The organism is Flavobacterium algicola, assembly GCF_022399565.1.
Lineage (GTDB): Bacteria > Bacteroidota > Bacteroidia > Flavobacteriales > Flavobacteriaceae > Flavobacterium > Flavobacterium algicola.
On record NZ_JAJTUT010000003.1, the window covers coordinates 807400 to 865070 of the forward strand.

The 57671-nt window shown below is 33.7% G+C and carries 48 protein-coding genes and 1 other RNA gene (2 of these 49 only partly in view); 27 read left to right on the top strand and 22 right to left on the bottom strand.

Annotated elements, in window-relative coordinates; translation table 11 throughout:
- Positions 1 to 279: the 3' portion of a DUF6691 family protein gene (locus LXH21_RS14140; RefSeq protein ID WP_239867203.1), read on the top strand. It extends 135 nt beyond the left edge of the window; 279 of the gene's 414 nt are visible here — the last part of the coding sequence; its start codon lies beyond the left edge, outside the window; its stop codon occupies positions 277 to 279.
- Positions 280 to 424: 145 nt separating this feature from the next.
- Here the strand turns inward: LXH21_RS14140 and LXH21_RS14145 are convergent, their stop codons facing one another.
- The 7 genes from LXH21_RS14145 to LXH21_RS14175 all read right to left on the bottom strand — a co-directional run bounded on the left by LXH21_RS14145 (position 425) and on the right by LXH21_RS14175 (position 6352).
- Positions 425 to 700 carry an ATP-dependent Clp protease adaptor ClpS gene (locus tag LXH21_RS14145; RefSeq protein WP_239867206.1) on the bottom strand — a complete coding sequence of 92 codons (276 nt, stop codon included), beginning with the start codon at positions 698 to 700 and terminating at the stop codon, positions 425 to 427.
- Between the two features lie 44 nt (positions 701 to 744).
- Positions 745 to 1578: a 50S ribosomal protein L11 methyltransferase gene (prmA, locus tag LXH21_RS14150; RefSeq protein WP_239867209.1), complete on the bottom strand. Its 834-nt coding sequence runs from the start codon at positions 1576 to 1578 to the stop codon at positions 745 to 747.
- A 187-nt stretch (positions 1579 to 1765) separates the two neighbouring features.
- Positions 1766 to 2950, bottom strand: coding sequence for a PorT family protein (locus LXH21_RS14155; RefSeq protein WP_239867212.1), 1185 nt, complete (start codon positions 2948 to 2950; stop codon positions 1766 to 1768).
- A gap of 273 nt (positions 2951 to 3223) precedes the next feature.
- Positions 3224 to 3979 carry a triose-phosphate isomerase gene (gene tpiA, locus LXH21_RS14160; RefSeq protein WP_239867215.1) on the bottom strand — a complete coding sequence of 252 codons (756 nt, stop codon included), beginning with the start codon at positions 3977 to 3979 and terminating at the stop codon, positions 3224 to 3226.
- 29 nt (positions 3980 to 4008) lie between these two features.
- Positions 4009 to 4512 (bottom strand): TlpA family protein disulfide reductase, encoded by a 504-nt coding sequence (locus LXH21_RS14165; protein WP_239867218.1) that lies wholly within the window; start codon positions 4510 to 4512, stop codon positions 4009 to 4011.
- A 184-nt stretch (positions 4513 to 4696) separates the two neighbouring features.
- Entirely contained in the window at positions 4697 to 5797 is a 1101-nt protein-coding gene (locus LXH21_RS14170; protein ID WP_239867221.1) for a BT_3928 family protein, read from the bottom strand.
- Between the two features lie 12 nt (positions 5798 to 5809).
- Complete coding sequence (locus LXH21_RS14175) at positions 5810 to 6352, bottom strand: DUF1599 domain-containing protein (protein WP_239867224.1); 543 nt, start codon at positions 6350 to 6352, stop codon at positions 5810 to 5812.
- Between the two features lie 155 nt (positions 6353 to 6507).
- Between LXH21_RS14175 and LXH21_RS14180 the strand changes: the two genes are divergently transcribed.
- The 11 genes from LXH21_RS14180 to LXH21_RS14230 all read left to right on the top strand — a co-directional run bounded on the left by LXH21_RS14180 (position 6508) and on the right by LXH21_RS14230 (position 25551).
- Positions 6508 to 9252, top strand: a complete 2745-nt coding sequence (locus LXH21_RS14180) for a helix-turn-helix and ligand-binding sensor domain-containing protein (protein ID WP_317208810.1) — start codon at positions 6508 to 6510, stop codon at positions 9250 to 9252.
- Between the two features lie 239 nt (positions 9253 to 9491).
- Positions 9492 to 12500 (top strand): SusC/RagA family TonB-linked outer membrane protein, encoded by a 3009-nt coding sequence (locus tag LXH21_RS14185; RefSeq protein WP_239867227.1) that lies wholly within the window; start codon positions 9492 to 9494, stop codon positions 12498 to 12500.
- 4 nt (positions 12501 to 12504) lie between these two features.
- Positions 12505 to 13959: a RagB/SusD family nutrient uptake outer membrane protein gene (locus LXH21_RS14190; RefSeq protein WP_239867230.1), complete on the top strand. Its 1455-nt coding sequence runs from the start codon at positions 12505 to 12507 to the stop codon at positions 13957 to 13959.
- A gap of 192 nt (positions 13960 to 14151) precedes the next feature.
- Positions 14152 to 15528, top strand: a complete 1377-nt coding sequence (locus LXH21_RS14195; RefSeq protein WP_239867233.1) for a glucoamylase family protein — start codon at positions 14152 to 14154, stop codon at positions 15526 to 15528.
- Positions 15529 to 15531: 3 nt separating this feature from the next.
- The gene (locus LXH21_RS14200) at positions 15532 to 16236 is read left to right on the top strand and encodes a carboxylesterase family protein (protein ID WP_239867236.1); all 705 of its coding nucleotides are present in this window, start codon (positions 15532 to 15534) and stop codon (positions 16234 to 16236) included.
- Position 16237: 1 nt separating this feature from the next.
- Entirely contained in the window at positions 16238 to 18541 is a 2304-nt protein-coding gene (bglX, locus tag LXH21_RS14205; RefSeq protein WP_239867239.1) for a beta-glucosidase BglX, read from the top strand.
- 122 nt (positions 18542 to 18663) lie between these two features.
- A complete protein-coding gene (locus LXH21_RS14210; protein ID WP_239867242.1) occupies positions 18664 to 20763 on the top strand; it encodes a glycoside hydrolase family 97 protein in 2100 nt (699 codons plus the stop codon).
- 133 nt (positions 20764 to 20896) lie between these two features.
- On the top strand, positions 20897 to 22675 hold the full coding sequence (locus LXH21_RS14215) for a discoidin domain-containing protein (protein ID WP_394799576.1): 1779 nt from the start codon (positions 20897 to 20899) through the stop codon (positions 22673 to 22675).
- A gap of 17 nt (positions 22676 to 22692) precedes the next feature.
- The gene (locus LXH21_RS14220) at positions 22693 to 24069 is read left to right on the top strand and encodes a M28 family peptidase (RefSeq protein WP_239867244.1); all 1377 of its coding nucleotides are present in this window, start codon (positions 22693 to 22695) and stop codon (positions 24067 to 24069) included.
- A gap of 22 nt (positions 24070 to 24091) precedes the next feature.
- Complete coding sequence (gene folP, locus LXH21_RS14225) at positions 24092 to 24916, top strand: dihydropteroate synthase (RefSeq protein ID WP_239867248.1); 825 nt, start codon at positions 24092 to 24094, stop codon at positions 24914 to 24916.
- 2 nt (positions 24917 to 24918) lie between these two features.
- Positions 24919 to 25551, top strand: a complete 633-nt coding sequence (locus LXH21_RS14230; RefSeq protein WP_239867250.1) for a hypothetical protein — start codon at positions 24919 to 24921, stop codon at positions 25549 to 25551.
- 29 nt (positions 25552 to 25580) lie between these two features.
- Here the strand turns inward: LXH21_RS14230 and rlmH are convergent, their stop codons facing one another.
- Both rlmH and LXH21_RS14240 read right to left on the bottom strand, forming a co-directional pair.
- Complete coding sequence (gene rlmH, locus LXH21_RS14235) at positions 25581 to 26054, bottom strand: 23S rRNA (pseudouridine(1915)-N(3))-methyltransferase RlmH (RefSeq protein ID WP_239867253.1); 474 nt, start codon at positions 26052 to 26054, stop codon at positions 25581 to 25583.
- Between the two features lie 38 nt (positions 26055 to 26092).
- The gene (locus tag LXH21_RS14240) at positions 26093 to 27331 is read right to left on the bottom strand and encodes an ATP-binding cassette domain-containing protein (RefSeq protein ID WP_239867255.1); all 1239 of its coding nucleotides are present in this window, start codon (positions 27329 to 27331) and stop codon (positions 26093 to 26095) included.
- 270 nt (positions 27332 to 27601) lie between these two features.
- Between LXH21_RS14240 and LXH21_RS14245 the strand changes: the two genes are divergently transcribed.
- Together LXH21_RS14245 and LXH21_RS14250 are read left to right on the top strand one after the other, a co-directional pair.
- Complete coding sequence (locus tag LXH21_RS14245; RefSeq protein ID WP_239867258.1) at positions 27602 to 28432, top strand: universal stress protein; 831 nt, start codon at positions 27602 to 27604, stop codon at positions 28430 to 28432.
- A 42-nt stretch (positions 28433 to 28474) separates the two neighbouring features.
- Entirely contained in the window at positions 28475 to 29311 is an 837-nt protein-coding gene (locus tag LXH21_RS14250) for a universal stress protein (protein ID WP_239867261.1), read from the top strand.
- Positions 29312 to 29588: 277 nt separating this feature from the next.
- Here the strand turns inward: LXH21_RS14250 and LXH21_RS14255 are convergent, their stop codons facing one another.
- Complete coding sequence (locus LXH21_RS14255) at positions 29589 to 29885, bottom strand: SH3 domain-containing protein (protein WP_239867264.1); 297 nt, start codon at positions 29883 to 29885, stop codon at positions 29589 to 29591.
- A gap of 211 nt (positions 29886 to 30096) precedes the next feature.
- Here LXH21_RS14255 and rnpB point away from each other — a divergent pair.
- Both rnpB and LXH21_RS14265 read left to right on the top strand, forming a co-directional pair.
- An RNA gene (gene rnpB, locus LXH21_RS14260) (RNase P RNA component class A) lies at positions 30097 to 30414 on the top strand.
- A gap of 94 nt (positions 30415 to 30508) precedes the next feature.
- Positions 30509 to 31450 (top strand): ketopantoate reductase family protein, encoded by a 942-nt coding sequence (locus LXH21_RS14265; RefSeq protein WP_239867267.1) that lies wholly within the window; start codon positions 30509 to 30511, stop codon positions 31448 to 31450.
- Positions 31451 to 31511: 61 nt separating this feature from the next.
- On the opposite strand, the gene LXH21_RS14270 is transcribed toward LXH21_RS14265, so the two are convergent.
- Positions 31512 to 32102, bottom strand: a complete 591-nt coding sequence (locus tag LXH21_RS14270; protein ID WP_239867271.1) for an RsmD family RNA methyltransferase — start codon at positions 32100 to 32102, stop codon at positions 31512 to 31514.
- Positions 32099 to 32905 carry a DUF3822 family protein gene (locus LXH21_RS14275; protein WP_239867273.1) on the bottom strand — a complete coding sequence of 269 codons (807 nt, stop codon included), beginning with the start codon at positions 32903 to 32905 and terminating at the stop codon, positions 32099 to 32101. The genes LXH21_RS14270 and LXH21_RS14275 overlap by 4 nt, the downstream gene beginning before the upstream one ends.
- Before the next feature lie 314 nt (positions 32906 to 33219).
- On the opposite strand from LXH21_RS14275, the gene LXH21_RS14280 reads away from it, so the two are divergent.
- Together LXH21_RS14280 and kdsB are read left to right on the top strand one after the other, a co-directional pair.
- Positions 33220 to 34644 carry an ATP-dependent DNA helicase gene (locus LXH21_RS14280; RefSeq protein WP_239867276.1) on the top strand — a complete coding sequence of 475 codons (1425 nt, stop codon included), beginning with the start codon at positions 33220 to 33222 and terminating at the stop codon, positions 34642 to 34644.
- A gap of 146 nt (positions 34645 to 34790) precedes the next feature.
- On the top strand, positions 34791 to 35528 hold the full coding sequence (kdsB, locus tag LXH21_RS14285) for a 3-deoxy-manno-octulosonate cytidylyltransferase (RefSeq protein ID WP_239867279.1): 738 nt from the start codon (positions 34791 to 34793) through the stop codon (positions 35526 to 35528).
- 51 nt (positions 35529 to 35579) lie between these two features.
- Here kdsB and lpxD read toward each other — a convergent pair whose 3' ends face one another.
- Both lpxD and prfB read right to left on the bottom strand, forming a co-directional pair.
- Positions 35580 to 36584, bottom strand: coding sequence for a UDP-3-O-(3-hydroxymyristoyl)glucosamine N-acyltransferase (gene lpxD / locus LXH21_RS14290; protein ID WP_239867282.1), 1005 nt, complete (start codon positions 36582 to 36584; stop codon positions 35580 to 35582).
- Between the two features lie 201 nt (positions 36585 to 36785).
- Positions 36786 to 37887, bottom strand: a protein-coding gene (gene prfB, locus LXH21_RS14295; protein ID WP_239867284.1) for a peptide chain release factor 2 whose coding sequence is annotated in 2 segments (ribosomal slippage) — positions 36786 to 37823 and positions 37825 to 37887 — 1101 coding nt in all. Because the reading frame shifts where the segments join, the coding sequence is not laid out codon by codon here.
- Positions 37888 to 37975: 88 nt separating this feature from the next.
- Between prfB and LXH21_RS14300 the strand changes: the two genes are divergently transcribed.
- Positions 37976 to 39001, top strand: coding sequence for a threonine aldolase family protein (locus tag LXH21_RS14300; protein WP_239867287.1), 1026 nt, complete (start codon positions 37976 to 37978; stop codon positions 38999 to 39001).
- Positions 39002 to 39201: 200 nt separating this feature from the next.
- Here the strand turns inward: LXH21_RS14300 and LXH21_RS14305 are convergent, their stop codons facing one another.
- The 5 genes from LXH21_RS14305 to LXH21_RS14325 form a co-directional block, all read right to left on the bottom strand.
- A complete protein-coding gene (locus tag LXH21_RS14305) occupies positions 39202 to 40782 on the bottom strand; it encodes an MDR family MFS transporter (RefSeq protein ID WP_239867290.1) in 1581 nt (526 codons plus the stop codon).
- 19 nt (positions 40783 to 40801) lie between these two features.
- Positions 40802 to 41881 carry an HlyD family secretion protein gene (locus tag LXH21_RS14310; RefSeq protein ID WP_239867292.1) on the bottom strand — a complete coding sequence of 360 codons (1080 nt, stop codon included), beginning with the start codon at positions 41879 to 41881 and terminating at the stop codon, positions 40802 to 40804.
- A 5-nt stretch (positions 41882 to 41886) separates the two neighbouring features.
- Entirely contained in the window at positions 41887 to 43209 is a 1323-nt protein-coding gene (locus tag LXH21_RS14315; protein ID WP_239867294.1) for a TolC family protein, read from the bottom strand.
- Positions 43199 to 43834, bottom strand: a complete 636-nt coding sequence (locus tag LXH21_RS14320; protein ID WP_239867298.1) for a TetR/AcrR family transcriptional regulator — start codon at positions 43832 to 43834, stop codon at positions 43199 to 43201. Before LXH21_RS14320 ends, LXH21_RS14315 begins: the two co-directional genes overlap by 11 nt.
- 291 nt (positions 43835 to 44125) lie before the next feature.
- Complete coding sequence (locus tag LXH21_RS14325; protein WP_239867301.1) at positions 44126 to 45013, bottom strand: glycosyltransferase family 2 protein; 888 nt, start codon at positions 45011 to 45013, stop codon at positions 44126 to 44128.
- A gap of 46 nt (positions 45014 to 45059) precedes the next feature.
- Between LXH21_RS14325 and LXH21_RS14330 the strand changes: the two genes are divergently transcribed.
- Positions 45060 to 46184 (top strand): glycosyltransferase, encoded by a 1125-nt coding sequence (locus LXH21_RS14330; RefSeq protein WP_239867302.1) that lies wholly within the window; start codon positions 45060 to 45062, stop codon positions 46182 to 46184.
- Positions 46174 to 46572, top strand: a complete 399-nt coding sequence (locus tag LXH21_RS14335) for a sugar 3,4-ketoisomerase (RefSeq protein WP_239867305.1) — start codon at positions 46174 to 46176, stop codon at positions 46570 to 46572. The genes LXH21_RS14330 and LXH21_RS14335 overlap by 11 nt, the downstream gene beginning before the upstream one ends.
- Here LXH21_RS14335 and LXH21_RS14340 read toward each other — a convergent pair.
- From LXH21_RS14340 to LXH21_RS14350, 3 genes are read right to left on the bottom strand one after another with little or no spacing between them, the layout of a single operon-like run.
- Entirely contained in the window at positions 46559 to 47494 is a 936-nt protein-coding gene (locus LXH21_RS14340; protein ID WP_239867308.1) for a glycosyltransferase family 2 protein, read from the bottom strand. The two genes, LXH21_RS14335 and LXH21_RS14340, sit on opposite strands and share 14 nt — an antisense overlap.
- Positions 47495 to 47498: 4 nt before the next feature.
- Positions 47499 to 48383 carry a glycosyltransferase gene (locus LXH21_RS14345; RefSeq protein WP_239867311.1) on the bottom strand — a complete coding sequence of 295 codons (885 nt, stop codon included), beginning with the start codon at positions 48381 to 48383 and terminating at the stop codon, positions 47499 to 47501.
- Between the two features lie 34 nt (positions 48384 to 48417).
- Positions 48418 to 49101, bottom strand: a complete 684-nt coding sequence (locus LXH21_RS14350) for a cell division ATP-binding protein FtsE (RefSeq protein WP_239867314.1) — start codon at positions 49099 to 49101, stop codon at positions 48418 to 48420.
- Between the two features lie 281 nt (positions 49102 to 49382).
- Between LXH21_RS14350 and LXH21_RS14355 the strand changes: the two genes are divergently transcribed.
- From LXH21_RS14355 to gatB/aspS, 6 genes are all read left to right on the top strand, one after another.
- On the top strand, positions 49383 to 52397 hold the full coding sequence (locus LXH21_RS14355; RefSeq protein ID WP_239867318.1) for a tetratricopeptide repeat protein: 3015 nt from the start codon (positions 49383 to 49385) through the stop codon (positions 52395 to 52397).
- Between the two features lie 87 nt (positions 52398 to 52484).
- Positions 52485 to 54248, top strand: a complete 1764-nt coding sequence (locus LXH21_RS14360; protein ID WP_239867321.1) for a TonB-dependent receptor — start codon at positions 52485 to 52487, stop codon at positions 54246 to 54248.
- A 163-nt stretch (positions 54249 to 54411) separates the two neighbouring features.
- Entirely contained in the window at positions 54412 to 54861 is a 450-nt protein-coding gene (locus LXH21_RS14365) for a hypothetical protein (RefSeq protein WP_239867324.1), read from the top strand.
- A gap of 186 nt (positions 54862 to 55047) precedes the next feature.
- The gene (locus LXH21_RS14370) at positions 55048 to 55314 is read left to right on the top strand and encodes an Asp-tRNA(Asn)/Glu-tRNA(Gln) amidotransferase subunit GatC (protein ID WP_239867327.1); all 267 of its coding nucleotides are present in this window, start codon (positions 55048 to 55050) and stop codon (positions 55312 to 55314) included.
- Position 55315: 1 nt separating this feature from the next.
- Positions 55316 to 56713 carry an amidase family protein gene (locus tag LXH21_RS14375; RefSeq protein WP_239867330.1) on the top strand — a complete coding sequence of 466 codons (1398 nt, stop codon included), beginning with the start codon at positions 55316 to 55318 and terminating at the stop codon, positions 56711 to 56713.
- Positions 56713 to 57671, top strand: the 5' end (the start) of a protein-coding gene (gene gatB/aspS, locus LXH21_RS14380) for a bifunctional amidotransferase subunit GatB/aspartate--tRNA ligase AspS (RefSeq protein ID WP_239867333.1). Its footprint extends 2374 nt past the window's final position; 959 of the gene's 3333 nt are visible here — the first part of the coding sequence; its start codon is at positions 56713 to 56715; its stop codon lies off the right edge, out of view. The genes LXH21_RS14375 and gatB/aspS overlap by 1 nt, the downstream gene beginning before the upstream one ends.

The following is a 57671-nucleotide window of genomic DNA, read 5'->3' on the forward strand; positions in this document are numbered from 1 at the left end:
GCTATACTTACAGGGATTGTAGGTATTCAATTGATCAAGCGCAATGACATTAAAGACATCGATGGCGCACCAATAGAAATTCCGAATAAAGAAAACGGTAATTACCGATATTGGATTGGTGGAATAATCTTTGGATTGGGTTGGGGATTGGTAGGATCTTGTCCTGGACCTATTTTTATATTATTAGGAGCCGGATTTTATTCAATAATAGTAGTGCTTGCAGGAGCGATGATTGGTACTTTTATCTATGGTGTTGTTCGGGATAAATTACCTCACTAAGAGTCAAAGCTCAATACAAATATTACTCACATAAAATTGATCTTCTTACTTTCTAGTAAAGTTGAATGAGTATGTAACCTCTGCAAAGTCAAAAAAAAAAGCATTCTCAAAGTTGAGAATGCTTTTTTTTTGGAACTTAATTGTTCTAGATAATTTCTGCGCTGATACCAGCTTCTAACAATTGCAAACACTGAGGCTCTAATTTTTTTAAAGGCCCAGTTTTTACAGTGCACTTTCCATTATAATGTACAATTAGAGAACATTGCTCTGCTTGTTCTGGAGTATGCTCACAAACTCGTATTAGAGTGTCAATAACGTGGTCAAAAGTATTTACGTCGTCATTGTAGACAACAATTTCGTTATTTAAAGTAGGTACTTCTTTCGGACTTACTTTCTCTCTTATTTTTTCTTTAGTACTCATTTAGATGTGGTGTTTGTACTTAATAATTAATAAAATAGCTAAAACTAATTTACGTATTTTAATGATACCCAGTTGTTTCTTTCGAATTTTTTAACATAAGTTAAGCCTTTTTCTGTGCACGAGGCTTCGATGTACGGAATATCTTCAGTGTAAAATCCGCTTAATAATAGCGTACCATTAGGATTTAAACAATCAACATAAGCTTGCATGTCGTTCAACAAAATGTTACGGTTAATATTCGCTATAATTAAATCGTATTTTTTATCTTTTAGTAATGCAGCTTCACCTTCATAAACGGTAATGTGTTTGCAATTATTGCGTTCAGCATTTTCGATAGAATTTAAATAACACCAGTTGTCAATATCAATTGCATCGATAGGCTGAGCCCCTTTCATTTCAGCCAAAATAGCCAAAATAGCAGTTCCACAACCCATGTCAAGTGTTTTTAAACCTTTTACATCTATTTCGAGTAAATGCTGAATCATCATATGTGTTGTTTCATGATGACCTGTACCAAAACTCATTTTTGGTTCTATAACAATGTCAAATTCTGCATCTGTTTTGGGGTGAAAAGGAGCACGTACATGACAGTTACCATCTACATCAATAGGCTCAAAGTTTTTCTCCCATTCCTCGTTCCAGTTTACTTGATCGATTTCTTCAAAAGTATATTCAATTTCAAATTCATCTGAACTCAAAATTTGAATATCTTTTAATATCGTTTCGTCCCACAAATCTTTTTGTACAAAGGCAGATATACCCGTTTCAGTTTCGGTAAAACTTTCAAAAGCAGTCTCTCCTAATTCTGCGATTAATATTTCTGACCCTAATTCTTTGGGTGCAATAGTAAAATGGTAGCCGATATATATATTTGACATTTCTTTATTTTTTTGCAAAGGTAGCATTTCTCTCTTATCGTTTTCTTATAAACAACATAAATGTATTCGTTTTTCAATTTAAATTAGGCTTATAAATTAAATTCAGTTTGATGCTGTGATTGATAAAAGAAATTTAAAACTATTTCTATTGAAAACTTTTTTATAGAATTGAGGTAGATTGAAAAGTTTAAAATAAAGTATAGCCTAATATCATAGATGCTTGCTGATAACTTGATGTATAATATACGTAATCTTTTTGAAGATTTCTTGCTGTTTGCATTCTGAATTCTACACTGTATCTGTCTTTAATTTTATAACCAATTCCAAATGCAAAATTATAGGCATTCGAAATATCTAATATCTCTCCACCCCGAAATAATTCAGAATTTAAAGAAAAATCTATGACATAAGCCCCATTTAAGAATAGCTTTGAATTTTCATTTAAAAACATATAGTATCTTATTCCTATAGGAAGCTCAATTGATTTATAGTCAATACTTGTTTTAAAATTATATACTTCCTTTTGACTTTTGAAATATTGATAAGTTGGCTCCAGAATTAATGACCATTTATTTTTATTAAAACCAAAAATAATTTCGGATTCAATACCAAAACCTAACGTTTGATTATTTCCATAATCTATATTGCCGGTAGTAGATCCAAAATTGCTTAATTTAAAGCTGGAGAAGTTAAATCGAGGTCTTAAAGTTAAATTAAATAAATCTTTTTTTTCTTTAGGTTGCATGATTTTAAAATCTTTATTCCTACACTGATTGTATTTTATGAATAGCTTTTTCAATTCTTTTTCGTCATATTCTAAATACTTAAAGTCTTTTTCAGTGATTTTTTCGCACTTTAATTTAAGTAATAGTTGTTGTCTGTACTCGTTGTTTTCATTAAATTCTCCGGTATTAAATTTATAGAGTTTAAAAATTAGCTGTTCTATTTTAGAATCATTTATAGTATAAAAAAATCTAACAATATCGGGGCTATTATAACGGTACAAACTTGCTTCCCCTTCGATTAAAACTTTTAAAAAAAGTTCTTCTTCTTCTAAAATAGCACTACGGACTTCACTTAATTCATTAATCTTGTTGCTTGACCTATCAATGCCAACATATGACCTAACATATTTGGAAAAGTTATCAATACTAAACTCTTTGACTGTTTGAATAGTTGCTTTCTTAACTTGGTCGATCTCTGATAATCTATATTCAAATTCGCTAGGAGAATTCATCCAATCTAGATTTTTTATTTGGCAAATAACTTTCTCGCCATTTGTAGTAATAAAATACCCTTTTTCGAAAGTTATTTGTGAATAGCTGATTGAGTAAATTAGTAAAAATAAGATTAATAGGTACTGTTTTTTCATACAATTGGGGTAGGTTAATGATTTAAAAGCTTTTCGTTAAAATTAAGGATTGTTATAAACGTAATGTTACTGCAAAAATTATTGAGAAAATACTGAGTCAAAAATATAGAATTTAATTTGACAATTTTAAAAATTTTATTGTTGTGTAATTTATTTGCAAATAATAGGGGGGTGCTTGTACCAATTACTTATAATTTGTTTTGAAATTGTAGCAAAAAAAAAGTGATAAAACTAAGTTTTACCACTTTTATATAATTTATGTATCGGTATGATTTACACTGCTGCTTTCACAATAGCTAAGAAATCATCTGCTTTTAACGCAGCACCACCAATAAGACCACCATCTACATCTGGTTTAGAGAAAATTTCTACAGCGTTCTCTGGCTTAACACTACCACCATAAAGGATAGAAACTTCGTCAGCAACTTCAGCTCCAAAAACTTTACGAACTGTTTCTCTAATGAATTCATGCATCTCTTGTGCTTGTTCAGGAGATGCAGTTTCACCTGTACCAATAGCCCAAACTGGCTCATAAGCCAATACAATCTTAGACCAAGCTGACTTTTCGATTTGAAATAAACCATCACGCAATTGGTTTTCAACAATATTAAAATGTTGTTTGTCTTGACGGTCTTTCAACTCTTCACCAAAACAGAAAATCACAGTCATGTTATGCTTTAATGCTGTATTTACTTTTTCAGCAATCAATGCGTCAGACTCATTAAAGATAGCTCTACGTTCAGAATGACCTAATATTACTGTGTTTACACCAACGCTTGTAAGCATGTCTGCTGTAATTTCTCCTGTAAATGCACCGCCTTCAGCTTGGTGTATGTTTTGAGCGGATACTGTAATTCCTTTACCTTCTAACTGCGTTACTGCCGCAGCTAAGTTTACAAATGTAGGAGCAACAATTACTTCAGCAGTTGTGTCTGCAGGTAATTTTGCAACCAATTCAGTTAATAACTCAGCAGTTTGCGCTGCATTTTTATGCATTTTCCAGTTTCCAGCTACAATTTTCTTTCTCATTTTTTTCTGATTTGTTAGATTTTTAATTTTTATTTTAGTTCAGTAATTGTTTTGTCAATTTTGTCAAAATCAGTTTCAATTGCGCGATATAGTGCAATTTTCCCTGTTTTGTCAATAATTATATATCTAGGTATCCAATCTACATCGACTGCATTTGCAAACTTTCCTTTCATTTGGTCATTGGCCATATAGTGCGCTCCTTTTAACTCGTGCTTTTCAATTCCGTTTTGCCAAGCTGTATCCGACTTATCCATCGAAATGAAGACATAATTTACATCTGGGTGGTTTGCTTGTAGTTCTTTTAATTTTGGCATTGCTCCAATGCAATCACCACACCACGACGCCCATATTTCAATAACAGTCGTCTTACCTTGATTTTCTTTTAATATAGATTCGAACGAAACTTGATTACCATCACGTGTCATTAAAGTCTCATTAAGTGCTTCCTCGTTAAAACTGGTCTTTTCTTCATTTGCTTTAGAACAAGCCATAAAAACGAATAATAAGATGAAAAGTGAAGTTGCTTTTTTCATTTCTTTAATTTTTGCTAAGTTAATTAAAGTAAAAAGATTGCCCTATTAAAAGCAATCTAAATACCATTTTTTATATTTTTTTTATTGTTAAATCAATAAATTTCTGCTGATCTGTTTATGAAAACGTAATAGTTTGTTTTTCTTTTGAATTTTTATCAGCGTATATTTATGTTGAATTTGAAATCTATAATTTCAGATCTGCAATATCATTATAGTGTACTTTTTGAGTAATTGTACCCTTATTCATTATCAAGATACTTGGGTTGGCTCTTTCAATTGTTTTGAGCGTAATAGCATCACAAAAATAAAAGTCAAAATCAAATGCATATTGCTTTTGAATTGTCTCAATTTGCTCCGGAGTAGAAGCGGTCATTCCGATCACTTTGTATCCTTTTGCCTTTGCAGCAATTGTTAACGTCTTTAAGTCGTTTAAACCTTCGATAGAAGCATTTGGTAAATCATAGGCGACATAAATAATTAATTTTGGTTCAAATAAAAATTCTTCCTTGTAGTCAGAACCATCTTTAGACATTGTAAAATCATGTATCGGCGGAATATATCCTTCTGTAATAACTTTATCTTTTCGATCTACGAAAGTGGCACTTTCGGGAATGTTCATTAAATCTTTATCTGTAAATTCTGTATCCACTCCGTTTACATTATAAATGAACACCATCTCAACAACAGATTTTGGTGCGTCTGCAGGTATTTCCATCCCTTTTTGAATGTTAGTTCCTACCTGGTACGGTCTAAAATCAATAATAGGTAAATGATTCAGTACGTAATATCCTAGAAATGCTGAAGCAATAAAACTTACTATGGCAATAAATGTTTGTGTCTTTGAACCAAATAGTGGTTGCACTAATCGGCGGTTAAATGTCAAAATTAAGATGAAGACCAAAAGAATAATATCCTTTGTAAAAGATTCCCATGGGGTTAAATGTAATGCATCACCGAAACAACCACAATCTTTTACAACATCAAAGTAGGCGGAGTAAAAAGTAAGAAAGGAGAATTTGATTATCATTATGAGCAGTATCCAAATGGTCCATTTTGATTTGTAACCAATTAATAAAAACACTCCTAAAACCACTTCTAAAATCACAATAAACAAAGCGAGAGCCAATGCATAGGGAACAAAAAACGGCATATTAAAAACAGGCTCGCTAAAGTATTCTGCTAACTTATAAGAGAAACCAAGCGGATCATTAAGTTTTATTAATCCTGAAATGATAAATAAAATTCCAACAAATATTCTAGAAAATTGTGTAAGTATATTTTTCATATATTTTTCAACTTATTTTTTAAATCCCATTAAAATTAATGCAAATACGGAGTAGTTCAGCATATCCTGATAATTAGCATCGATGCCTTCGGATACTAATGTTTTACCTTTGTTATCCTCAATTTGCTTTACGCGCAACAATTTTTGCAAAATTAAATCAGTTAATGAGCTCACACGCATATCGCGCCAAGCTTCTCCATAATCATGATTTTTAGCTTCCATCAACTCCTTTGTTAATTTCGCTTTTGCATCATATAATTCAGTAGCTTTTTCAGGGTCAAGATCGGGTTGGTCTACAACTCCAAGTTCCAGTTGTATCAAAGCCATGATCGAATAATTGATGATTCCAATGAATTCGCCTGTCTCGTCTTCGTCAACTTTGCGCACATCATTTTCTTGTAAACTGCGTATGCGTTGTGCTTTGATGAATATTTGGTCGGTTAGTGATGGCAATCTTAAAATGCGCCATGCGCTTCCGTAATCTTTCATTTTATTATTGAACAAGTCACGGCAAACTGCCATAACCAAATCGTATTCCTGAGAAGTATTCTTCATTATTGATGTATATTTGTCACAAAAATAACTTTTTTTTTGGATTGAGGCGAATATCACAGACACAACTCATAGTGAGATATATGCCATTATTGCAACAATATTTAAAAGAGCAACAATCAGAACGGTCACTAAATTTAATGCTAAACATCTCTACTTTGAAATTATTTAGATTCTATTTTTATATACTTATACTTCAATCAGTTTCTGTTTTTTCACAAACGTTACTTCCTTTTGTCGAAAACTTTAATAAGTCCGATTATCAAGGTGATAACCAAATTTGGAATATAGCACAAGGGAATGATAATGCGATGTATTTTGCCAATAATCACTACTTGCTTCGATACGACGGTATAAAATGGCAGAAATATGAGTTACCAAACAAAACCATAATTCGTTCCGTTTTTGTAGATGAGGATAAAGTTTATTCTGGCTCTTACAAGGAATTTGGTTACTGGAAAAGAGAGCATGGCAAGATGGTTTACGTTTCTATATCTCAGGGCAAAAACATTTTTAACGATAGTGATAATGGTGAGATTTGGAAGATTTTCAAATTCAATGACAAAATCTACTTTCAGTCCTTCAACGAAGTATTTATTTACCATGAAAAAAAGATAAAAAAAATTAAAATTGGACCTTTAATATCTTACTTTTTCGAAATAGACAATGAGCTGTTAGTTGCCACAGTGAGTGAAGGAGTTCAAAAGTTAATAGGGGAGAAATTAGTATCTATAGAAGGCTGGGATGCACTTAAGAATAACGTTGTACACGCAATAGAAAAGTATAACGGGATCACCTATTTCTTTACTAAAAAAAACGGTGTGTATATTAGCAAAAATGGATCATTATCGCCATGGCAGAATCCGCTCAATGACGTTTTAAAAAAGGCAAATATTAATGCAGCTAAATTTCTCAAAAACAATAAACTTGTAATAGGAACGGCAAATCAAGGACTTTTTATTCTGGATTTTAAGACAAACTCATCTATAAATATAAATCGTGATAATGTTTTAATGAACAATAGCCTTCTAACAATTACTGAAGATAAGGAGAATAATTTATGGTTAGGACTAGATAACGGTATAGCATATATCGAAGTAAATTCACCCAATCTCATTTTTTACGACAATTCAGGAACTTTGGGATCTGTTTACTCAGTGGTTAAAACAGATCGCGGCTACTTGTTGGCTTCAAATCATGGAGTTTATAAATATGAAAATAAAGAATTTTCGCTGGTGCCAAATTCGCAAGGACAGGCGTGGAGTATTAATAAAGTGGGTAATAAATATTTAATAGGGCAGGACGAAGGAACATTTCTATACCAGGACGGAAACTACTCAAAATACAACAACATCAATGGGGGATGGACATTAGAGAAAAGCAATGTTGATAATTCGTACCTGCAAGGAACTTATAGCGGCGTTTATGTATATAAAGATTTAAGTAATTCAGCTCAAGCGACGCTATTAAAAGACTTCTTAAAACCCATAAAATACGTAGCGCAAAACAAACGTCAAGAGATTTGGGCAGCTGATAATTATAAGGGGTTGTACCGCATTACTTACAATGATCAATTTCAAACTACGATCGAAAACATCACGCAGAAAAATGGGATTAAGAATGACTTTGCTGTAAAGATTTTTGAATTCCGAAATGAGATTTTATTTCTTATTAATCACCAATGGTATACTTACAATGCTGTTGCAAAGAAGTTGGTTAAAAATGAACTATTCAATGTCAATTTTTCTCAAGTGACTGATGTTGTAAAAATTGATGAAAATCATTTTATGATCTTGCAAGACGGACTTTTGTACCAAGTGTATGCTAGCGCCGATACTACATTTGTACGAAGTCTTATTCAAGATAAATATTACAAAGGAAAAATCATCAATGATAATTTAAATATTTATAAAGATGGAGAAAATTATCTATTGAATTTGGATGACGGTTTTATTTCGTTAAAGTTAAATAATAATCACATAACCGTTCCCAATCTGAAAATTGAAGCTTTTGCCAATAATGAATTAGTTAATCCTGATGAAACAATACCTTTTAACACTGAAATTAGTATACATATCATTTCGGGATTTTATGGATCTTCAAAACCAAATCTCTTTTACAAATTAGAGGATTCAAAAAATCCTATTCCTATAAATGAAGGCAAAGTAACCTTAAATAATTTAAAGAGCGGATCGAGTAGTTTTATTGTATACAGTCATGATGGGCTAAAGTATAATAAAGTGACCAGTTTCAGCTTTACTGTAGCTACTCCTTGGTATTTTTCTGTATGGATGATTCTTGTTTATATCGCACTTATTGGTTTAATCTTATACATCTATTATAAATGGAATAAACTGCGCTATATTCAAAAACTGGCTTTAAAAGAAGAAGATTTAAAGCATCAGAAAAAGATATTGGAGTTGGAATTGAAAGCACAAAATGATTTAAACACGCAACAATATGAAAAACACATATTAGAACTAGAGGTGCAATCAAAATCATCACAAGTTGCTGGAAAATCACTGTCAATTGCTAAGCAAAGTGAAATGATCGAGAAAGTGCAAGGGATATTAGATAAAGAAACCGACATCAATAAGCTAAAGTCGGAGGTTAAAAAGGCTATAAAAATTAACGCAGTCAATAAGCACGAATGGGAAACATTTGAAACCAACTTAAGTCAAATTCATAATGAATTTATGACCACTTTATCCAAAAAATTTCCGGTATTAACTTCCAAAGATATCAAACTTTGTATTTACTTAAAGATGAATTTATCATCAAAAGAAATTGCACCGCTTATGAACATTTCATATCGGGGTGTGGAACTTCACCGCTACAGATTGCGTAAAAAGCTGCAACTTCAGCAGGATGTTAATTTATCTCAATTTCTATTATCCTTATAATAATACACTTTTTTTACGGATACTATATTTTTGAAGTGGTTTCATTACAGTATTCTGACACATCATTACTACATCAACGGTGATAAATAGATTAATTTAAATTTTTTTAATCAACTGTAAGTCAGTATTTTGATTAATAAATAGTTCTTTTTGATGTAGTAATGTAGTACTCCTAAACTAACTGCTATAACGTTGTAATTATCTAATTTGGCACCACTAACTATTTAAATTATTTATTCATGAGAAATATTATTTTGGGCTTAATAGCACTTGTTTTTCTTCCGGCATATATGTCTGGTCAAGAAATTAAAGGTAAGATACTAGATAAAGAAGGTTTGGGCGTACCGGGTGCAATAGTTGCTGCTGCCTCTTCAAATTCTAGTACAGATACCGATATTGATGGTAACTTTTCGATTAAGGCAAATGTCGGAGAAATGATCAAAATATCAATGATTGGTTTTAAAACGGTTTCTCTAAAAGCGACTGCAAGTTTTATGACTGTTACACTAAGTGAATCCAAAGACACACAATTGGACGAAGTTGTAATTATTGGTTATGGTAGCCGAAAAAAGGTTGATAATACCACATCGATAACTTCTCTTAAAGCAGAAGAGGTATCTCAAAGGAAAGTTTTGAATGCTTCTCAAGCGATTCAAGGTAAAGCTGCGGGTGTACAAGTTATTTCTTCTGATGTACCAGGGAGTTCACCATCTGTGGTTATTAGAGGTTTAGGAACTGCAATCGGTGGTAGGTCACCGCTTTACGTTGTAGACGGTATGCCAACTGAGAATATCAATAATATCAATACAAATGACATCACCTCTTATGAGATATTAAAAGATGCATCTGCATTGGCTATTTATGGTACTAGAGCAGCAAATGGTGTTATAATAATTACTACAAAACAAGGAAAAGGCGATAAAGTAACCGTTGAAGTCGAAAGCTTTACAGGTTTCAGAAATCCTCTTAAAAAGGTACAAATGGCTGATAGCAATGCTTATGCGCGCTACACAAATGCAGCTTTAGGTACTGCAACTTTCTCAGAAAATCAGCCAGTAAATACAGATTGGTTGGACGCAGTTACAAGAACAGGTACTTATTCTCAAAATAACGTATCGCTATCTGGATCAAGTGAAAATATAAAATATTTTTTTAGTGCTGGAAATTACGAAGAAAAGGCAGTATTAGATGGTTTAAACTATAGTCGTTTTACTTTCAGAAATAATAATGAATACAGAATTTCAGATAAATTAAAGATAACTCAAAATTTAAGCTTTACATCTGCTAATTCTGCTCCTAAGCCGCTAGATGCTTTTACAAGTGCTTACAAGCAATCACCAATTGTACCTGTTCGTTTTTCCAATGGGTCATATGGAGTTTCGTTTGTAGGATCTGATGGAACCGCAGGAACAGCTGGATCTTCATTTAATAATGTTGGTAATCCTGTTGCACAACTTGATTATACAGATGAAGAGCAACGTAGTATCACACTTCAAGGAGGTTTAAAACTGGATTATGATATTTCAAGTTCATTAAAGTTTACATCGCAATTTAACGGTGAATATTACTCTTGGAAGAAATACAATTATGAGGCTACGCAAGAAATTTTCAATACTTATAATAATCCAGGAAATTTAAGTACAATTGTCTATCCAGCAGATAAAAATATTAATTCATTAGAACGAGGACGTGATCAATATTTCAACTGGAATTTATCTAACTACTTCACTTATAATAAACTTTTTGGAGATATTCATGATGTAGAAGTTACTGCGGGTATGGAAACATCTGTCAGAGGTGGTAGAGAACGAATGACCGTTATCAGAAGAGATGTAAATGCCAATTCAAATTACTGGTCTTTAACAGATGTTGATTACGCGGGTACCGTTACAAGCTATAAAGATGATATTTTAAACGAAACTAAATTAGCTTCTTATTTTGGACGTTTTCAATACAAATTATTAGACCGATACTTATTCACAGGTACTGTGAGACGCGACGGATCTTCTAATTTTGCTAAAGATTACCGTTGGGGAACTTTCCCTGCTTTTGGTTTGGGTTGGGTAATTTCCAAAGAGAATTTCATGGCAGATGTAAAAACTATTAATTTGTTAAAACTTAGAGGAGGTTGGGGTAAACTAGGTAATCAAACTGTACCATTAAATAACCAATCTTACACATCAGGTTTAAGTTACTACCTAGGTGGTTCAATCTTAAATGAAGGAACTACAATCAATTCACTTATAGATCCTAGTTTGACATGGGAAGTGACCGAAGAAACTACTATTGGACTTGATTTTGAATTATTTGATAGTAAATTAAAGGGATCATTTGATGTTTATGATAAAGCAACTACCAATGTTATTTTATATACAAAACCTTATTTGACTTCAGGAATTACTGATCCAACGCCGGCTGAAGTTGGAGAAATATCTAATAAAGGTTATGAGATAGCTTTACGTTGGGATGATAAGATTAGCGATAATTTGTCTTACTGGGTAGGAGGTAACTTTTCTAATAATACAAATAAATTGGCAAGTCTTCAAAATTCGAATATTAGTCCAATAAGAGGAGGGAATTTGGGAAATGGTCAGTTTACAAAACAACTTGATAACAGTTCTGTAGGACAAGCATTAGGTAGTTTTTATGTGTACGAATACGCAGGAATTGACGCAGCTAACGGGAATATGTTGTATTACAATGCGGCTGGAGAGAAGGTAGTGCAATCTGAATTAAAAGAAGCGACAGATAAAAAATATGTTGGTTCTATTTTGCCTAAATCTAACTACGGTGTAACTCTTGGAGTTAATTACAAAAATTTCGATTTTTCTGTAGATGGTTATGGTACTGCTGGAGCAAAAGTCTACAATGGTAAAAAAGCACAACGCTTTAGTGGTGAAAATGTAGAGGCATCTTTGACAACAGATTTCTGGACAGCAACTAATACTACAGCATCAAACCCAGCTCCTTTTAACCAAGTACCGGTTGCTTCTACCTATTACGTAGAATCAGGAGACTTTTTTAGAGTGAACAATATAACACTTGGTTACAAATTACCACTTAAAGAAGGATTTATCAACTATTGCCGCTTGTACGTAAATGCAATCAATCCATTTATCACGCAAAAATTCTCTGGATTCTCACCTGAATTAAATGGAGATAGTGATCCTTATGGAACTCAAGGAATAGAGCTAAATGCTTATCCTACATTAAGATCAATCGTAATTGGTGCTAATTTAAAATTTTAATATTATGAAAAAAGTATATATCTCACTGTTTGCATTATCCACACTATTTATGGCTAGTTGTTCTAGTGATTACCTTGATGTTGATGCAACAGAATCAATCAAAACGGAAGACATCGAATTATTTAATAGTAATGAAGGTGCTGCTACATTTACCACAGCAATTTATAATAAATTTTTAAGCTTCGATATGTCTGCATTCTCTTGGGTAGGATTGACAAGTATCGCCTCTGACGACGCTGATAAAGGATCATCTCCTGGTGATACAGGTTCTGATAAAGATGTTTTGGATGCCCTTACATTTAATTCATCGTCTCCATCTGTTGCTGAAATTTTTACTGCAAATTATGCTGGAATTAATAGATGCAATCAAGCAATTGATATCATCCCGCAATTGGATAAGGCAGATGCAACTGTGCGTGCCAGATTAGTTGGGGAAGCAAAATTCTTAAGAGCTTTCATGTATTTTACATTAGTTAAAACATATGGTGGTGTACCAATAATTGATCACCTACCAATTCAATCTTCGGAAGATGACAGAATTATGCAGTTGACTCGAAAAAGTAAAGAAGAGGTTTATGCATTTATAGAAAAAGACCTTCTTGAAGCGGCAGCAGTTTTACCTTTGAAATCTTCTTATTCTTCTACAGAAGTAGGAAGAGCTTCTCAAGGAGCGGCTTATGCTTTGTTGGCTAAAATAAATTTATATCAAAAAAATTGGCAAAAGGTAGTTGACAATTGCAACCTAGTTACGGGTTATAGTCTGGTATCAGATTATGCTTCTATGTTTAAATTGGCAGGAGAAAATGATGCAGAATCAATTTTTGAAATTCAAGGAACTGGAAGTATTCCCGCAAAAGGAATTGCAGGGTATTCAAATGTCCAAGGTGCTCGTGGCGCTGGAGGATGGGGATGGGGTTTTAACACACCTTCTCAAAGTTTATTAAATGCTTACGAAGCAAATGATGTTCGAAAAAATGCTACAATTATCTTTGCAGGTACAACTTTATACGATGGTAGAGTAGTGCCAACTACGGTTGAAAATCCAAGATACAATTACAAAGCTTATTCTTCGTCTTACACTGATGGCTGGGAGACAGATGCTAATATTAAATACCTACGTTTTGCAGAAGTAATCTTAATGAAAGCAGAAGCATTAAATGAATTAGGGCAAACAGCAGATGCAGTTCCGTTGTTGAACCAAATTAGAACTAGAGCGGGATTAGCAAATACCACAGCAGTATCTCAAACTGATTTGAGAGCAGCAATATGGAAAGAGAGAAGAGTCGAAATGGCCTTTGAGCACGACCGCTATTTCGACCTTGTTCGTACAGGTCAAGCAGCTGCAGCTTTTACTATTCACGGTAAAACATTTGTAACTGGTAAGCATGAAGTTTTCCCTATTCCACAAGTATTCCTTGAACAAACGGGTGGACTATCAACACAAAATCCTGGATACTAATTTCTATTAGATCCTTTATAAATATAGTTGCAGTTAAAAAGTTATAAAGACTGCAACTTACTACTTCTTGCTAATAAATCATATTTAGAATAATTGAAAATTGTTTTCCATAACTTCATTCATTTGAAGTTGTGGAACTATTTTCTGCTGTATTAGTAAGAGTTATTATCTAAAATTTAAAGCTTTTTAAAAATGAAAATAGCTGCATTTATATTGCTTTTTAATATTCTAAGTTCTTGTTCCAGTGCTTCAAATGGGGAAAGCGCAAGTTCTTCTGATCCCAGTGTCAATACTAATATACCACCACTTACAGATCAAGAAGCACTAGACCAAGTTCAAAAAGATGCCTTAAAATATTTTTGGGATTATGCTGAACCAAATTCAAAACTAGCGAGGGAACGATACTTAGTTGATGATCCTGATTTCGAAAAAAATAAAGTGACAACCGGTGGTTCAGGTTTTGGATTGATGACTTTAATTGTTGGAGTTGAAAGAGGGTTTATTCCAAGAGCAGAAGCAGTGAGTCGGATGACAACTGCAATGCAATTTCTTAAAAAAGCCGATCGTTTTCACGGTGCTTGGGCACATTGGATGGATGGAGCGACTGGTAAAGCAATCTCTTTTGGTGGGAAAGATGATGGTGGAGACATTGTCGAAATTGCATTTTTAAGTCAAGGGTTAATTACTGTTAGAGAGTATTTCAAAAACGGAAATGAAGCAGAAAAAAATCTTGCAACGCTAGCTGATGAATTGTGGAAAGGCGTAGAATGGAGTTGGTACACTAATGGAGAAAATGCCATGTATTGGCACTGGTCTCCAACTTATGAGTGGGAAATGAAATTCAAACTAGAAGGATATAATGAATGCTTAATTGCTTACATCCTTGGAGCGGCATCAACCACGCACCCAATTCCTGCGGCGGCTTATCACGAAGGGTGGGCTAGAAGTGGAGCGATCAAATCAACAAAAACGCAGCTAGATATTCCATTATTATTTCAATACAACACGGTTAGTGGCGATGTTGGGCCGTTGTTTTGGGCTCAGTATTCGTACTTAGGATTAGACCCATCACAGTTGGTTGATCAATACGCAAACTATGGTGATGTAACACAAAACCATGCTAAAATCATGCATAAATATGCTGTAGAAAATCCTAAAAAGTGGAATGGTTATTCTGATTCAGTTTGGGGATTAACTGCCAGTTATACTCGCAATGCAGATGGTTCAACAGGATATGCTGCTCACGATACAGATAGTGATTTTGGAGTCATTACACCTACAGCGGCTTTGTCTTCTTTTCCTTATACACCAGAAGAATCAATGAAGTTTTTACATTACATCTATGGTGAAAAACGAAATCAATACGTTGGAAAAGCAGGTCCTTACGATGCTTTTTCGCCACATTATAGTTGGGTAACTAAAAGATATTTGGCGATAGACCAAGGAACAATTGCCCCTATGATCGAAAATTATCGTTCTGGATTATTATGGAAATTATTTATGAACGCTCCTGAGATGAAACCTGCTTTAACAGCATTAGGTTTTCATTCTAGCAAGTATAATTTCTAAACTATGAAACAGCTTAAATTAATCTCTATCGTACTATTGTTTTCGAATTTCAGTTTTGCTCAAAAAGATATTGCTGGAACGGTGAAAACAGAAGTAGTAAAGAAAAAAAGCATTCAGTATGCGTTACATATTCCTGAAAACAGTAAGGACAAAAAACCGCTGATCGTCTTTTTACACGGAGCAGGAGAGCGAGGAACGGATATCGAAAAAGTAAAGGTGCATGGCCCGTTCAAATATTTAAAGACAAATGTTTTAGATGCATATATTCTGGCGCCACAGTGTGCAGAAAATGAATATTGGGATACCGACTCGCTTTATGAATTACTATTAAAAATTCAGAAAGAACATAACATCGATGATAGCCGAATCTATTTAACAGGTTTAAGTATGGGCGCTTGGGGAGCTTGGAATTTGGCTACAGCCCACCCTGAAAAATTTGCGGCCTTAGTAACTATTGCTGGAGCCGTAGATCGCGTAGTTCTTTTAGAAAATAAAAAATTAGCATCGATGCCAATCAAGATTTTTCACGGACTGTTAGACGATGTAGTCGATATGAATTATTCTGTGATGATGTATAAAAGATTAAAAGCTTCGAATGGGAATGTAACCTTGACCATTTTTGATGATGCAAATCATGACAGTTGGAGTCGCGTGTATGACAACAAGGAGATTTATGAGTGGATGTTTAAACAAACTAAAAACAAATAAAATGAATAACAAATTAATTGTGGCTTTACTATGCTTTTCGGCATTTGGCTACAGCCAAAAAAAGAGTTCGAAAAAAACAGTTAAGATAAAACCTAAGGCAGAATTTGTAGCTGATTTAATGGCCAAAATGACTATTGATGAAAAGATAGGTCAGCTGAATTTACCTACCTCAGGAGATATTACTACAGGAGCTGGAAGCGAAAGCTCAGATGTAGCTAAAAAAATTGAAGACGGTAAAGTAGGCGGACTTTTTAATATCAAATCTGTTCAAAAAATTAAGGAAGTTCAAAAGATCGCAGTAGAAAAAAGCCGTTTAAAGATTCCGTTACTTTTTGGTATGGATGTGATTCACGGTTACGAAACTACTTTTCCTATTCCGCTAGGATTGTCATGTAGTTGGGACATGCCTTTAATCGAAAGAACAGCTCAAATTGCTGCTCAGGAAGCAAGTGCTGACGGAATCAATTGGACATTTTCACCAATGGTCGATATCTCTCGCGATCCTCGTTGGGGACGTGTTTCTGAAGGTTCAGGTGAAGATGCTTATTTGGGAAGCCAAATTGCAAAAGCAATGGTGAATGGGTACCAACAAGACAACCTTTCTAATAACAACTCTATTCTTTCATGTGTAAAGCATTTTGCATTGTATGGGGCTCCTGAAGCAGGACGCGATTACAACACTGTTGATATGAGTAGAATCAAAATGTATAATGACTATTTCCCTCCTTACAAAGCGGCAATTGACGCTGGTGCAGGATCTGTGATGGCTTCGTTTAATGAAGTAGACGGAATTCCAGCTACAGGAAACAAATGGTTGATGACTGATGTACTTAGAAATCAATGGGGTTTTAAAGGCTTTGTGGTGACTGATTATACAGGAATTCCTGAAATGATCGCACACGGAATGGGTGATTTACAAACGGTATCAGCTTTGGCATTAAATGCAGGAATTGAAATGGACATGGTAGGAGAAGGTTTTCTTACTACTTTGAAAAAATCGCTAGATGAGAAAAAAGTAACTATAGAGCAAATAGATAATGCAGTGCGTCTTATTTTGAACGCTAAATATGACTTAGGATTATTTGAAGATCCTTATAAATATTGTGATGTGAGTCGTGCTAAAAACGAAATTTTCACAAAATCAAATCGTACTGAAGCTAGAAATATAGCGGCACAATCACTAGTATTATTGAAAAATGAAAACCAATTATTACCTTTGAAAAAGACTGCGACTATTGCGGTTATAGGACCCTTGGCTGATGCCAAAGAAAATATGGCAGGAACTTGGAGCGTGGCAACAAACATGGAGAAATCAATTTCTTTATTAGCTGGGATTAAAGAAGTTTCAAAAAATGCAGCTACTATTTTATATGCTAAAGGAAGCAATTTAGACTATGACGCTGCCTTTGAAGAAAAAGCAACAATGTTTGGTAAAACGCTACACAGAGACGACAGAACTAAGGAAGAATTATTAGCCGAAGCTTTAAAAACAGCTGAAAAAGCAGATATAATTGTTGCTGCTCTTGGAGAATCGGCTGAGTTGAGTGGAGAAAGTAGTAGTAGAACCAACTTAGAAATTCCGCAAGCACAGCAAGATTTATTAGCGGCGCTTCTTAAAACAGGAAAGCCAGTTGTGTTAGTTCTTTTTAACGGACGACCATTAGTTCTAAATTATGAAAAAGAAAATGTACCAGCAATACTAGATGTTTGGTTTGCAGGTAGTGAAGCAGGAACGGCAATTGCTGATGTATTGTTTGGAGATGTGAATCCGTCAGGAAAATTAACGACAACTTTTCCTAGAAGTGTAGGGCAGGTGCCTATTTATTACAATCAAAAAAATACTGGTAGACCATTAGGAAATTCAGAAGGAAAGTTTGAAAAATTCAAATCAAACTATATCGATGAGAGAAACGAACCATTATTCCCTTTCGGTTTTGGACTGAGTTATACCTCTTTTGAGTATGCTAATTTAAAACTGTCTAATACTATAATGACGGCTAACCAAACGATCAAAGCGAGCGTTGAACTTACAAATACAGGAAATTATGACGGTAAAGAAATTGTTCAATTATACATCAGAGATGTTGTGGGATCAGTAACGCGACCTGTGAAAGAACTAAAAGGTTTCCAAAAAATATTCTTGAAAAAAGGAGAAAAGCAAACAGTGACTTTCGAAATCACAGTTGAAGATTTAAAATTCTATAATTCAGACTTGAACTACGATGCTGAAGCTGGCCAATTTGAAGTGTTTATTGGAACTAATTCAGATACAGCAAATAAAGTTGACTTCCTTTTGGATAAATAATTTGGTTTTTATTGCAACTTTGTTACCCTTCGGCCTAGTCTCCGAAGGGTTTTTTATAACTGCAATATCTTAATCGAATTTAGAATCTTTACTTTAGCAACAGCAAACAAATACCAAGAAATATGAAACATCTATTAGTAGCCTTAGTGCTCTTTTCTTCGAGTTATATAGCGGCGCAAACTGCCGTATCTCCTTCAAAAAAAATTGAGGTCAATTTTAAACTTAGTGCTACTGGCCAGCCTACCTATTCTGTAAAATACAACAAGAACACGGTGGTTGAAAAGAGCGCGATGGGATTTACTTTGAAAGATAAAGCGGCGCTTACTACTGACTTTACAATTGAAAAAGTGGAGAATTCTAGCTTCAATGAAAGTTGGAAACCCGTGCTTGGTGAACAAGCTAGTATTGTAAATCGTTACAACGAACTAAAAGTAGCTTTGATACAGAAAGAATCAAATATCAAAATGACTATTTTCTTCAGAGTTTTTGATGAGGGAATTGCCTTTAGATATGATTTTCCAAAACAGAAAGAACTGAACTATTTTATCATTTCTGATGAAGTTTCGCAATTCAACTTAACTGAAAACTACAAAGCATTCTGGCTTCCTGGTGATTTTGATAGTAATGAATACGGGTACAACGAAACCAAGTTATCAGAGATTGATAATTCGAAAATAGATATGAACAATGGAATTGGTGTCAAATCGATTCCCGGAAAATACATTGTGCAATCACCGTTAATGATGAAATCAGATGCGGGTTTGTATGTAAATATTTTTGAGGCAGCAGTCGTTAATTATCCGGTAATGCATCTTAATGTTGATGTGAAGAACTTTGATTTTACAGCACAGTTGGTTCCTAATGCGATAGGCGATAAAGCCTATTTACAGGCGCCATGTGTATCGCCCTGGAGAACAATCATGATTAGTGATGATGCTAGAGATATTGTAGGTTCTAAGATGATTTTGAATTTGAACGATCCTTCAAAAATCGAAGATACTTCTTGGATTAAACCAATGAAGTATGTTGGAATCTGGTGGGAAATGCACGTAGGGAAATCAACTTGGGATTTTGCTGGTTCGCAAAATGCTCAAAACTCATTAACACAAGATTTAATTCCGTCAGGAAAACACGGAGCAACTACTGAAAATACGAAGAGATACATTGATTTTGCTGCTAAACATGGTTTTGATGGTGTACTAGTAGAAGGATGGAATGTAGGTTGGGAAGACTGGTTTGGAAACTGGAAAGAAGAAGTTTTTGACTTTGTTAGTCCGTATCCTGACTTTGATATTGCCGCAGTTTCAGCTTACGCAAAATCAAAAAATGTAAAAATGATCATGCACAATGAAACTTCAGGATCAGTGTCTAATTTTGAGCGCCATTTAGATCGAAATTTCGAAAATATGGTGAAATACGGTTATCCAGCAACCAAAACAGGATACGTAGGGAAAATTATTCCTCGTGGTGAATTTCATGACGGACAAAGTATGGTGAATCACTTTAATTTTGTTGCAAGACGAGCAGCAGATTATAAGTTGATGGTCAATTCTCATGAGTCGACTAGACCTACAGGCTATAGCAGAACCTATCCCAACTTCATTGCGGCAGAAGCTGCTCGTGGAAATGAATTCAACGCTTGGAGCAACGGTAATGCACCTATGCACGAGACTATTTTACCATTTACTCGCTTATTAGGAGGTCCTATGGATTACACTCCGGGAATATTCGAAATAAAAATGAGCCATTACGATAAATCGAAAACGGAGCAAGTGCATACTACTTTAGCCAAGCAATTGGCATTGTACGTTACAATGTATTCTCCTCTGCAAATGGCAGCTGATTTACCTGAAAATTACGAGAAATATAGCGATGCCTTTCAATTTATAAAAGACGTAGCTGTTGACTGGGATGATAGTAAATATCTAGAAGCAGAACCCGGAGATTATTTAACGGTAGTGAGAAAAGCAAAAGGTTTTGAAGACTGGTTCCTAGGTGCAATCACAGATGAAAATGCTAGAAACACCACTGTTAGTTTGGAATTTTTAACGAAAGGAAAAAAATACAAAGCAACTATTTACGCCGATGCAAAAGACGCTGATTGGAAAGCGAATCCAATCGCTTATAAAATCACTACACTTACAATTACAAGTAAATCGAAGCTAAAATTAAATTTGGCAGCAGGAGGAGGAACAGCAATTAGCTTCCAACTTATAGACTAATAATTGAAAATTTTCTAAAGTAATGCAAAATGTACGGCTTAGAATAATTTTCGAAAAATAGCCTTAAAAGCCTGCAAGTTCGCGTGTTCTTGCAGGCTTTTTTTATATAGAATAAACAAACATTAAAATCCAAATGATGATGTATAAAAATAAAATGATTAGCAGTTTATTAATGATCGGTCTGAGTTTTATCTTAACTGAGGCAACTGCACAAAACAAAACGTATTGTAATCCCATAAATCTAGATTATGGTTACTGTCCCATTCCAGATTTTGTTACTCAAGGAAAACACAGAGCTACAGCAGATCCTGTGATTACCTATTTTAAAGGGGAATACTATCTTTTTTCAACCAATCAATGGGGATATTGGCACAGTAAAGACATGTCTGATTGGAAATTTATTTCTCGAAAATTCCTGAGACCAGAGCACGATGTCTATGACGAACTATGTGCACCATCGCTTTCATTTGTCAACGATACTTTGCTTGTTGTAGGTTCGACACACGGAAAGGAATTTCCAATCTGGATGAGTAAAAATCCATCGACAGACGATTGGAAAGAATTGGTTCATAAATCTGAAGCGGCAGCGTGGGATCCAGCTATTTTTTGGGATGAAGATAAAGACGAACTTTATGAATACTACGGTTCGAGTAATATGTATCCATTATACGGTGTGAAATTGAATAGAAAAACTTTTCAGCCAGAGGGAGATCGTGTGCCGTTAATTGCATTGAACGATGATGAACATGGCTGGGAACGCTTTGGTGAAAACAACGACAACACCTTCATGCAACCTTTTATGGAAGGTGCATTCATGACCAAATACAATAATAAATACTATTTGCAATATGGCGGACCTGGAACAGAGTTTAGCGGTTATGGAGACGGCGTATATGTTGGTGACAAACCACTAGGACCTTTTACATATCAATCTCACAATCCATTCTCTTATAAACCAGGTGGTTTTGCTAGGGGTGCAGGACATGGTGCAACGTACCAAGATAGTAATGAAGATTACTGGCATGTTTCGACAATTGTTATTGGAACAAAAAATAATTTCGAAAGACGCATCGGAATCTGGCCTGCTGGCTTTGATAAAGATGATATATTGTATTCGAATACGGCATACGGAGATTACCCAACCTACTTACCATCAGAGAAGAAGAATCATCTGAATGAAAACTTCACGGGCTGGATGTTGTTGAACTACAATAAAGCCGTCCAAGTTTCTTCAACACTTGGAGGTTTTCAAGCTAATAATGCGGTGAATGAAGATATAAAAACCTATTGGTCGGCAAAAAGTGCTGATAAAGGCGAGTGGCTTTCTACTGATTTGGGTGAAAAAAGTACCATTAATGCAATACAAATCAACTTTGCTGATCAAGACGTTACTTTAATGGGGAAACCAGAAACAACTGTTGGTCATAAGTACATTATATACGCATCAGATAATTACAAAGATTGGAAAGTGCTTATTGATAAAAGTAAGAATGACAAGGATGTTCCTCATGATTATATCGAATTAAAAAAGCCAGCTCAAGCTCGTTATTTAAAAATTGTAAATATGGGAATGCCAACCGGTAAATTTGCTTTATCTGGATTTAGAGCTTTTGGAAAAGGGAATGGAGAAATTCCGAAATCTGTAAATAATTTTGTTCCTTTACGTTCTGCACCAAAAGTGAAAGGAGAACGCCGCAATGTTTGGTTTAAGTGGCAACAGGAACCCTCTGCTGACGGTTACGTTATTTACTTTGGTAAATCTCCCGATAAAATGTACGGTGCAATTATGGTTTACGGGAAAAACGAATATTATTTTAATGGACTAGACAGGTCTGATGCTTATTATTTCCAAATAGAAGCGTTTAATAATAATGGTATAGGAGCCCGAACACCAGTCATGAAATCAGAATAAACTAAATTATATAACCAATGAAAAAAATAACGGTAGTCGCATTATTTCTGTTAGGAACTAGTTCGCTTTTTGCTCAAAAAACAGACGAGCAAGTATTAAAAGAAATCTACAAACAAGCATTAACCAACTCGAAATCATACACATGGTTAGACTATTTATCGAATGATATTGGAGCGCGTTTGTCAGGTTCTGCAAATGCTAAGAAAGCGGTGCAATACACCAAAGCTGAAATGGAAAAATTAGGATTTGATAAAGTGTACTTGCAGGAAGTAATGGTTCCTAAATGGGTAAGAGGCGAAAAAGAAACGGCCTATATTTTAGATAATAAAGCAAAAACTGTAGTACCTATTTGCGCATTGGGAGGTTCAGTGGCTACAGCCAAAAATGGTTTAACTGCAGAGGTTATAGAAGTTCAGAATTTTGAAGAATTAGCAGCACTAGGAGCAACGAAAGTGAAAGGAAAGATTGTCTTTTTTAATAGACCAATGGATAACGAACAAATTGAATCGTTTCATGCCTATTCAGGAGCCGTAGATCAACGTTATGCTGGTGCACAAAAAGCAGCAGAACTTGGCGCAGTAGGAACTATTGTGCGTTCGCTAAATCTAAGATTAGATGATTTTCCGCATACAGGAGCGCAAAGCTATGGTGACTTACCTAAGTCAAAATACATACCTACTGCCGCAATTAGTACTAATGGCGCAGAATTATTAAGTAAAACTTTAAAGAAAAACCCAAAGTTGAATTTCTACTTCAAGCAGTCTTGCGAGCAGTTTGAAGACGTACTTTCGTATAACGTAGTGGGAGAAATTAAAGGTTCAGTAACGCCAGAAAATATTATGGTTGTAGGCGGACATCTTGATTCATGGGATCTTGCTGATGGATCACATGATGATGGAGCAGGAGTAGTGCAAAGTATGGATGTGGCTAATATTTTTAAAAACATAGGGTACAAACCAAAAAACACGATTAGAGTGGTGCTTTTTATGAATGAAGAGAATGGTTTACGAGGAGGTCAAAAATACGAAGAGCTATCTTTAAAAAACAATGAAAATCATATTTTTGCATTAGAAAGTGATTCAGGAGGATTTAGTCCAAGAGGATTTTCGTTAGAATGTAATAAAGCGAATTTTGACCAGATTGCAGAATTTAATACGTTATTCGAACCTTATTTAATTCATAGTTTTGTTGAAGGCCACAGCGGCTCAGACATTGGCCCATTAACCTCTAAAAACATTGTTAAAGCAGGTTTAAAACCTGATTCGCAGCGTTATTTTGATTACCATCATGCTGCAAATGATAAATTTGATGCAGTTGATAAAAGAGAACTAGAATTGGGTACAGGAACGATGGCTTCCTTGATGTATTTAATGGATCAAAGAGGAATTTTATAAATGTTTGTAAGATAAAGTGAAGATGACAATAAATTGCAAAGGTCAGTTGATAGATTTAGAAATACCAAAAGTAATGGGCATCTTGAATGTTACTCCCAACTCATTTTTTGATGGGGGTAAATATAAAGAGGAATCAGAAATACTTTCTCAAGTAAGTAAAATGCTGGCCGATGGTGCATCGTTTATAGATATAGGAGCATATTCTAGTAAACCAAATGCTGATTTTGTATCAGAAAAGGAAGAAATTAATCGAGTTGCTCCAGTCGTTGAATTGATCTTGAAAAACTTCCCCGATGCAATGCTTTCAATTGACACCTTCAGGAGTGAAGTGGCCAAGGTTGCGATTGAAAATGGCGCTGCAGTCATCAATGATATTTCTGCAGCGAAGTTAGATGACAAAATGTTGCAAACCGTTGCCAAATTTAATGTTCCTTACATCATGATGCACATGCGTGGTACGCCACAAACGATGCAAACCATGACTGACTATAATGATATTGTAAAAGAGATGTTGTTCTATTTTTCAGAACGTGTAAGCGTGGCACGTAGTCTTGGAATTAATGATATAATCGTGGATCCTGGATTTGGTTTTGCTAAGACATTGGAGCAAAATTATGAAGTACTTCAAAAATTAGAGTTATTTACGATTCTTGATTTACCGCTACTAGCAGGAGTTTCTAGAAAATCAATGATTTATAAAGCATTAAACACTAGCGCTGATCATGCACTAAATGGAACTACAGTATTAAATACGATTGCATTGTCTAAAGGAGCCAAAATTCTAAGAGTCCACGATGTAAAAGAAGCAGCAGAAGCGATACTATTGTTTGAAAAAGTAAAAATATAATTATGAAATATTTAAGTTTGCTCTTAGTTTTAGTTTTAGTTTCTTGCGGGAAAAAAGAAGATATTTTACTTCCTAAAGCAGCAGTTACTGTTGTAAATGATGTCGTAGACCATTCACCAATTTACCTTTTTTTTAGAACTGAAAATAAGGATACATTGGTAGAAGTAAACAGAAAGAACAGTATTATAACGACCAATTGGATTTTTAATATCGACAAGCGCTTGCCGCTTAAATTGGTAATTCCAGAGGTCATTAAACTACAAGACAAAAAACGCAAAGAAAAAGCGCATAAAAATGAAAAAGCGGAGAACTTTTATGCCTATGCTGACTCTATCGGAAAAAATATGGCGTTTTTACCATTTACCAATGTACTTTATAAATTAGAAAAACCAACTGAAGATTTTTTGATATTTCATATGAAAAAAGGAAGTCCAACCGTGTACTTATTGGGTTCGGAAGTTGAAAAGGCAAAGTTATATGAAAAGTTTCAAGAGGTAAAATTTAAAATCACTCCCAAATTAGTATTCCTATTTGACAAGAACATGAGCTATCAAGAATATATTGAAGATAAAATACTAATGAAAGATTTTAAAACGCATATTGCTGATAGCCTAGCTTTAGAATTTATTTATTAGTGTAAAGTGTTCTCGACGAAATATCTAATTTACTGATGATGGTAGGGTTCATTTCTTAAAATAGTAAAACCTCGGTACAATTGCTCAATAAAAAACAAGCGCACCATTTGATGGGAAAAGGTCATTAAGGACAATGAAATTTTCCCTTTTGCTTTTGCATATACAGTCTCCGAAAAGCCGTAAGGTCCGCCTATAACAAAAACGAGGGTTTTTACTCCTGAATTCATTTTCTTTTGTAACTCTTCAGAAAATCCTACACTCGAAAAGTTTTTACCATTCTCATCTAATAAAATTAGCTGATCGGTAGGTGTAATTTTCGATAAAATAAGTTCGCCTTCTTTTTCTTTTTGCTGACTTTCTGATAGGTTTTTTACGTTTTTAATGTCTGGAATCACTTCCAAATCAAATTTTACGTAAAATGACAAGCGCTTCGTATAGTCATCAATCAATGTTTGTAACGCTTTATTATCGGTTTTGCCAATGGCAATAAGTTTGATGTTCATGAAAAGTCTGTTTCTTGTAAGAGCACAAATATAAGTAACTAGTTTTGGTTTTTTATCACTCCTTCAGAACCCGTAACTTTAGGTGTAAGTTCTAAGATTGAATTGGGAGCCAATAATTTCTCAATTCGGTGTGATACAAAAATTATTGCAATAGATGTTTCCTTTGCTAAGTGCGAAATAAGCTGTGTAACCAAGGCTACATTTTCGTCATCCAGACCTTCTGTAGGCTCGTCTAAAATCAATAAAGGAGGATGTTTCAAAACCGCACGAATAATCATGATCACACGTTGTTGTCCTACTGATAGGTGAATAAAAGGAACCTTTCTCAAACTTTCCATCTGCAGAAACACCAACCATTCATTCATCTTTTTAATTTGCAAACTGCTGGGTTCAATATATAATCCTATAGAGTCAAAAAAGCCTGAAAGAATCATTTGCTCAACAGTATGATTTTTTTGAAACAAATCAATCATGGCTGTAGAAAATTGGCCGATATTCTTCTTAATTTCCCAAATACTTTCACCACTTCCTTTCTTTTTTCCAAACAAGTACAAATCTTGCCCGTACCCCTTTGAATTATCCCCGGTAATCAACGACAAAATAGTACTTTTTCCGGATCCATTTGGTCCAATAAGTTGCCAGAATTCTCCTTTCTTAATTGTCCAGTTAATGTTGTTTAATATCGGTTTTTCATTGTAACTCACTTTTAAATTGTTCATCTGAATCAAGATAGGATCTGGGCAATCTATCGTTACGATTGGGCTAGGAACTGATTGTAATAAAAAAGGTTGTATTGCAGTAGTAGCTTCCAGAGGATTAAGCTGAAATGTATTGTCTTTTATTTCACGCTTATTAATGATAAAAGACAACAAATCTTCTGTACGATTTACAAGCTGAATTAATACAACTTGTTTCGCCAATGCTTCGAGCTGAACGTGCAAATCTTTTCTAGATTGCTGGTCCAAATGATCCAGCGGATTATCAAGAATAATAAAGTCAGGTTGTTGATTGATACAGTATTTTAAGAAAGCTTTCTTGCGCTCTCCTGAAGAAAAGGTACGTAGTTGACGCTCTGTTTCTGGCGCAGCTTCCACCGACTCATATCGGTATTCTCTTTCTATAAATTTTTCTATAGCCAAATCAGAAAAGAGAATTCCCTTTTTTGAATTGAAAGGAGCTAATTCTCCTTCAGCATGACTAGAAATAATCGTTTCTATAAATTCTTTTTTTGCTACTTGGTTGCGCAAAAGTATGTCCCAGTGTGTAATTTGTTGCATTGTATGTATTTGAAAATATAAAAGTAGAATTGTTTTGTTTAAAAAGAAATCAAAAAAGGATTTTTTATGGAATATTCCCAGATTTTTTACCATTCGCATCATAGACAATTGCCTATTAGACGTTCTTTTTTTTTTATGAATTTGCTTTGGCCTATCAACAGCTGCGTGATTCAAAATTATCTTAAAATTTTAATAAGGAACTGATATATATCATTATTAAGCCCTAAATTTAAGACTAGTTTTACAACTAACTATAAAATTAGTATAATTATGAAACGTATTTTATTTCCAACCGATTTTTCTGAAGTGGCCAATAATGCCTTTGTGCATGCGCTCGAATTTGCAAATGCAGTTCATGGTGAATTAATACTACTACATTCTTATGCTATTCCTGCAATTGATGATCAATTTTTCCCTGAGAATTTCACCGAAGTTTATAATACATTAGAGTTATCACATTTTGAGCTCTTCAAAGACGAGGTTCCAAAAATGCGCAAAATCATGGAAAAAAATGGTTATGGTGCAATCGAAATGAATCACAGATTAATGGAAGGGGAATTGGTAGCTACTATACAACAATGCATTGTTGAAGAAAACATAGACTATTTAATAATGGGAACTTCAAGTGCTACAGATTGGGAGACTTTATTTTCGGGCAGTAATTCTGGAGCTGTAGTTACTGGTTTGCAAATTCCGATGCTATGCATTCCCTTAGATGTAAAATACAAGAAATTAGAAACTTTTGGTTTTGTCACTCATTATAAACCTGAGGATAAAATAGCCCTCAATAAAATTCTAGCCCTTGCAAAAATGATAAATGCCAAGGTAAAATGTTTGTATATAGGTCATGGTGCGGCAGCACATACGCAAGTAGAAACTGAAAAATGGGAAGCGGAATTTAAATCTGAACCGGTACAATTTTTAGGTATCAAGAGTGAAGATATTAAACAAGTGACTTTAGATTTTATTAAAGCCGAGTCAGTAGATGTGTTTAGTATCCTTACATACAAAAGCTCAGATTTTGAGCGTCTTTTTGTAGCAAATTATAGTAAAAATAAATCAAAAGATATAGCAGTGCCACTTTTGGTAATTCATGCCTAACTAACTATTAATTAAAAATTATTCACAATAAACATCTGTATTATGAAACGTATTTTATTTCCAACCGATTTTTCTGAAGTGGCCAATAATGCCTTTGTGCATGCTTTAGAACTAGCCAAAACGATGAACGGGGAGTTAATCGTTTTACATAGTTTTGATTTACCTGTTGTAGACAATCAGTTTTTTCCAGAAAATTATATGATTATTTATGAATCTTTAGAACTGTCACAATTTGACATGTTCAAAGATGAAATTCCAAAACTTCGCGCTATTGCAGAGGGGCGCAATTTGCAACATATTAAAATGTCGCACCGTCTTATGGATGGTGATTTGGTATATAATATTAAAAAAGCAATTGTAGACGATAAGATTGATTTCGTCGTGATGGGTACATCAGGAAGCACAGGTTGGGAATCATTTTTCCTAGGTTCCAATGCTGGAAATGTCTTAAATGGTATCGATATCCCTATGCTATGCGTACCTTTGGAAGCTCCTTTCAAAAAAATTAAAACAATTGGATTCACAACTCGTTTTCGAGAAAAAGATAAAAAAGCACTCAAAAGAGTTCTAAAAATTGCTAGCAAAACCAATGCACACGTAAAATGTCTGTATGTAAAAACAGATGAGTCAGATGTCAATGCTACTTTAATAAAATCATGGGAAGAAGAATTTGCTCAACACCCAATTACTTTTTCCGTGGTTATATCAAATGAAGTAACAGAGACAATTTTAGATTTTATGCTTCAAAAAGACATTCAGATATTAACTATGTTAACATATAAGAGAGGCTTTTTTGAATCATTATTTCACAACAGCTTAACCAAAAAAATAGCAACAGAATATACTTATCCAGTTCTGGCAATTCCGATCGAGTCATAATTTTTGGGCCTCGTCCAGTTCTTCGTTTTAGCCCTCAATCAAAAAGCATTTTTTACTAGGTCGTTGCAGGAGCTTCCGTTGGTCGCTCTGCATCTCCTGTAAAAAGTACTTTTTTCAATCGGGGCTGTCACTTCGACCTTGGGCAAAATAAAAATAAATATTCGCACAAAGTTTGTCTTGTAAATGAGGAAAAGTTCTTTATACACTTTATTATTTATTAAGTGTATAAAGAACTTTTCTTAATTACAATGTTTCCTTTTAAGGCTATTGTTCAGTATTACTTTCGCCCCCTGATACTTATATTAATTAATACTTCGTGGGCTTCGGTAATAGAGTTGGCGGCGAAACCAGCAACATACACTCCTTTTTTTCCAGTAGTACATTTTATACCATAAACTACCGCCTCATCATCTGGATTAGAATCACCTTCGTACCGATACACGTGTACGATTTCAAATTTACTTGGGTTCTTAACGATATCGGCCTCATGAATATTAAAATCATAAGTAAAACCATTTTCATGCAATTCATCCAAAGCATTTGCAACAGAAGTATAATGATACATCTTAGTCATAATAAATAGTTTTTAGGTTGACTTTAAAGATAACTGTTTTATAATTAATTATTTACTATCAAATAGGTTAATTTACCAACTAGTAGTAAGAAGGATTAAATAGGAGGTTATACCAAAGAATTCACGAAATAGCACTTGAAAATATAACTTATTAGACCTCAAATAAAGCCAGAGGCTTAGTGAACAGTCTTAATTTTTAGTGTAAATTTGCAGAACAGACCGCCTTATCGCTGTCCCAATTTATTGGGGCCGAGGAAAGTCCGGACACCATAGGGAGGCATAGCGGGTAACACCCGTCGGTTCAAGCAATTGAGTCAGGACAAGTGCAACAGAAAGTATGTACAGGTAATGCTGTAGTGAAACCAGGTAAACTCTATGCGGTGAAATATCAAGTATATCAGCATTTAAGGATTTCCCGTCCGTTGCTGAAGGGTAGATAGCTTGAGCTTATGAGCAATTGTAAGCCTAGATAAATGATAAGGGTTCACCTCGGTGAATACAGAATCCGGCTTATAGGTCTGTTTTTTTTAATATCTCAAATGTTTAAAATTTAAACGCTGCAGTTGCAGAAGATTATAGTTTTAAACATTTTCTGAGATGTAGTATTCTCAAAAATCAATCACATGCAAACTCGAATAGGAATTTTAGGACTTGGTGGAGTAGGAGGTTACTTTGGTGGACTTTTAGCAAAAGAATTTGTAGATTCTGAGACGGTAGAAATTGTTTTTATCACACGTGGTCTCACACAAAAGCAAGTACTTGAAAACGGACTTAAAATAATTATGGATGAGTCCGAAATGACTGTTTTTCCATCAAAAGCTTCGGATAATCCTGAGGTGATTGGCAAATTAGATTATCTCATTTGTGCTACCAAAACGTATGATTTAGAGGCAAGCTTAAATTCGATTAAAGCATGCATCACAAAGAACACTGTAATTTTACCACTTTATAATGGTGTTGATGCTCCAGAACGAATCAGTGCTTTATTCCCAGAGAATGATGTACTGCAAGGATGTGTCTATATACTATCGAAAATAGAAACTCCGGCAGTAATTAGGAAAGTTGGACATTTCGAAAAATTATATTTTGGTTCTCCTAGTTCTTCCATGACCAAAATGAAAGCATTACAAGCCATTTTTCTAAAAGCAAATATTCAGAGTTCTTTGGTTGATACAATCGAAGATGCGGTATGGGAAAAATATGTGTTTATTTCTGCTTTGGCTGCTGTCACAACTTACCTCAATCAAAATGTTGGTGAAGTAATGGATAATATCGAAAGCCGTGAATTATATGTAGCATTATTGCATGAAATTACTTTGTTAGCAGCTGTAAAAGGAATTAATCTTCCCGATGATATTATAATGCAAACTATTTTAAAGTTAGAAAAATGTCCAAAAGAAACGACTTCTTCTATGCATCGTGATGCGCTTGCTGGTAATAACTTTGAATTGGATTCACTAGTATCCTATGTTGTGAATGAAGGAGTGAAGTATGAGGTAGAAACACCTTCTTTTCAAAAAGTATTTGATAAACTATCATTACTTACACCAGAGAAAGTGGTGTAAGTAAGATTTGTTTTTTAAAAAGTACTACTGTAATTTAATGTAATTGTAATTATATAAAAGGTTATTCATCCTCTTCATCCTCATCTTCGTTTTCAGAAATTTCTTTTTCCGCTGTATTTAGTTCGAAAAAGCTAAAGATAGAACCACCATAACTTTTCTTAAATGAAAAATGCATCATGTGATCAAGCTTGGTATATTTTGAATGTTCGATTACCATCATTCCATCCTCATTCAAACTATTGCGTTCAAAAATAGAAGTTACAATTTTTTCAAAAGTTTTTTGATCAAAATTGTATGGTGGATCGGCAAATATGATGTCATAAGTTGCATTGTTTCTTTCCAAAAACTTGAAAATATCACTTTTTAAAGCAGCAATATTAAAATCAAATTCCTCTGCCGTCTTTTTTATAAATTTAACGCATCCAAAATCTCCATCTACAGAAGTAATTGGTGTGCTTCCTCTAGAGGCAAATTCGTAGCTTATATTACCTGTACCAGCAAATAAATCCAAAATCTTTAAATCTTCAAAACTAAAATGATTGTTTAAAACGTTGAACAGTGCTTCTTTGGACATGTCTGTCGTAGGTCGAACGGGAAGTCCTTTTGGAGGCGAAATTCGTCTGCCTTTAAATTTTCCTGAAATGATTCTCATGAGTTGAAAAGTATAAAATGTTTTCTGTTTTCGGCCTCAGAAAAATAATTGTTCCATCGTAAATCCTCAACATCAATCAAATTGATGTTTCGGACATATTTGTATGCTATTTTGTAAAATGCACTATCAGTGTGAATGTCGCCTATCAATTCTAATGCAAAATTTTCGGGATTCATATTTAACTGTTCGGCGGTAAATAATAAGTAATATAAAAAATCTTCTGCTGTTGCATATTCAAACGAGTTGAACAGTAACAATTTTTGATTTTGAATTACAACAATTTCAAAATGACCCTTAGCAAAGTGAACCCACATCGTTTTGCTATCATTATTTTTTGATAATTGCATCAATCTAGTGAGCAGAATTGTATTGGCATGTTTGTAATCAAATGCTCCAAATTTATCAATAAAATAGTTGTTCATATTCACGTAAGGAATATAGACGGTATTGATATCGTATGTTTCAATTTCGTCAAAAGCGAAAAAATCAGTATCAAAAACTTTTGTGTTGTATTGTAAATAGCTACCTAAAAAGTTCTCATCAAATAGGGCAGTTGGTACAAAAGTAGATAGGTTATTGTAATGAATGATTGAAACTTCATCATAATCTTGTTTTAATTCAGGATGTTTTTGAAAAGCTTCTGAAAATAAATCTTCAATTTTCACTCCTTTATCTATCGTATCAAAAAGCAGTTCGTTGAAAGAACTTATAGTGTTGTTTAATGTATCAAAACAACAAAAAGAAAGTCCAGACAAAGAAACTTGAATGGATAATTTTTTATATTTCTTTTCGGTAATGTCCATGAATAACGCAGTTTGAATTTACTTTGGCAAACTTACAAATTTTAAAAAGAATTTCAGTGTCTAAAGTAGAAGTCAATAGTAAATTGAGATAAAAATGACATAACTAATTAAATAGTAAATAGGTAAATAAAGCGAGGGTAAGTTAATGCTGCAAATTGCTGCAATTCCTACCAGTCCGCGTTATTATTCTTATATGTAGCTGACCCGACTGAAAGTTGCTTCGTCTTTGTATTTTGTCTTTGTAGTTAAAATAATGGTTAATCATAAATCTATATCCTATCTTTGAAATTCAATAATACAATCCTATTTTCAAGATGAATTCCTCATTACTATACAGCCTTTTACGAAGAAAATTCCCTTTTACGCCAACATACCAGCAGGATATCTTTTTTCAGAAAATTGCTATTTTCTTGACTGATAGTTATGACGATACTATTTTTGTACTTAAAGGATACGCAGGAACAGGAAAGACAACTGTCATTTCGACTATTGTTAATAATTTGACTGAAATCAATAAGAAGTATGTTTTGTTAGCGCCAACAGGTCGTGCGGCAAAAGTAATTGCCAATTATTCTGAGAAACCCGCTTTTACTATTCATAAGAAAATTTATTTTCCCAAGAAGTCATCAGCTGGAGGAGTATCTTTTGTTTTGCAGCCGAATAAACATAAAAACACTATCTTTTTTGTAGATGAAGCATCTATGATTTCCGATGTGAATTCCGATTCAAAACTCTACGAAAATGGTTCTCTGTTAGATGATTTGATTTCATATGTCTATTCGGGTACCAATTGCAAAATGATCTTGCTAGGAGATACAGCTCAGTTGCCGCCAGTTAATTTAGATGTAAGTCCAGCTCTAGATATAGATACATTGAGTTTGCATTACAACAAAGAGATTGATCATATTGAACTTGACGAAGTGATGCGTCAAGAAGAGGATTCTGGAATCTTGTATAATGCCACAGAGCTTCGAGAATTACTGAAAGATTCTTTTATTACCGAATTCAAGTTTGATGTAAAAAAATTCAAAGACATTGTCCGTCTTACGGATGGTTATGATATTCAAGATGCTATTAATTCAGCATACAGCAATTATAGTATTGAAGATACAGCATTTATTGTTCGATCCAATAAAAGGGCAAATCAATATAACGAACAGATACGTACGAAAATATTAGATAAAGAAAGCGAACTTTCTACCGGTGATTATTTAATGGTTGTAAAAAATAACTATTACTGGCTTAAAGACTCAGATGAAGCAGGTTTTATTGCTAATGGTGACATTATAGAGGTATTAGAAATTTTTACTATTATCGAATTGTACGGATTTAAATTCGCCAAAGTCAAAATAAGAATGGTCGATTATCCCAATCAAAAACCATTTGAAACTGTTTTATTACTAGATACAATTAAAAGCGAATCACCTTCTTTGTCATATGAAGATTCCAATCGATTGTATGAAGAAGTAATGAAAGACTATGAAAGTGAGACTACAAAATACAAGAAGTTCCAAAAAGTAAAAGAAAACGAATACTTTAACGGACTGCAAGTAAAGTTCTCTTATGCGATTACATGTCACAAATCACAAGGTGGGCAATGGGATACTGTATTTATAGAGCAACCGTATTTGCCTAATGGTATCGATCGCGACTACATAAGGTGGTTGTACACTGCGATGACGCGTGCCAAGAGCAAATTGTATTTGATAGGTTTTAAAGATGAAAGTTTTGTCGAATAAATAACGACGAAAAACAAACAATACATTCCTGTAACCGATTGAGTTTTTTACAAGAATCAATATATTTGTTCTATTTTGAATGAATTTAAAAATAAATAATAAAATTACTTTGAGTCCTACAATTTCGTAGCATAAAAATATTCTTTATGAAAATAATAGCAGTTATCCCAGCACGTTACGCATCGACCCGCTTTCACGCCAAACTTATGCAAGATTTATGTGGAAAGACAGTAATTCTACGAACATATGAAGCTGCGCTACATACAAAATTGTTTGATGATGTTTTTGTAGTAACCGATTCTGATTTGATCTTTGACGAAATCGTGAATCATGGAGGTAAGGCTATAATGAGTATAAAAGAACATGAGTCGGGTAGTGACCGTATTGCTGAAGCAGTAGCCAATATTGATGTTGATATCGTAATAAATGTGCAAGGAGACGAACCTTTTATCAATACAGATCCATTAAAAGAAATTATTGAAGTATTTAAAAATGATACAGACAAGAAAGTTGATCTAGCTTCACTTATGTTCGAAATCACTGAACGTGAAGAAATTGAAAACCCTAACAATGTCAAAGTTGTTGTAAATCAAAATAATTTTGCGCTGTACTTCTCCCGTTCTGTAATTCCGTATCCTAGAGATACAGATGTGGGTGTGCGTTATATGAAGCATGTGGGAGTGTATGCTTTTCGAAAACAAGCTTTATTAGATTTTTACAGTTTACCTATGAAATCGTTAGAAGCTTCAGAAAAGTTAGAACAGCTCCGTTATTTAGAATTTGGAAAACAAATTAAAATGATAGAAACAACTCATGCTGGTATCGGAATTGACACTAAGGAGGATTTAGAAAAAGCCATAAAAATAATTCAGCTTAATCTTTAATTGAGTAATTAAAAATTAAGCTGAATGAAAGTATAAGCTATCGGTATTTTATTATGATTTACTTTTAGAGTCGTTGACCATTCTTTTTAAAATAGCCCACTGTTTAAGAGCATCGCGAGCTTCGACCGCTGGGTATCCTAACATTGTTTTACCAGCTGGAATATCACCTGTTACTCCAGAACCTGCACCAACCGTAGCACCATCACCAATGGTAGTGTGGTCTTTTATTGAAGCACTTCCTCCTATGATTACTCCATTCCCTAGTGTTACAGAACCAGCAAGACCACTGTTTCCTGCCATAATGCAAAAACGACCAAGTTTACTGTTATGTCCAATTTGAACTAGATTATCAATTTTACAACCATCACCAAGAACTGTAGAACTAAATTTACCTCTATCAACACAAGTATTAGCGCCAATTTCTACATTATTACCAATCACAACATTTCCGATTTGTGGAATTTTTACCAATCCTTTTTCAGGACATGGTCGAAAACCAAAACCATCTGCGCCTATCGTGGCATTTGGATGAATGATACAATCATTGCCAATATGACAACGTTCTCTAATCACCGTTCCAGACCAAATAATGCTATTCTTACCTATTGTGGATTGGTCTAAAATGGTTACGTTTGGATAAAGAACCGTATTTTCTCCGATAACAACTCCTGGACCAACATAACAACCTGCTCCAATTTTGGCACCATTACCAATTGAGGCGGTATTGTCTACGACTGAAGTGGGGTGAAGATCGACTTCAAATTCAGGCATGTCAGGTGCAAAAAGTTCCAAAACCTGACACATTGCCAAGTCTGCATTCTTAACTTTAATAAATGCTCTGTTCTCTCCAGGTTCAATTGAAATATCTTCATTTACAACTGCAACACAAGCATTAGAAGCTGCCCATAGTTTTTCATACTTTGTACTTCCAATAAATGAAATTTCAGTATCACTAGCAATTTCGAGTTGTTCTGGTGCTGTTATAGTTTGATTCGTCCCTCCAAGGATCACTCCTTTAAGAACTTCATTGATTTCTAGAATAGAATACGATTTCATAGTTTGTTGGTTATAGGCATCAAATAAAGCAATTTGTTGGTTGTATTCCTAATAAAAAGAAGTTTTCATCTCAAAAATTAACATTGAATTGCGGTTTTGATGCATAAGTTTTGCATATTATGTTAAATCTTTAAATATAAAAACCTCTCCATATATTTTAAATACTTGGAGAGGTTTTCAATATTTTTAAGAAAAGAAAGTCTATTCCTCTTCCTCTTTTTGTCCCATCATCATTAGGTAAGCTTTTAAAAACTCATCAATTTCGCCATTCATCACTGCATCAACATTGCTAGATTCATATCCTGTACGAACATCTTTGACTAATTTGTAAGGTTGCATTACATAATTTCGAATTTGAGAACCCCATTCGATTTTCATCTTACCGGCCTCAATATCGTTACGCTGCTCCAATTGTTTTTTCAGTTCAATTTCATACAATTGAGATCGTAGCATTTGCATCGCTCGGCTTCTATTATCATGTTGAGAACGTGTCTCAGAACACTGAATTTGAATTCCAGATGGTTTATGTACCAACTGTACTTTTGTTTCTACCTTATTCACATTTTGACCACCTGCACCACTAGAGCGTGCTGTTGTGATTTCGATATCGGCAGGATTTATTTCGATTTCAATAGTGTCATCGACTAACGGATAAACATAAACAGAAACAAAAGAGGTATGCCTTTTTGCATTACTATCAAATGGAGAAATACGCACCAATCGATGCACACCGTTTTCACCTTTTAAATAGCCAAAAGAATAATCTCCTTCAATTTCTAATGTAACTGTTTTTATTCCGGCAGCATCTCCTTTTTGAAAGTTTAATTCTTTGATCTTATAGCCGCTTTTTTCTGCCCACATCATGTACATGCGCATCAGCATTTCTGCCCAGTCACAACTTTCTGTTCCTCCTGCTCCAGCGGTAATTTGAATTACGGCACTAAGTGAATCACCCTCATCTGAAAGCATATTCTTAAATTCGATAGAATCAATGTGATTTTCAGATTTTAAATATTGCTCATCAAGTTCTTCAGCAGTGAGCTCACCTTCGCGATAAAATTCATACGCAAGCTGCAATTCATCTGTAAGTTCGATCGCTTTGTTGTAGTCTTCAATCCATTTCTTTTTGGACCTCAGGTTCTTAACAATAACTTCGGCTTCTTTGGCGTTATTCCAAAAGTCGGGAGCAAAGGTCTTCTCTTCTTCGTTGGCAATTTCGATTAATTTAGCATCAACGTCAAAGATACCTCCTCAACGCACCAAGACGCTCTACAATACCTTTAATTTGTTCGGTAGTTGTCATAAAATTTGTAATTTTGTCGCACAAAAATAGAAAAAATTACTAAAGCCACAAGTCTTGACTTGTGAGTATTTGAATATAAAAAAAAGATATGGATATAAACTTGGTTAGTGACACTGTTACTAAACCCAATTTCGAAATGCTTGAGTGCATGTTTAATGCTCAAGTAGGGGATGATGTGTACAAGCAAGACCCCACAGTTATAGAACTAGAATCTACTGTAGCGCAAATTTTTGGCATGGAGGCCGCTTTATTTTTTCCTTCGGGAACTATGGCCAATCAAACCGCTATAAAATTACATACAAATCCTGGAGAACAGATTATTGCAGATAAGACTTCGCACGTTTATCTTTATGAGGGAGGAGGAGCTTCTTTTAATAGTGGCGTTTCTTTTTCATTAATTGATGGTAATAGAGGAATGATTACTGCAGAGCAAGTGGCTCAAAATATTAATGATCCTGAATTTTATCATAGTCCCTTAACTAGTCTAGTATGTGTCGAGAATACAACCAACAAAGGTGGCGGTGCTTGTTACGAAATGGAAGAATTGCAAAAAATTAAAGCTGTCTGTGATGCAAATAATTTAAAATTTCACATGGATGGTGCTCGAATTTGGAATGCTTTAATTGCAAAAAAGCAAAATCCTAAGATGTTCGGACAATTGTTTGACACGATATCAGTTTGCTTATCTAAAGGTTTGGGCGCTCCGGTTGGATCTGTTTTACTAGGTGATAAAGCTACTATACATCGAGCGTTGCGCATTCGTAAAATGTTAGGTGGAGGAATGCGACAAGTAGGTTACTTGGCAGCCGCAGGTTTGTATGCACTCGAAAACAATATATCGAAGTTGACAGAAGATCATCGCAGAGCAATTGAATTGGCTAGGTCTTTAAGAAAATCGAATTGGGTAGATCAAATAGCGCCAGTTGAAACTAATATTGTGATTTTTACTATAAAACCGCAGTATAATGAAAAGATGGTAATTGAGAAGTTAAGGTTAAAGAATATTTCGATTAGTGCAATGGGACAAGGAAAACTGAGATTGGTCACTCATTTGGACTATCGAGAGGTAATGCACAGTTATGTGCTAGAAGCTCTTGAAAAGATTCAGATGTAAATAGAAAAGAGGCTGCAATTTAATGCAGCCTCTCTTTTTAAGTTTGTAAATTGGGGGGAAACAAACCATTAATATATTTTGTGATATTTTGCACGAGTAATAAAAGCTTCCTCTGTTTACGAGGTTTTATATCCTTGCAAAAATGCAGCAAACTTACTGACCCCTCCCAAATTTTTGGGATTAGATGGGGACACGCTTAATTAATGCATTGCATCGGCTGGATTTACTTTTGACTTACCAGGTTTTACCAATAATATGATTGGAATACAACATAGAAATAGAATTCCGAGGTACAAAAATATGTCCATGTATGCGAGTACGGTACTTTGCTTCATTACCGAAAAGTCTATTGCTTGGTAAGCTTTCTTCAAAGCTTCATTGGCCGAAAAACCTTTTGACATGAAACCAGTTTGCAATTGCTGTATACGCTGCTGAATTTCGAACTTACTTCCATCTAAATGAGCTACTAAATCAACTCGGTGCTTTTGACTAAATCGAGTAATAAACGTAGTAATAATAGCGATACCAAAAGAACCACCTAATTGTCTCATCATTCCAGTAAAAGCGGCACCTTCACCAATTCCTTTACCGGATAATGTAGAAAGTGACATGGTTGTGATTGGTACAAAAAGTAATCCTAGACCAACTCCTCTCAAAATCAACGGCCAGTACATATGTTCTACTCCAGTATCTGGTGTCATCACATTGTACATCATGATAGTAAATATGAAAAAAGTTAAGAAACCAGCAGCAACCATATAGGTTTGTGGAATTCCTTTTTGAATCATTCTACCTACAATTGGCATCATGAATGCCGTTGTAATCGACCCGGGTATTAATAATAATCCAGCGTCTAATGCTGTCCAGCCCAATACAGATTGTGTATAAATTGGTATAATTAAAGTTGATCCGTACAGACCAAATCCAAGTATGAAACTCATTATCGTACCAATACGTAAATTACTATCTTTTAAAACACTTAAATTCACAATCGGATATTTATAAGTCATTTGTCTCCAGATAAACAATATAAGTCCGAAGAAAGAGATCGTGCTCAACGTTACAATTAATCCATTATTAAACCAATCGTCTTGCTGTCCGTGTTCTAAAACAAATTGTAAAGAACCAATAAAAGAGGCTAGGAGCACAATACCAATCCAATCGACTTGATTAGATTTTAGCTTTTCACCATATTTAGGACTTCTTACAAAACTTAGCGTCAATAAAGTTGCAATAATACCTAAAGGTATATTGATATAAAAAATATAAGGCCATGAAAAGTTATCTACTAGATAACCTCCCAAAGGTGGTCCTAGTGTTGGTCCTACAATAACTCCCATACCGTAGATCGCTTGCGCCATACCCCGTTTTGCAACAGGATAACTCTCAGTGATAATGGTTTGTGCAGTTACAAGTAAAGCACCACCTCCAAGTCCTTGTATGAATCTAAACGCAACGAGCTCCCAAATATTGGTTGCGTTTCCACATAGAAAAGAAGCTACTGTAAAGATTACGATCGATACGGCAAAATAGTTGCGTCGACCAAATTGTTGCGACAACCAACTGGTCATCGGGATAATAATTACATTGGCAATAGCATAGGCTGTAATTACCCATGCTACATCGGTTAGAGTAGCACCTAGACTTCCACGCATGTTGGTCAAAGCTACATTTACAATGGTGGTATCTACAATTTCCAATAAGGCACAGAGCACCGCTGTTATCGTGATGATAACGCGTCTAAATCCGTATTCTACTAAATCGTCTTGTCCTTGTGTCATTTGTATTGAAGTAAGGTTCTTAATTTACGTGTACATCTACGTCCACATTCATTCCTGGACGTAAAAGTTTAATTTTTTCGGCATCATTATCTTTGTCGATGCTTATCTTAACAGGTAATCTTTGAATAGTTTTTACAAAGTTTCCTGTAGCATTATCTGGAGGCAAAATAGAAAAGCGAGATCCAGTAGCTGGTGAAAATGATGTTAATGTTCCACTAAACTCATAATCGGGATAAGCATCTACTTTTAATGTTACTTTTTGTCCTGAAACCATTTTATTTAATTGCGTCTCTTTAAAATTGGCAATTACCCAAGCCTCACTATTATTAATGATGTAGAATAGTGATTGCCCTGGTTGAACTAGCTGTCCTGGCTGGATATCTACTTTTGATACTTGACCATCAATTGCTGCCGTAATTACAGTATAAGTCAAGTTCAACTCAGCAGCTTCTAACATTGAAGTTGCTTTTTTGATATTCGCAGCAGCAACATCTGTTTGCTTGTTGGAAACTTTTGAATTGGCTTGAGAAACTGTCTTCTGGAAGGCCGATGCTTTTTGCTGTTGTTGTAAAATTTTAATTTGATTCTCTGCTTGTTGTTTAGTCGCCAAAGCTTGCTCGTACTGCTGTTTTGTTATAGTATGACTTTTATACAAATTGCTATAACGTTCAAAATCATTGGTAGCAAGACCTAATTTGATTTTTGCTGATTCAATATTTCCATAAGCCGATTGCACGTTAGCATCAGAAACAGATACGCTAGCCATTACACTTCCGATATCTGCTTTAGAAACTTCAAGATTTCCTTCTGCACTAGCTAGATTAGCTTTTGCTTCATCAATTTTTAAGCGATACTCTTGTGAGTCAATGGTAAACAATGTATCTCCTTTTTTTACGAAATCATTATCTTTAATATATACTTTTTTAACATAACCAGAGACTCTAGGAATTATAGGGTTCATGTTTTTCTCAATTTGGGCATCATCTGTTTCCTCGTGCGCAAGAGAGTGCATGTATTTGAATGTTCCGTAAGCAATACCTAAAATTACGAATGCAGAAATGATTACAATGAATTTTTTATTAGTGGTTTTCTTTTCCATTTTGATTATATTTTTGAAAGATTGAAAGTTTGGTTTAATTGCCCTGAAGCTGATAATAAAGCGTAATATTTTTGAATGCTGTTGGCTCTAGATAAAGTCTGATTTATTTTTGACTCAAGCTGTTCTACATCTGCCTCTAATAAATCATTGGTATCAGATAGTCCGTTATCATATTTGTCTTTTATGATACGATAATTTTCCGTGGCCTGATCTGTAGCTTCTCTATAAACTTGCTCTTGTTTTAATGCTAATTCGTAACCTTCCATTGCTCTTTTGACTTCGATCTTGATATAGTCAGTTAGCATTTCTTCGTTATTTTTAAGTTCCTCAGCTTGGCTTTTCGCTAGTTTTACTGCAGTACCATTTTTCAGAATTCCACCAAGGTCATACGATACTCCAACTCCAACGTTCATGGCATTTTGTACAGTGATTACATTTTTTAAATCTAGAGTAGTATAACCGCCCACCAGAGATAAGGAAGGATAGTAACCACCTTTTGCAGCTGCAATTTTATCTAAACTTGCTTTTTGTTGTAATTGAATAGCCTCAAGATCTTTTCTATTTGATAAAGCAGTTTGATCAGTAGTAGGTACTCCGGTCATTTCAAAATCGGCAAAATCTCCTTCTCTAACTTCTACAATTGTTTTTGGATCAAGTTTTAAAAAGTTTGTTAATTCAAAATTTACAGTGTTCAAATCACTTATGGCATTGTCGAGCGACAGCTGTAATTTAGATACTTGCAATTTAGCTTTAAGCAAATCATTTCGTGGTATAATTCCGTTTTTCTCTAACTCAATAAAATCGGTCACACGTTGTTGTGCACTTTTTTTATTTTCAGTTATAAGAGCTATAGTTTGTTGTGCCTTGTATAAGTGAGCGTAAAAGTTGACAACTTTAAGAGCAACCTCTTCTTTAGTTTGCAGTGCATACGCTGTTTCAGCTTCGTACAGATGATTAGAAGCTTTCACATTATTTCTTAACTTAAAACCGCTGAATATCGGTAATGATGCAGTTACTTGTCCCAATAGTAATTGATCAACAGCAGGTGCACCTTCAGTACCTGATCCGCTGCTTTGTAAGTCAACTTTAGCATTAGTTAAACGTTGGTATTGCCCAGCTACCTTTAAATCGGGATACATATGATTCTTCACAGATTGCACTTCCAATGATTTGGTTAAAACTTTTGAATCTGCCAAAGAAACTTCGTTGCTTTTGTCCCAAGCCATGTGAATAGCTTCCTCGAGTTTAAGACTCGTCTTTACCTGTGCTTGCAGGCTAGGTATTAGAAATAATGAAACTCCTAATACTAGGTATGGATTAATTTTCATAGATAAGAAGTGATTTTATTGTTTGTTGAATATGTTGAATTAAATTTGTTTTGATGTATTCTTCAAAAGCGATTTCAGTCTTTAAATCTAAAAGATTCTGGAAATAATGCTTATTCATATAGAAATGAAAAAATGTACCTAGAATCGTTGGTGTAATCAAAGGAATTATAATGTCTTTTCTAAAAATCCCTTTTCGTTGTCCTTCTTCAATAATTGCGGTAATTGCAGTTAAATTTTTCAGTCTGATATCATCAAGAATTTGTAATTTTAAGTCATTTTTACTTCCTGTAATTTCATAATGTAAAATTCTGTAAATTCCTTTATTACAATTTATTCGATTAATATAAAGAGGAATTAAACGGTTAATTTTCTCCATCGGCTCTAATTCTTCTATAGAAAGATTTTCGATTTCAAATCTTAAATCCTTGGTACGATAGAATACCAAAGCTTCCAACAACTTCTCTTTTGAACCAAAATAGTAAGAGACCATTGCTATATTAATCTTTGCTTCTTTTGCTATTGTTCTAATAGAGGTACGTTCAAATCCATTCTCTGCAAATAATGTCTCTGCAACTTGAAGTATTTCTAATTGTTTCTCGTTAAAATCATTCGCTACACTTGCCATAGTTTCTAAATTTGATTACAAAATTAAACAAGTGTTTAATTTAAACGACTGTTTAATTTTTATTTAACTTTAAATTAACATAGTGTAAAAGTAATTAGGGCTAGAAGATCAGTGGTTTAACTCCATTTAGACCTGTTTTCACAGTAACTATATACTGGTGTTTTGTTTCTCTACAGCAGTAAAATAGATACTTTATTCCTATCGGTGTAATTGATGGGGTGTTGTTTTTCAGATTTGGATACTGAAAAGTTATATGTTTTTGAAATGAAAAGAAGTTCAGAATAAAGGAGTCTAACTAAATCTCATTTTAAGTTCCAAAGAAATATATTGTATTAAAAGAGGTAAATTCAAAGTTCGGACGGCTTTGTCCATTTCGATGTGAATTCGATGCAGTAATTCTTTATCTTCTTCCTTTGTTTTGTTCATTACTATCGCTTTTTTTACAATAAGATAGATAGAATGATTTAACTTGTTGGTATGTGGATTCATTCTTCTGCGAAACATGGATCCTAGTGAGTTTTGTACAACTCTTTTTTGCACCAGTATTTCATCAATAAAGACAATATTGTAATTTCTGGCACAACGAAACCAATAATCTAAATCCTCAAAAGCTAAGGTATCATCATAACCATCTAGCGCAATAAAGGTCTCTCTTTTTAGCATTGAACTTACAGAGCAAATATATTGGCGATAACCAATTACCGAACTATAAATATCTCCCGAAGGTGGACACGAACTAGCTTTTTTAAATTCGTTAACGGGATAATAATATTCGAGGTGTTTTTTGTCGCAGCTAATTAGTTCTGCATTTCCATATACCATTCCAATGTTTTGACAAGTAGGGGATAGAAAAGCCGTTAATTGTTTTTCAATACAATTCGGAAGTAAAATATCATCTGCGGCTAAGTCAATTATATATTCTCCTTCTGATAATTTAAAAGCATTATTAAAAGTTTTGTTATTGCCAAGGTTTTTTGAGTTTATAATGAATGGAATTTGAGGATGTTGCAATAACCACTTTTCAATAACAAATTTTGAATCATCAGTGCTAGCATCGTCAGCAATAATTAATTCAATGTTTGAGTAATTTTGATCGAGAACCGAATTCAATGATTCAATCACAAATTCACTGTGATTATAACACATACAAATAACAGTTACTAAAGGTTTTGATTGCATTGGTTGGTATAAAATACTATATTGTGTGCTAAATTAGTACTAATGAATGAAAATACAAAGTAAGATATTTAAAATTGCAATGATAGGCTACCAGTTGAACGAAGGAGGATTGGAAAAAGTAATGTCGTCTTTGTCTGTTTACTTTGGGAAAAAAGGAATTGAAGTTCATAATATTCTTTTTGTAGATAATATTGCTTATCCCTATTCTGGTAAATTGGTTAATATTGGAAAGATGAAAGAGAATAATGAAGGCTTTATAGCTAAACTAAAATTGTTTTCGTTTTTCAAAAATTACATCTATGAGAATGATTTTGATTTTATCATAGATTTCAGGTATAGGCTCCATCCGCTGCAAGAACTTATTATATCAAAATTAGTTTATAATTCTAAAACTATATATACAGTACACAGTTCTAACATAAATAATTATTTGCCCAAGTCTCGTTTTTTGACCAAGCAAATTTGTAAATCTGCCTATAAAGTGGTTTGTGTATCTAAAGGAGTAGCTAATTTAGTAAATCAATATCATCAAATTAAAAATACAGCTGTCATATTCAACCCTATAGATGTAGAAGAGATAAAATCAAAAGCATTGGAAAGTGTAGATATGATAGCTTCGTATGTGATTTCTGCAGGAAGATTTGATTCTAGTAATGTAAAACAATTTGATGAATTAATAATCTCTTATTCCAAATCTGTTTTACCGCATAATGGAGTTAATCTAGTTTTGTTGGGAGATGGAGTACTCAAAGAACACTTAATGAACACCGCTATAAACAGTGGTGTAAAGGAACAAGTATTATTTCTTGGTTTTGTTGATAACCCATTTAAGTACTTCAAAAATGCTATGTTTTTTGTATTGTGCAGTAAATATGAAGGTTTTCCGATGACACTTATTGAGGCTTTGGCTTGTGAGATACCAGCAATTTCTTTTGACTGCCTTTCTGGTCCGAATGAGATTATTAAAAATAAAATAAATGGTCTTTTGGTTGAAAATCAGAACTTTGAAAAGCTAACAATTGCAATTGATTTACTGTATAATAATGACATTTTGAGAGCTAGTTGTAAAGAAAATAGTTTAGAAAGTGTGCAATGTTTTTCGTTAGAAAGAATAGGTAAAAAATGGTTAGATTTGATGAAAATTAATAAAAATTCGCGAAATGAACGTTAAGATTATCGAAATACCTAAAATCACGGAGCCAAGAGGTAATTTGTCTATCATAGAAAAAGATATAATACCTTTTGAAATCAATCGTGTTTATTATTTATATGATGTTCCAAGTGGATCTGAACGTGGTGGTCATTCACACAAAAACTTACTGGAATTTCTTATTGCATTAAGTGGAAGCTTTGATGTTGTTTTAAATGATGGTAAAGAAAGTAAAACAATTACATTAAACAAACCATATGAAGGATTGCTTATCAATCCTGGAATTTGGCGCGAACTGAATAATTTTTCGTCAGGGTCAGTTTGTTTGGTGATTGCTTCCGAAGTGTATGAAGAAGAAGATTATATTAGAGATTTTGAAGAGTTTGTTAATTTTTCTAATTGTAAATAGTGAAATTTAAGCCTACTTTTTTTAAGTTATGTTTAAATTTTAAAAATAAGCGCAAATAAAAACTTGGTAACATTAGTAAGAATCTAATTTTTAAATTTAGATTTTTTGGACTAACATCTTTTAAATAATAGTTCATTTCGTCTTTATAGCCAAATGTATAATAACGCAATCCATATTCCATTCGATATATATCGAGAAATTTCTTTAGGTCTGTATTATTTTCTTCATAAATTTTAAACTGATCAAAATCCATTAATTTCATTCTATTGACATTGTTTTTGGCTAAACTATTTGGAATGTCAAAATTATAAATAGCAGTTATTTTATTCGTAATAGCAACTGGATGAGAAATACCTAGTTTAGTCCATAATTCTAAATCCTGACCATTGGTTACTCCTGGAATAAATCCTCCATTATTATTTAAAATTTCTTTAGGAATAGCTAAGCAAGAAGTCCAAGTGATTCTAAAAGGTATATTAGAAAAAAAATAATTTTCGACAATGCCCGAATAGGAGTTTTTAATTCCATTATGGTGTGGAACTAGAAAATGATTTTTAGCTGTTTTAATCTTGTAGCGGGAGCAGTACATACCGCAATTAGGGAAACGAAGATATAAATTTGCTAATTCCTCTAAGTGATTTGGAAACCAAAAATCATCAGCATCTAAAAAAGCAATAAGACTGCCTTTAGATTTTTCAATTCCATAATTTCGAGCTACAGAAACACCTTGGTTTTTTTGATGGTAAATTAGTATTCGATTGTCATTAATGGACGCAACCTTTGCAACGCTTTCATCATTAGAACCGTCATTTATAATAATGATTTCGTAATTATTATAAGTTTGATTCAGGACACTTTGTATCGTATTTTCAATATAATCCGCTTTGTTGTATAATGGAATTATGATAGTAAATAATAGCATATTTCTATTGTTTAAGCTGACATAAATACCCTATTCGAAATAAATTAAAAGCAAATAAGCTGGGTTCTTTTCCTTTTAAGTTTGCCATCAATCTTTTTTCAAATAAAGAATACAAAGATGTAATTAAGAATGACACTTTTACCTTTTGTAGCAAAAAAACGAGATACATTATTCGAACGTATTTTTTATCGATCTTATTTTCATCAAATAAAACTCTCAAATTTTCAAGTGAGTTTTTTGTTTTATTGATGTAAACTAGATTGGTGTCAATGTCATTATGCTCTACAGGATTTTCTATATGATGAATATTACTCTTATGTAAAAGGAGTTGATACGAAAATTGTGTGTCATCGTGTCCGTATTTTGTAAAACTACTATCAAATTTGACTTGATTAAAACAGTTTTTAGAAATTAAGATATTATTAAAAAGTAATGATTGAAATGGTTTTTTTAATCTATCAATGGATAATTTGTCCTCAATAAATTTGCCATACTTCCATCTTAATTTTTGATTACCAGAAGGACAAGTGTCAGAGTGCTTTCTACCACCATATACAGCATCATATTTACCGATGTTTTGTACGTAGTCTTTTATAAACGAATTGCTAATTATACTACAATCACCATCCATTATTATTAAGTTATCGTACTTTGATTTTTGTACTAAGAGATTTTTGTTCTCTCTATAACCTACATTCTTAGTTAGAATAGTAAAGTTGCAATTTGAAAGTGAATTTATTTTTTCGTTTTCAATATTTAACTTTGAGTTTGAAGCATCATCTTGAGTTAAAATTTCAAATTCAATATCTAGCGAGTTGCATTGTTTGTGTAATTCTTGAACTACGGGATAAAGGTTGTAGTTGTATATCGTTATTAAAATTGAAAGCATTTAGTTTAATATTTTTTTTATACTATAAAATAAATTAAACCGTCCTTTGCACCACTTCAAAGATTTTAGAATCTTCACACTTTAATGTTTTGGCTGGATATTTCATTAATAAGGCGTAATCATGTGTAGCCATTATTATCGTCTTACCATTGTCATTAATTTTACGCAACACTTCAAGTACTTCAGTTGAAGTTTGAGGATCAAGATTACCTGTAGGCTCATCGGCTAGAATCAAGTCTGGATCATTTAATAAAGCTCTAGCAATTGCCACACGTTGTTGCTCACCACCAGAAATTTGGTGTGGCATTTTATCTGCATAAGTTCTCATACCAACTTTGTCAAGTACTTCATCGATCTTACGATCCATTTCGTCTTTAACAGTCCATCCTGTGGCTTTTAAAACAAATAACATGTTCTCACGAATACTTCTGTCTGGAAGTAATTTAAAATCTTGAAATACGATTCCAATTTTTCTTCTCAAAAACGGAATATCATTGTCCTTAAGTCCTACAAGATTAAATTCTACTATATTTCCTTCTCCATCTCTCAAAGGTAAATCCGCATAAAGTGTTTTCATTAAACTACTTTTTCCTGATCCTGTTTTTCCGATGATGTAGATGAATTCACCACGATTAACCTCCAAATTGATGTTTGATAAAATGATTTTATCTTCTTGTGAGATGGTCACGTTTTTTAATGAAAGAATTGGTAGAGACATATTATGTATAATTTATTGGGTAAAAGTAAGAAGTTAACGCTTGGATTCAAAATATATTTTATCAATATGTAAGAAGCACTTTTAAAATAGTTTTATTCGATCACTTTTAAATTAAGAACAATAGAAAAAGGCATTGTTTTTGCTATAAGTGAACGCGGTATTTTCGGATAAATCGTCATAAAACGGACATTGTTTTACTAATGTTTATAATAAATGTGATTTTCAGTTCGTTATAAACCGTATAATGTAATACTTTTGAATAGATAAAAAAAACAAACACAATGCGTAAATTTTCTAGGCTCTACATTCTGTTGGCTTTTGCAAATGCAATGACTCTCTCTGCACAAAAATCAGCTGTATATACTCATGATTTAAAAGACTTCGACAAAGCTGTATTACTGTACAGAGATGGCCAATTTGCTTCTGCACAAACACTTTTTACAAAAGTATACTTGGCAAATAAAAATCAAGAAGTACTTGCAGACTGCGCGTACTATACTGCCAGTTGTGCCATTCGATTAAATCGTGGAGATGCTGAGGAATTAATTAATCGTTTTTTAACTGATTATCCTACTAGCGCTAAGAGTAATCAGGCTAATATTGAAATCGCTCATTACTATTTCGAGCAAAAAAATTATTCAGAAGCTTTAAAAGCTTTTGCTGCTGTTAATGAATCGCAGTTAAGCTATGAAGGACGCGATAAATATAACTTTCAAAAAGGTTATAGTTTATTTGCATCTAATGACAAAAAAGGAGCAGCGACTTATTTTAACAAAGTGGAGAAATCTCCAGTATATAGTTCTCAAGCTAAATATTACTTAGGTTTTATGGCTTATGAAGGTAATGATTATGCTCAAGCTAATAAATACTTTGATGCTGTTTCCGGAGACGAAAAATACAAAGAGAAACTTTCATATTACCAGGCTGACATGAATTTCAAGCAAGGTAATTTTGATCAAGCGATTGTATTAGGAGAAAAGGCAATGGCAAAATCCACTCCTGCAGAAAAATCTGAACTGAATAAAATTATTGGTGAGAGTTATTTTAATCAAAAAAAATATGATAAAGCCATTCCATATTTAACCCTTTATAAAGGTTCAAGAGGTAAATGGAATAATACTGATTATTACCAGTTGGGATATGCATATTACAAGCAAAATGATTTTGAGAAAGCAATCACGCAGTTTAATAAAATTATTGGAGGTAAGGACAGTGTTTCTCAAAATGCTTATTATCATTTGGGGGAAAGTTATTTAAACCTCAATAAAAAACAAGAAGCCTTAAATGCTTTCAAAAACGCATCAGAAATGTCATTTGATATGGCAATTCAAGAAGACGCAAGTCTTAACTATGCAAAATTGAGTTATGATATTGGAAATTCATACACGAGTACTCCTGAGGTTTTACTAGGATTTATAACAAAGTATCCAAATAACAGTAATAGAGCAGTTATTGAGAAATTATTAATTGATTCCTATATTTCATCTAAGAATTATACTGAAGCGCTCGTTTTATTAGAGAAAAATAAAAGACCAGAAAATAAAGGTGCTTATCAAAAAGTAACTTTTTATAAGGGGTTAGAACTGTATACCAACAGAGGTTATTTGGGTGCTGCAGGAATGTTTAAAAAATCGTTGGAAAATCAAGTTGATGCTGAATTTACTGCCAGAGCAACATTCTGGAAAGGGGAAACGGAGAATATTCTTGATGATTATAAAAATGCATTGCTAAGTTTCAAACAATTTGCAGCAATGAGTGCTGCATCAAAAACACCAGAATATAAAAACATTAATTATAATATAGCTTATGGATACTTCAAAGTAAAGGACTACGATCAAGCAGCTATTTATTTTAAGAATCAAATTGATAATTCAAAAAGCGATAAAGACCGTTTAAACGATTCTTACTTGCGTTTGGGTGACTGTAATTTTGTTAACTCGAAGTATTATCCAGCAATGGAATCGTATAACAAAGTAATTGAGTACAATGATTTTGATGCAGATTATGCTTATTATCAAAAATCATTGTGTTATGGTTTTGTAGGGAAGAGTGATAAAAAAATTGAAGAACTTAATAACTTCATCAAACAATATCCAAAATCAAACTACAGAGATGATGCATTGTATGAATTGGGTAATACCTATGTGGCCACAAACAAACAAGATTTGGCTATTAAAACGTATGATCGTTTAATAGAAGAATATAAAAACAGCTCTTTTATTCCACGAGCTATCTTGAAACAAGGTTTGGTTTATTATAACTCAGACAGAAATGAGTTGGCTTTAACCAAATTAAAGAAAGTGGCTGCTGCTTTTCCAAAAACACCAGAAGCACTTGAAGCAGTTTCAACAGCAAGATTGATTTATGTAGATAATGGTCACGTTGATGAATATGCTACCTGGGTACGTACTTTAGACTTCGTAGCTGTTACAGATGCAGATTTAGATAATGATAGCTTTGAATCGGCAAACAAACAGTATAGTCAAAAAAATAATGCACAAGCTATTTCAGGTTTTAATGCTTATATAGCTAGTTTCCCTAGAGGACTGCATAGCTTGCAAGCTAATTTTTATTTAGCACAAACTTATTTTGCAGAAGGACAAGAAAGCAAATCGGTTGCAAATTACGAATATGTTGTAAGTCAATCTCGTAATGAATTTACAGAACAATCATTGACACGTTTGGGTCAAATTTATTTAAAGAATACTGACAAAACAAAAGCGATAAGTACTTTATTGCGTTTAGAAAATGAAGCAGAGCTTAGTCAAAATAAAATTTTTGCTCAGTCAAATTTGATGAAATGTTATTATGATAAAAAGGATTACGCTAACTCTGTGACTTATGCAGAGAAAGTATTGAATGCTTCTAAAATTGATGATAATGTGAAAAGTGATGCTCAAATAATTATTGCGCGTTCAGCTATACAGACAGGTGATGAAACGAAAGCTAGAGCAGGATATGCAAAATTATTAACTATTGCAAAAGGAGAATTAGCAGCAGAGGCTTTGTATTATGATGCTTATTTCAAAAACAAAGATGGTAAATTTGAAGCGTCTAATAGTACCGTGCAAAAAATTGCTAAAAGTTACTCTAGCTACCGCTATTTTGGAGCAAAAGGATTGGTTGTTATGGCTAAAAACTTTTATGGTTTAAAAGATAGTTTTCAAGCGACTTATATTTTAGATAATGTGATTCAGAATTTTACAGATTTTCCAGAAGTAGTTGCAGAAGCTAAAACGGAATTAGCTGCAATCAAATCTCAAGAGTCTAAAACAAATTCATCGATTCAAAATTAAGTTTAAGAGTAAATAAAAAAGGTAAGTTAAAGCAAAAGCAATCAAATAAGCATTTCGATTTTGATCGAATATCAAAAGAAAAAAAATATGAAATTTAATTTCCAAAATAATATAGCCTTAGCGATAGTAGCATTTACTGTTCAAGTATCAGTTGCTCAAAAGAGAGATGGAAACATAGGTTCAGAGGAAGTGACTGTAACAAAATCGTACAGTCCAACAATATCTGATGCTAACAAAATTAAAGAAATTCCATCCTTAGAAGATGACGGAAATGCAAAGAAAGAAACAATTAAATATTCCATTTTCTCGTTTCCTGTAGCCTCAACATTTGCACCCTTGAAAGGTAAAGCAGAAGGAGTAGATAAAACGGAACAGGCGCATTTGTATGATAATTATGCAACCTTAGGTATTGGGAATTTCGGAACTATTAATGCCGAACTTTTTGTAAACAAGGAATTAAATAATAATGACTATGTAGGAGGGATGTTTCGCCACCTATCTTCACAGGGAGGAATCAAAAACACACCTTTCGATACAGATTATTACGATACAGCTATTGACTTAACGTACGGTGCTAATTATGATAATATGTCTATGAACTTAGACTTAGGATACAAAAATCAAAGTTATAATTGGTATGGTTTACCTCAAGATTTTGGTAGTTCATTATCCGATGCTGACAGAAATAATGTGATTAATACAATTGACCCACAACATGGATATAATACTTTTTCTTTAGGAAGTAGATTTTCATTTAAAGAAGGTTTTTTAAATCAAGCTAGTTTGAAATATAGCCATTTCTCTGATAATTATGGTTCAAGTGAAAATAGGTTTATCGCGCAACCAACTATCGAATTTGAGGTAAAAGAAGAACTTGTAAAAACAAAATTAATTGTTGACTACGTAGGAGGTACTTTCGAAAACGATTATAACAAAACAAATACAGAAGCCATACAATATGGCTACACAAATATTGGAGTTCAACCTAGTTTTATAATGCTTAAAGACGACTGGACTTTAGATTTAGGTGCTGGACTTTTTTACAGTATTGATGGAGAAAACAGCAGAGGAACCTTGTTCGTCTATCCACAAGTTACGGCTTCGCTCAATGTAGTTGGTGATTTGATGATTTTCTATGCTGGAGCAGAAGGGAGCTTAGAGCAAAATTCATACGAGCAGTTTGTAGATGGGAATCCTTTTTTATCACCAACAATTGGAGATCGAAATGCAGCTAATTTTATCAAGCCAACTGATAAACAATTTGATATTTATGCTGGATTAAAAGGTAAATTAGCAAACAATGTAAGCTACAATATTAAAGCATCTTATCTTAATGAGAAAAACAAGGCGTTGTATAAAAGTAGCGACTACAATGAATTGATTACAAATGAATCATACGCTTACGGAAACGCTTTTCAAGTAGTATATGACAATGTAAAAACATTGAGTTTTACTGGAAATGTGAAAGCTAATTTTACTGAAAATATTGCTTTTGGTTTAACAGGTACATTTAATAGTTTCAAAAATAGTTTTGAGCAAGAAGCATGGAATTTACCAACAGTAAAAGTGGAGTCTAATCTAGATGTAAATATTACTCCAAAATGGTTTGTTGGTGCTCAAGTGTTTTATGTGGGTGAGCGTATGGATAATTTACAAAACGTGACATCATCAGCTACAGAATTGGGTAGTTATTTTGATGTGAATGCGCACTTAGGTTACAAACACAGCGACCGTTTAACAGGATTTTTAAAATCGAATAATATAACAAATAATGGTTATCAAAAATGGTTGAATTATCCTGTACAAGGTTTTCAAATCGTATTAGGAGCTAATTATAAATTTGATTTTTAGACGCGATTCTGGATTATAACACTTAGTAATAATAAGCACGATACACAGTAAGATTTATATCTTTTGTGTATCGTGTTTCTTTTTTTAATAAAATTGTCGGTTAAGATGATTCAAATAAAACACACAACCTTTGTATCTTTACCGTCAAGCTATATCATACAAAATGACTTTCAAACAAAAAATACATACACACTATACATTACTAGTACAAGATAGAATTGATGTTTTTAGAGATATGATCTCAGGACTGACAGAAGATTCAAAAAACGATGCCAAAGGATCAGCAGGAGATAAACATGAAACGGCTTTGTCAATGATGCATATCGAACAAGAGAAATTAAACAGGAAACTTGCTGAGGTTTTAGATCAAAAAGGAGTTTTAGAGAAAATTAATCCTGAGATTAGCGCCGAAACTATTTCCTTGGGAAGCCTAGTCAAAGCAAATGGAATTTACCTTTACCTATCACTGGCATTGCCAAAGATAAATATGGAAGGAATTAATATTATTGCTTTGTCACCCCAAGCCCCCTTAGGGAATAAGTTGATGGGGAATAAGGTAGGATTTACATTTGAAATTAATGGGACAACTTATTTGGTTGAAACTGTTGAATAACTATTTTGTTTTTTGTGAACTTCTATTCTTTTTGTGAAAAAGTATAGAAAAAATATTAAAACTGTTACATATTGATAGCATTAACCGCTTTTAAATAACCGAAAACATCAAAAAAATAGGATTCCCTAATAAAACTTTTGTAAATTCGCCACCTTAAAAGTTAGTCTTTAAAAACGAAACATTATTATGAGCAAAACAATGACAGTCGACATTTTGTCGAGTATTAAAGGAGCACAGCCTTCAGAGTCCGTGAACAAATTATTTGATGTAATCAAAAATGCACATCCTACAAATAATACTTTAAATAATGTCAATCGTAATGCGGTATTTGTTAGTGATTTAAGGGAAGACGTTGTGGTAGAGAGTTCGGCTATCGAAAAACAACTTATTTTGGAAAATTTTCCGAACAAGAAAAATGGTTTTTTAGTAGTTGCTAAAGTTATAGAAGGATAAAATGGATTCTCAGATAAAAAAAATACACCAGCAATTGGTGTCGAAAGAAATAACTTGTACTGCTTTGGTACAAGAAAAATTGAACTTGATTAAAGAAAATAAATACAACTCGGTAAACTCTTTATTGGACACATTGGCGCTAGATTTAGCCGCAAAAGTAGACGTTAAAATTGCTAACGGAGAAACTATTGGTTTATTAGAGGGAATTCCGTTTGGAATTAAAGATGTGTATATGGTGCAAGGAACATACACAACGGCAAGCTCCGAATTACTTAAAAATTATAAATCTCCATATACAGCAACTGCTATTCAGAAATTATTGGATGCAGGTGCTATTCCATTGGTAAAAGAAAACTGCGACAGTTTTGGTCATGGTTCTTCTAGCGAAAATACCATTTTTGGAGCGGTTAAAAATGCAATTAATCCAGAATTAGTGGCAGGAGGATCTAGTGGAGGTTCTGCTGTGAATGTAGCAAAAGAGTACACTGTTTTTTCTATTGGTGGAGATACAGGAGGTTCGATTCGTCAGCCTGCTGGATACAATGCTATTTATGGTTTTAAACCGACTTACGGAAGAGTATCGCGATTTGGATTAATGGCGTATGCATCTTCTACAGACTGCGTAGGACCATTGGCTAAATCAATTGAAGATATTCGAATTGTACTGAATGTTATTAGCGGTAAAGATCCAAAAGATCAAACTTCAATTAACTCAAACGAAATTTCTGAAGATGCGATTACGGCATCAGAAGTAAAAACGATTGGTTATTTTAAGAATTTTGTCGAAAATGATGCTATTGACGTACAAGTGAAAGCGGACTTTCTAGCAGCTATCGAAAAAATTAAAGCTAAAGGTATTACAGTAAAAGAACTGGATTTCTTTAAATCGGATATCTTAGTTTCTACCTATTATACGCTAGCAATGGCTGAAACGGCCTCTAATTTATCTCGCCTAGACGGAACCAATTATGGTAATCGTATCGAAGCAGAGAATCTAATCGAAACTTATGCAGTGACACGTTCTGAAAACTTTTCGGAAGAAACTAAACGTAGAATTGTAGGAGGGAACCAAGTATTATCGCAAGGTTTCTCGGATGAAATATATTTAAAAGGGCTAGCTTTAAGAGATCAAATTTCTGAAAACTTCAGTAAAGATTTTGAAGAAGTAGATGTTATATTGTCACCAGTGACACCAAGCACACCTCCTAAAATTGGAGACAGTTTGAAAGATCCATTGGCAATGTACTTGTCTGATGCTTATACAGTAGGTTTTAGCTTGGGACAATTACCAACGATGACTGTGCCACAAGGTACGCCTACAGGACTGCAGATTACAGCAGCAAAAAATAATGATGAATTAGTGTTGAAGTTTGCAAACTTCTTAAAAGATACGATATAATGGAATTGGAGCAATTAACTGAGGCATTAAAAGCCCACGATTTAGAATTGGTAATTGGACTTGAAACACACGTTCGATTGAATACCAAAACCAAGTTGTTTTGTTCTTGTCCAAATCAAGAAATAGAAACACCAAATGAAAATATATGTTCTGTATGTACAGGACAAATGGGCGTTTTACCTGCCCTAAATAGAGAAGCAATTACAAAAGCGATTTATTTTGGAAAAGCGGTAGAATCAACTTTTAGTAATGAAGTGATATCTTGGGATAGAAAGCATTATGAATATCCCGATAATCCGAAGAACATTCAAATAACGCAGTTTCACAATCCAATCATTCCTGATGGTCATGTGTCTTGTTATCGTAATGACGGTTCTCAATTTACAGTGACACTTACTCAGGTTCATATTGAGGAGGATGCTGCCAAATTGATGCACGAAAAGAAAACTTCGCTAGTTGATTTTAATAAAGCGGGTGTGCCGTTAATCGAAATTGTTACTGATCCATGTGTTCGCAATATCGAAGATGCATCTACTTATGCACAATACATTCAACGTATTGTTCAAAATTTGAGAATCTCTGAAGCCAATCTAGAAAAAGGAGAATTCAAATCGGATGTTTCAGTATCCTTACGTAAAATCAATTCGGATGTTTTGAACCCACGAACGGAGATTAAAAACTTGAACTCGTTTAAGTTTATGGTCGAAGCTTTGAAAGAAGAGGTAGAGAAGCAATTCAACTATTTTATCGAAAATAAAGCATTCAGGCCTGATCAAACGACCGTCTTATGGGATGCAGATTTGAAGCAAACCAAAGTAATGCGTAAGAAAGAATTTGAAGCAGATTACCGTTTCATTTCGGAGCCAGATTTGCCTTTCGTGAATATCAAAGCAGAGATTGATGCTATTTCTGTAGACACGAGTGCTTTGCCTTATGCAGTAGAATCTATTTTGATAAA

Excerpts from the sequence above, each read along its gene's own strand:
- LXH21_RS14145 (WP_239867206.1), bottom strand. The coding sequence starts at position 700 with ATGAGTACTAAAGAAAAAATAAGAGAGAAAGTAAGTCCGAAAGAAGTA.
- prmA (WP_239867209.1), bottom strand. The coding sequence starts at position 1,578 with ATGTCAAATATATATATCGGCTACCATTTTACTATTGCACCCAAAGAA.
- LXH21_RS14155 (WP_239867212.1), bottom strand. The coding sequence starts at position 2,950 with ATGAAAAAACAGTACCTATTAATCTTATTTTTACTAATTTACTCAATC.
- tpiA (WP_239867215.1), bottom strand. The coding sequence starts at position 3,979 with ATGAGAAAGAAAATTGTAGCTGGAAACTGGAAAATGCATAAAAATGCA.
- LXH21_RS14165 (WP_239867218.1), bottom strand. The coding sequence starts at position 4,512 with ATGAAAAAAGCAACTTCACTTTTCATCTTATTATTCGTTTTTATGGCT.
- LXH21_RS14170 (WP_239867221.1), bottom strand. The coding sequence starts at position 5,797 with ATGAAAAATATACTTACACAATTTTCTAGAATATTTGTTGGAATTTTA.
- LXH21_RS14175 (WP_239867224.1), bottom strand. The coding sequence starts at position 6,352 with ATGAAGAATACTTCTCAGGAATACGATTTGGTTATGGCAGTTTGCCGT.
- LXH21_RS14185 (WP_239867227.1), top strand. The coding sequence starts at position 9,492 with ATGAGAAATATTATTTTGGGCTTAATAGCACTTGTTTTTCTTCCGGCA.
- LXH21_RS14190 (WP_239867230.1), top strand. The coding sequence starts at position 12,505 with ATGAAAAAAGTATATATCTCACTGTTTGCATTATCCACACTATTTATG.
- LXH21_RS14195 (WP_239867233.1), top strand. The coding sequence starts at position 14,152 with ATGAAAATAGCTGCATTTATATTGCTTTTTAATATTCTAAGTTCTTGT.
- LXH21_RS14200 (WP_239867236.1), top strand. The coding sequence starts at position 15,532 with ATGAAACAGCTTAAATTAATCTCTATCGTACTATTGTTTTCGAATTTC.
- bglX (WP_239867239.1), top strand. The coding sequence starts at position 16,238 with ATGAATAACAAATTAATTGTGGCTTTACTATGCTTTTCGGCATTTGGC.
- LXH21_RS14210 (WP_239867242.1), top strand. The coding sequence starts at position 18,664 with ATGAAACATCTATTAGTAGCCTTAGTGCTCTTTTCTTCGAGTTATATA.
- LXH21_RS14215 (WP_394799576.1), top strand. The coding sequence starts at position 20,897 with ATGATGATGTATAAAAATAAAATGATTAGCAGTTTATTAATGATCGGT.
- LXH21_RS14220 (WP_239867244.1), top strand. The coding sequence starts at position 22,693 with ATGAAAAAAATAACGGTAGTCGCATTATTTCTGTTAGGAACTAGTTCG.
- folP (WP_239867248.1), top strand. The coding sequence starts at position 24,092 with ATGACAATAAATTGCAAAGGTCAGTTGATAGATTTAGAAATACCAAAA.
- LXH21_RS14230 (WP_239867250.1), top strand. The coding sequence starts at position 24,919 with ATGAAATATTTAAGTTTGCTCTTAGTTTTAGTTTTAGTTTCTTGCGGG.
- rlmH (WP_239867253.1), bottom strand. The coding sequence starts at position 26,054 with ATGAACATCAAACTTATTGCCATTGGCAAAACCGATAATAAAGCGTTA.
- LXH21_RS14240 (WP_239867255.1), bottom strand. The coding sequence starts at position 27,331 with ATGCAACAAATTACACACTGGGACATACTTTTGCGCAACCAAGTAGCA.
- LXH21_RS14245 (WP_239867258.1), top strand. The coding sequence starts at position 27,602 with ATGAAACGTATTTTATTTCCAACCGATTTTTCTGAAGTGGCCAATAAT.
- LXH21_RS14250 (WP_239867261.1), top strand. The coding sequence starts at position 28,475 with ATGAAACGTATTTTATTTCCAACCGATTTTTCTGAAGTGGCCAATAAT.
- LXH21_RS14255 (WP_239867264.1), bottom strand. The coding sequence starts at position 29,885 with ATGACTAAGATGTATCATTATACTTCTGTTGCAAATGCTTTGGATGAA.
- LXH21_RS14265 (WP_239867267.1), top strand. The coding sequence starts at position 30,509 with ATGCAAACTCGAATAGGAATTTTAGGACTTGGTGGAGTAGGAGGTTAC.
- LXH21_RS14270 (WP_239867271.1), bottom strand. The coding sequence starts at position 32,102 with ATGAGAATCATTTCAGGAAAATTTAAAGGCAGACGAATTTCGCCTCCA.
- LXH21_RS14275 (WP_239867273.1), bottom strand. The coding sequence starts at position 32,905 with ATGGACATTACCGAAAAGAAATATAAAAAATTATCCATTCAAGTTTCT.
- LXH21_RS14280 (WP_239867276.1), top strand. The coding sequence starts at position 33,220 with ATGAATTCCTCATTACTATACAGCCTTTTACGAAGAAAATTCCCTTTT.
- kdsB (WP_239867279.1), top strand. The coding sequence starts at position 34,791 with ATGAAAATAATAGCAGTTATCCCAGCACGTTACGCATCGACCCGCTTT.
- lpxD (WP_239867282.1), bottom strand. The coding sequence starts at position 36,584 with ATGAAATCGTATTCTATTCTAGAAATCAATGAAGTTCTTAAAGGAGTG.
- LXH21_RS14300 (WP_239867287.1), top strand. The coding sequence starts at position 37,976 with ATGGATATAAACTTGGTTAGTGACACTGTTACTAAACCCAATTTCGAA.
- LXH21_RS14305 (WP_239867290.1), bottom strand. The coding sequence starts at position 40,782 with ATGACACAAGGACAAGACGATTTAGTAGAATACGGATTTAGACGCGTT.
- LXH21_RS14310 (WP_239867292.1), bottom strand. The coding sequence starts at position 41,881 with ATGGAAAAGAAAACCACTAATAAAAAATTCATTGTAATCATTTCTGCA.
- LXH21_RS14315 (WP_239867294.1), bottom strand. The coding sequence starts at position 43,209 with ATGAAAATTAATCCATACCTAGTATTAGGAGTTTCATTATTTCTAATA.
- LXH21_RS14320 (WP_239867298.1), bottom strand. The coding sequence starts at position 43,834 with ATGGCAAGTGTAGCGAATGATTTTAACGAGAAACAATTAGAAATACTT.
- LXH21_RS14325 (WP_239867301.1), bottom strand. The coding sequence starts at position 45,013 with ATGCAATCAAAACCTTTAGTAACTGTTATTTGTATGTGTTATAATCAC.
- LXH21_RS14330 (WP_239867302.1), top strand. The coding sequence starts at position 45,060 with ATGAAAATACAAAGTAAGATATTTAAAATTGCAATGATAGGCTACCAG.
- LXH21_RS14335 (WP_239867305.1), top strand. The coding sequence starts at position 46,174 with ATGAACGTTAAGATTATCGAAATACCTAAAATCACGGAGCCAAGAGGT.
- LXH21_RS14340 (WP_239867308.1), bottom strand. The coding sequence starts at position 47,494 with ATGCTATTATTTACTATCATAATTCCATTATACAACAAAGCGGATTAT.
- LXH21_RS14345 (WP_239867311.1), bottom strand. The coding sequence starts at position 48,383 with ATGCTTTCAATTTTAATAACGATATACAACTACAACCTTTATCCCGTA.
- LXH21_RS14350 (WP_239867314.1), bottom strand. The coding sequence starts at position 49,101 with ATGTCTCTACCAATTCTTTCATTAAAAAACGTGACCATCTCACAAGAA.
- LXH21_RS14355 (WP_239867318.1), top strand. The coding sequence starts at position 49,383 with ATGCGTAAATTTTCTAGGCTCTACATTCTGTTGGCTTTTGCAAATGCA.
- LXH21_RS14360 (WP_239867321.1), top strand. The coding sequence starts at position 52,485 with ATGAAATTTAATTTCCAAAATAATATAGCCTTAGCGATAGTAGCATTT.
- LXH21_RS14365 (WP_239867324.1), top strand. The coding sequence starts at position 54,412 with ATGACTTTCAAACAAAAAATACATACACACTATACATTACTAGTACAA.
- LXH21_RS14370 (WP_239867327.1), top strand. The coding sequence starts at position 55,048 with ATGAGCAAAACAATGACAGTCGACATTTTGTCGAGTATTAAAGGAGCA.
- LXH21_RS14375 (WP_239867330.1), top strand. The coding sequence starts at position 55,316 with ATGGATTCTCAGATAAAAAAAATACACCAGCAATTGGTGTCGAAAGAA.